We start from the raw sequence: 57,074 nt of genomic DNA, 5'->3' as shown, positions 1-57,074 counted from the left end.
AGACGTCGGTGCAGTTCGTCCTCGGCGTGAGCGGCGGGCTCCTGCTCGGCGTGCTCGCCGGCTTCAGCCGTCGGCAGGTCCGGATCACGACGGCGCAGGCCCGCGAGACCGAGCGGCAGCAGCAGCGCGCACGGCTCCTCGCCGACCGGTCACGGGCGTCCCGGGACATCCACGACGTCCTCGCCCACTCGCTCGGCGGCCTGGTCCTGCAGCTCGACGCGGTCCAGGCCCTGCTCGAGGCCGGCCGCGTCGACGAGGCCACCCGCCGGGCCGGCGAAGCGCGCGCGCTGGCCGCGGACGGTCTGGCCGAGGCGCGGCGTGCGGTGCACGCGCTCCGCGACGAGCCGCAGCCCGGCCAGCCGGAGCCGACCCGTGCCTCCAGTCCGTCCGCCGACCACGCGTCGGGCCTGACGGCCCTGCTCGACGCGCACCGCTCGTTCGGCGGCGAGGTCGTCGTGCAGGGCGACGTGACCCTCGCGGTCCTCGACGAGGCCCACCGGGCCGCCGTGGTCCAGGTCGTCCGGGAGGCCCTCAGCAACGCCCGCAGGCACGCTCCCGGCCGCCCCGTGTCCCTGTCCGTGATCCGGGACGGCGACGCCGTGGACGTCGTCGTGGCCAACCCGCTGCCGAGCGGTGGACAGGGGGTGCTCGGGATGCGCGAGCGGTTCGCGGAACTCGGCAGCGAGGCCACGGTGGAGGCCGAGCGTTCCGACGACGAGTTCGTCGTCGTCATGCACCTGCCCGTCGACGACCCGGTCGATCCGGGGACCGCGGACGCTGCGGTCGCCGTCGAGGACGACCGCTCGTGACCATCCGGGTGCTCGTGGTCGACGACCAGGCCATCGTCCGCGACGGCCTGGTGACGGTGCTGTCGCTCGTGCCCGACCTGCAGGTCGTCGGGCAGGCGGCGGACGGTGCCGAGGCGATCGCCGCCGTCGACCTGCACTCGCCGGACGTCGTCCTGATGGACCTGCGGATGCCGGGTGTCGACGGACCGACCGCCACCGCGCGGATCGTCGCCGAGCACCCCGGGGTGGCGGTCCTGGTGCTGACGACCTACGCCGACGACGACTCCGTCGTCACCGCGCTGCGGGCGGGTGCCCGCGGCTACCTGACGAAGGACGCCGGGCGGGCGGAGATCGCGACCGCGGTGCGTGCGGTGGCCGCCGGGCAGTCGACCTTCGACGCGACCGTGGGGGCGCGGCTGGTGGCGCGCCTCGCCGGTGGTGCCGCTGCCGCTGCCGGTGCCGGTTCCGCTCCGCCTGCGTCACCCGATCCCGGTCCGCCGCTCGGTGCGCGGTTCCCGGACCTCACCCCGCGCGAGGTGGACGTCCTCGAGCGGATCGCGGACGGCCGGACGAACCCGCAGATCGCCGCCGAGCTGTTCCTGACGGTGCCCACCGTGAAGTCGTACGTGAACCAGGTGTTCGCGAAGCTCGGGGTCCGGACCCGCGCGGAGGCCGTCGCCCGCGTCCTGCGCTGACCGTCGGCAGCACCCCTCGTCCCCAGGCGGCGCACTGCGGACACGTGAATGCGTACACATGGACGACCAGCGGACGCCAAGACTCGTTGCGTACCGTTGACGCCTGTCGTCACGACGCCAGAGCGTCGATGCGTGTGTGCCCCACACACCACGCGTCCGCCCGGACACCGTGACCACGACGTGCCCGTGAGCGACCCCACCGCTCGAGCGTGCGCGTCGTCGGCGTGCTGCTGCGCGCCACCCCTCCGGTCACCCGCGCGCGCTGGCCGTCGAACGCACCGCACCCGATGACGAGTGCACCACTGCTGATCCGCCGCAGGAGACCTCCGTCATGACCGCCGACACCATGAGCGTGCCCACCGCACGCCTCGCCGACCCGGACACCCACCGGTCCGGAACCCGACCCACCCGGGTGGTCCGGGCCTCCCGGCCGTCCCGCGCCGCCCATCCGTCCCGCGCCGCCCTGCCGTTCCACGCCGACCGCGAGACGGCGCCCACCTGGATGCGGGTCGTCGGCACGACGCTGCTCCTCGGTGGCGCCGGCCTGTCCGCCGCCGTGCTCGGCTGGCCCGGGGACGCGCCGGAGATCGCCCTGCTGGTGCCGGCCCTGCTCGCCGTCGCCCTCGGGTCGCTGCTCCTGCTCGCCCGTGCCGGGTTCACCGTCACCGAGCGGCACGTGACCCTGCACTTCCGTCCGCTCCCGCCGCGGCGCATCCCGCGCCGGCGGATCACCGACGTCCGTCTGGTCGAGGCGGACGCGGCCACCTACGGTGGCGTCGGCCTGCGGATCCGTCGCGGCGAGCGTGCGCTCATCCTCACGCCCGGGCTCGGGATCGAGCTCACCGACGACCGGGGCCGGGTCACGTTCGTCCGCACACGTCGCCCGGAGGACGCGTTCCGTGCGCTGGCGGGACTGCCGGGCGGGCCGGGAGGCGCGGACTACAGCGAGCGCGAGCGCCTCGGCTGATCGGGGGCTCCGCTGATCCGGAACCCTGCTGACCGCGGGAATGGAAGCGGCGTGTGGTGGCTTATACACGCCACTGCCGAATCCGGTCAAGCCGGGACTGGACAGCGCGCCACGGAGCGAACTATGATGACAGTTCGCGCTCCCTGGCATCCGTGTCGTCATATTGCGGTCGACGCAGAGTTCTGAGACAGAAACTCATCTCGCCCTGGTGCAGCCGGACCCGTATATGGCGGCGGGTACCGCTCACGGAGATCATCCCACACGTGCACCGACGTTCCGCGTCAGGCACGCGTCGGCGTGGTCGCAGGGCTTGCATCTCAGGGTTCGCCGAGCGATCAATCCACTCACCTACACACTGCTCGTCAGTGTCGGCCCGACGGGGCCTACCGGAGGTCACACCCTTGGCTGCTGCGCCCAACGCATCCACCAACCCCAAGAACGGTCGCAACCACTCGCGACTCTCGTTCGCCAAGATCACGGACACCCTCACGGTTCCTGATCTGCTCGCACTCCAGACGGAGAGCTTCGACTGGCTCGTCGGCAACGACGTCTGGAAGGCCCGCCTCGCCGAAGGGCAGGAGCAGGGTCGTACCGACCTCGCGCTGCACTCGGGGCTCGAGGAGATCTTCGAGGAGATCTCCCCGATCGAGGACCTCGGCGAGACCATGCAGCTCTCGTTCACCGCGCCGGAGCTCGAAGACCCGAAGTACTCGATCGACGACTGCAAGGAGCGCGGCAAGACCTACGCCGCTCCGCTGTACGTCAACGCCGAGTTCATGAACCACATGACGGGTGAGATCAAGACGCAGACGGTCTTCATGGGCGACTTCCCGCTCATGACCGAACGCGGCACGTTCATCATCAACGGCACCGAGCGCGTCGTCGTGTCGCAGCTCGTCCGTTCGCCCGGCGTGTACTTCGAGCGCCAGCAGGAGAAGACCTCCGACAAGGACATCTACTCGGCGCGGATCATCCCGTCGCGTGGTGCCTGGCTCGAGTTCGAGATCGACAAGCGCGACCAGGTGGGCGTGCGCATCGACCGCAAGCGCAAGCAGTCCGTGACCGTCTTCCTCAAGGCCCTCGGCCTGACGAGCGAAGAGATCATGGACGAGTTCCAGGGCTTCGCGTCGATCGAGTCGACCCTCGAGAAGGACGCCGTCCTCACGAAGGAAGAGGCGCTCAAGGACATCTACCGCAAGCTCCGTCCGGGCGAGCAGGTCGCTGCCGAGGCCGCGCGTGCGCTCCTCGACAACTTCTACTTCAACCCGAAGCGCTACGACCTGGCGAAGGTCGGCCGCTACAAGGTCAACCGCAAGCTCGGCATGGACGCCCCGCTGTCCGACTCGGTGCTCACCGTCAAGGACATCGTCGCGACGATCAAGTACCTGGTGTCGCTGCACGCTGAGCGCACCACGATCGACGGCGTCCGTGACGGCGAGCCGGTGCAGCTGCGCCTCGACGTGGACGACATCGACCACTTCGGCAACCGTCGCATCCGCGCCGTCGGCGAGCTCATCCAGAACCAGGTCCGCACGGGTCTGTCCCGCATGGAGCGCGTCGTCCGCGAGCGCATGACCACGCAGGACATCGAGGCGATCACGCCCCAGACGCTCATCAACGTGCGCCCGGTCGTCGCCGCGATCAAGGAGTTCTTCGGAACGTCCCAGCTGTCGCAGTTCATGGACCAGAACAACCCGCTCGCGGGTCTGACGCACAAGCGTCGTCTCTCGGCCCTCGGCCCGGGTGGTCTGTCCCGTGAGCGTGCCGGCGTCGAGGTCCGTGACGTCCACCCGTCGCACTACGGCCGCATGTGCCCGATCGAGACCCCGGAAGGCCCGAACATCGGCCTGATCGGTTCGCTCGCGTCGTTCGGTCGGATCAACTCCTTCGGCTTCATCGAGACCCCGTACCGTCGCGTCGTCAACGGCGAGGTCACGAAGACCATCGACTACCTCACCGCTTCGGAAGAGGACGACTTCGTCGTCGCGCAGGCCAACGCCCCGCTGACGAACGACTTCCACTTCGCCGACGACAAGGTGCTCGTCCGCAAGAAGGGTGGCGAGGTCGAACTCGTCGCCAAGGACGAGGTCGACTACATGGACGTCTCCCCGCGCCAGATGGTGTCGGTCGCGACGTCGCTCATCCCGTTCCTCGAGCACGACGACGCGAACCGTGCCCTCATGGGTGCGAACATGCAGCGTCAGGCCGTCCCGCTGCTCCGTTCCGAGTCGCCGCTCGTCGGCACCGGCATGGAGGGCTACACGGCCATCGACGCCGGCGACGTCGTCACCGCCGACAAGGCCGGTGTCGTCTCCGAGGTCTCGGCCGACGCCGTCACCCTGCAGCTCGACGAGGGCGGCACGCAGACCTACTACCTGCGCAAGTTCGACCGCTCCAACCAGGGCACGAGCTACAACCACCGCGTCATCGTCTCCGCAGGCGAGCGCGTGGAGCAGGGCGAGGTCATCGCCGACGGTCCCGCGACGGAGAACGGCGAGCTCGCGCTCGGCAAGAACCTCCTCGTCGCGTTCATGCCGTGGGAGGGCTACAACTACGAGGACGCGATGATCCTGTCGCAGAACCTCATCAAGGACGACACGCTCTCCTCGATCCACATCGAGGAGTACGAGGTCGACGCCCGCGACACGAAGCTCGGCAAGGAGGAGATCACCCGTGACCTCCCCAACGTCAGCCCGGACCTGCTGGCCGACCTCGACGAGCGCGGCATCATCCGCATCGGTGCCGAGGTCCGCCCCGGCGACATCCTCGTCGGCAAGGTCACGCCGAAGGGCGAGACCGAGCTGAGCGCCGAGGAGCGTCTGCTCCGTGCCATCTTCAACGAGAAGTCGCGCGAAGTCCGCGACACCTCGCTCAAGGTGCCCCACGGTGAAGAGGGCACGATCATCGGCGTCAAGGTGTTCGACTCGCAGGACGGTGACGACGAACTCGGCTCCGGTGTCAACCAGCGCGTGGTCGTCTACATCGCCCAGAAGCGCAAGATCACCGCGGGTGACAAGCTCGCCGGTCGTCACGGCAACAAGGGCGTCATCTCGACCATCCTCCCGGTCGAAGACATGCCGTTCCTCGCCGACGGCACCCCCGTCGACATCGTCCTCAACCCGCTCGGCGTCCCCGGCCGCATGAACTTCGGCCAGGTGCTCGAGATCCACCTCGGGTGGCTCGCCAAGCAGGGCTGGAACGTCGAGGGCATCCAGGAGTGGGCTTCCGCCCTCCCCGAGGCGGCCCGCAGCGCCGAGCCCGGCACCAAGGTCGCCACCCCGGTGTTCGACGGTGCGTACGAGCGCGAGATCGAGGGCCTCCTCGACTCGACCCTCCCGAACCGCGACGGCGAGCGCCTGATCGGCTCGTCCGGCAAGGCGCAGCTCTTCGACGGCCGCTCCGGCGAGCCGTTCCCGGAGCCCGTCTCGGTCGGCTACATGTACATCCTCAAGCTGCACCACCTGGTCGACGACAAGATCCACGCGCGTTCGACCGGTCCGTACTCGATGATCACGCAGCAGCCGCTGGGTGGTAAGGCGCAGTTCGGTGGACAGCGATTCGGTGAGATGGAGGTGTGGGCGCTCGAAGCGTACGGCGCCGCCTACGCCCTCCAGGAGCTCCTGACGATCAAGTCCGACGACATCCTCGGCCGCGTGAAGGTCTACGAGGCGATCGTCAAGGGCGAGAACATCCAGGAACCCGGCATCCCCGAGTCCTTCAAGGTCCTCATGAAGGAGATGCAGTCGCTCTGCCTGAACGTCGAGGTCCTCTCGGCCGACGGCCAGGCGGTCAGCCTGCGCGACAACGATGACGAGGTCTTCCGCGCTGCGGAGGAGCTGGGCATCAACATCTCCTCGCGGTTCGAGTCGTCCTCCGTCGACGACATCTGATCCCGCCCGTACATCGAAGCCTGAATCAGCAAGAGAGAAGAACATTGCTCGAAGCAACTTCCTTTGACGCCATTCGGATCGGCCTCGCGACCGCCGAGGACATCCGTCAGTGGTCGTACGGCGAGGTCAAGAAGCCGGAGACCATCAACTACCGCACCCTGAAGCCCGAGAAGGACGGTCTGTTCGGCGAGCAGATCTTCGGTCCTTCCCGCGACTGGGAGTGCGCCTGCGGCAAGTACAAGCGTGTCCGGTTCAAGGGCATCGTCTGCGAGCGCTGCGGCGTCGAGGTCACCAAGTCCTCGGTCCGTCGTGAGCGCATGGGCCACATCGAGCTCGCTGCCCCCGTCACGCACATCTGGTACTTCAAGGGCGTCCCGTCGCGCCTCGGGTACCTCCTCGACATGGCGCCGAAGGACCTCGAGAAGGTCATCTACTTCGCGGCGTACATGATCATCGACATCGATGAAGAGGGCCGTCACGCGGACATGCCGGGACTCGAGAACGAGATGCGTCTCGAGATCAAGACCCTCGAGGGCCAGCGCGACTCGATCATCGCCGACCGCCTCAAGAAGCTCGAGGACGACCTCGCAGCCCTTGAGGAAGAGGGTGCGAAGGCCGACGTCAAGCGCCGCACCAAGGACACCGCCGAGAAGGAGATGTCCCAGGTCCGGAAGTCGTTCGACGAGGACATCACCCGTCTCGAGCGTGTGTGGGAGGACTTCCGCAACCTCAAGGTGGGCGACCTCAAGCCCGAGGACGCCGTCTTCCACGAGCTCCAGGACCGGTTCGGGATCTACTTCGACGCCTACATGGGCGCCGAGGCGATCAAGCTCCGGCTCGAGGCGTTCGACCTGGCCGCCGAGGCCGAGGCACTGCGTCTGCAGATCGCCGAGGGCAAGGGCCAGAAGAAGATCCGCGCGATCAAGCGTCTGCGCGTCGTCAGCTCCTTCCTCGCCACCGGCAACTCGCCGGCCGCGATGGTGCTCGGCGTCGTGCCGGTCATCCCGCCGGAGCTGCGCCCGATGGTGCAGCTCGACGGTGGCCGTTTCGCCACGTCGGACCTCAACGACCTCTACCGTCGTGTGATCAACCGCAACAACCGTCTCCGCCGCCTGCTCGACCTCGGTGCCCCCGAGATCATCGTGAACAACGAGAAGCGCATGCTGCAGGAAGCCGTTGACGCGCTGTTCGACAACGGTCGTCGTGGTCGTCCGGTCACGGGTACCGGCAACCGTGCCCTGAAGTCCCTGAGCGACATGCTCAAGGGCAAGCAGGGTCGTTTCCGCCAGAACCTGCTCGGCAAGCGCGTCGACTACTCGGGCCGTTCGGTCATCATCGTCGGCCCGCAGCTGAAGCTGCACCAGTGCGGTCTGCCCAAGCAGATGGCGCTCGAGCTCTTCAAGCCGTTCGTGATCAAGCGCCTCATCGACCTGTCGCACGCGCAGAACATCAAGTCGGCCAAGCGCATGGTCGAGCGTTCGCGTCCGCAGGTGTGGGACGTGCTCGAGGAGATCATCCGCGAGCGCCCCGTCCTGCTGAACCGTGCGCCGACGCTGCACCGTCTGGGCATCCAGGCGTTCGAGCCGCAGCTCGTCGAGGGCAAGGCCATCCAGCTCCACCCGCTCGTGTGTGCTGCGTTCAACGCGGACTTCGACGGTGACCAGATGGCCGTGCACCTGCCGCTGTCGGTCGAGGCCCAGGCCGAGGCCCGCATCCTGATGCTCGCCTCGAACAACATCCTGAAGCCGTCCGACGGCCGCCCGGTGACCCTGCCCGCACAGGACATGATCATCGGTCTGCACCACCTCACGACCGTCCGCGAGGGCGCCGTGGGCGAGGGTCGTGCGTTCTCGTCGGTGGCCGAGGCGATCCTGGCGAACGACCAGCACACGCTGCACCTCAACGCGATGGTGAAGATCCGCATGACGGGTGTCCACTTCGCCGAGGGTGAAGCACCCGAGGGCTACGAGCAGGGCGACACCGTGCTGCTCGAGACCACCCTGGGCCGTGCGCTCTTCAACGAGACCCTTCCGGCGAACTACCCGTTCGTCCAGAAGGTCACGGACAAGGGCGTGCTCTCCGCGATCGTCAACGACCTCGCCGAGCGCTACTCCAAGACCGAGACGGCCGCTGCGCTCGACCGGATCAAGGACGCCGGCTTCTACTGGGGCACCCGCTCCGGTGTGACCGTCGCCCTGTCGGACGTCGTGACGCCTCCTCGCAAGAAGGAGATCATCGCGGGCTACGAGGTCCAGGCCGCCAAGGTGCAGGGCGAGTTCGACAAGGGTCTGATCACCGACTCCGAGCGTCGCGCCGACCTGATCAAGATCTGGACCGAGGCCACGAACGAGATCGCGCAGGAGATGCGCGACAACTTCCCGGTCGACAACACCATCAACCGCATGGTGTCGTCGGGTGCTCGTGGTAACTGGCTCCAGGTCCGCAACATCGCCGGTATGCGTGGTCTGGTGAACAACCCGAAGGGCGAGATCATCGCCCGCCCGATCATCAACTCGTACCGCGAGGGCCTGACCGTGGCGGAGTACTTCATCGCCACCCACGGTGCTCGGAAGGGTCTTGCCGACACCGCGCTCCGTACCGCGGACTCCGGGTACCTCACCCGTCGTCTCGTGGACGTCTCGCAGGACGTCATCATCCGCGAGGACGACTGCGGCACGACGCGTGGCCTCGAGCTGCCGATCGCGACCGTGGACGCCGACGGCAAGCTCGTCCGCGACCCGCGCGTCGAGAACACCGTGTACTCCCGCACCCTGGCCACCGAGGCCGTGGACGCACAGGGCACGGTCGTGGCAGAGGCCGGTGAGGACGTCGGTGACGTGCTCATCGACAAGCTGCTCGCGGCCGGCGTCGAGAGCATCAAGGTGCGCTCGGTCCTGACCTGCGAGTCCGCCGTCGGTGTCTGCGCGAAGTGCTACGGCCGTTCGCTCGCCACGGGCAACCTCGTCGACATCGGCGAGGCGGTCGGCATCATCGCCGCCCAGTCCATCGGTGAGCCCGGTACCCAGCTGACGATGCGTACCTTCCACACGGGTGGTTCGGCCTCGGCCGACGACATCACCCAGGGTCTCCCGCGTGTCACGGAGCTCTTCGAGGCGCGTACCCCCAAGGGCGCGTCCCCGATCGCCGAGGCCCCCGGCCGCGTCGTGGTCGAGGACACGGACAAGGGTCGTCGGATCATCCTCACGCCGGACAACGGCGACGAGCCGTTCATCTACCCGGTGCTCAAGCGTGCGACGCTCCTCATCGAGGACAACCAGCACGTCGAGCTCGGCGAGCAGTTCATCGCCGGCACCGTCGACCCGAAGGAAGTCCTCCGGGTCAAGGGTGTCCGAGAGGTCCAGAAGCACCTGGTCAACGGTGTGCAGGACGTCTACGGCTCGCAGGGTGTGCCGATCCACGACAAGCACATCGAGGTCATCGTCCGCCAGATGCTCCGCAAGGTCACCGTCGTCGACCACGGCGACACCGACCTGCTGCCGGGTGAGCTCGTCGACCGGTCGCGCTACAACGCGCTGAACCGTGCGGCGCTGCAGGAGGGTCGCAAGACCGCCTCGGCTCGCCAGGAGGTCATGGGCATCACGAAGGCGTCCCTCGCGACCGAGTCGTGGCTGTCCGCCGCTTCCTTCCAGGAGACCACCCGCGTGCTCACGCAGGCGGCCATGGAGGGCAAGCAGGACCACCTCGTCGGCCTCAAGGAGAACGTCATCATCGGTAAGCTCATCCCCGCCGGGACGGGCCTCAGCCGGTACCGCGACGTGGACGTGAACGCGACCGAAGAGGCGAAGGCGGAGCGGTACCCCAACCGCATCTTCGCTGACGACTCGTCGTTCTCGGACGCCGACCTGAGCTTCGTCGACTTCGACAGCTTCTCGTCGGACGACTTCACGCCGGGCACGTATAACTGAGCCTGATGTGATCCCACGAAGGCCCCGTCTCCGCAAGGAGACGGGGCCTTCGTCGTGTCGTCACCACGTGACGGCCTGGAGGCGCGGTGCGGGGCCGCCACGGGCCTCCCGTCCGCCGTGGGGTCGCGGCTAGAGCGCGCGGCCCGCGCCGTTGTCGCGGCCGGAACCGCGACCGGTCTCGTCGACCAGCGAGAACAGGCTCAGCACGTTGCCGTCCGGGTCGCGGACGTCGAACCAGTCGACCGCACCGTCGACGCACTCGACGGGGCCGATGTCGATGCCGAGCGCGCCGATGCGTGCGTGCTGCGCGGCGACGTCGTCGACGCCGAAGCGGACGCTGACCGGGTTCTCCTCGGCCTGTTCGTCGACGTAGAGCTGGATCCAGATGCCGCCGACCTCGTACTCGGCGACGCCGTCCTCGGGCTCGAGGTCCGGCTCGGTGCGCTCGAAGACCGCGCCGTACCAGAGGCAGGACGCCTCGATGTCGCTGACGGGCAACCCCACGGTCACGCTCGTGATGTCCATGTCTCATCATGTGCCCGGGTGGGGGCGCGCGTCGAGAGGGATTCCGCGGTGCCGCGCTGTCCGGCCCGCGTCGGACGGCGGCCTCGTTCCTCAACACCCCTTGTCACGCCGACGTTCTCCACGGACCGCTCGCCAGGGTTCCGGGATCGGTAGGGGGTCCGGGAGGCTGGCGGACATGCATCCTCCGACGACCACCGCGAACCGGCCGAGGCGTCCCCCGGACCGGGGCCGAACCGGTCGTGGACCCCAGTTCTGGGTGCAGCCGGACCCCTTCCGCCCCCTCTTTCTGGGACTGCGGTCGGCCAGCGCCCCAGAAGTAGCGTGGTCGGGCGCCACAACCCTGGTGGCGCATCACCCGACGACGTCTCGCCGTGCGCGAGTCCAAGGAGGCACGGGACTCATGGCGACCCTGTCCGAGATCCTCATCCTGAACGGCGCCCTGCCCATCGAGCACCTCGATGCGATGACGGGCGACGAGGACCTCGACGAGCGCGCCATCCGCGGCCTGGTCGACCAGGGCGTCGTGAGCGAGGCCCAGTTCATCACCGCCCGGGCCGCGTCGAACAACTCGCGCACCGTCCCGTTGAGCGACTACCCCGTCGACGGCACCGCGGTGTCGATCCTGCCGGCGCCGCTGTGCCGGCGTCACGGCGTGCTCGGTGTCGGGTTCGAGGGCGACCTGCTCATCCTCGCGATGGTGAACCCCACGAACGTGCTCGCGATCGACGACGCCCGGACGGCGTCCGGCCGGGCGATCAAGCCGCTGCAGGTCGAGGAGCGCGACCTCGTCGCCGCACTCGACCGGTACCTGCGCGCCGACGACGAACTCAACGACCTGACGTCGTCGCTCGAAGAAGAAGCGTCGACGACCTCGAGTGCGCAGGTCGACATCGCCGACGGTGCCCTCGACGACGTCCCGATCGTCCGCTTCGTGAACCTGCTCGTGTCGCAGGCCATCCAGGACCACGCGTCCGACATCCACATCGAGCCCGGCGAGCACGAGGTCCGGATCCGGTACCGCATCGACGGTGTGCTGCACGAGATGGCACCGGCGCCGAAGAACATCCAGAACGGCGTGATCAGCCGCCTGAAGATCATGAGCGACATCGACATCGCCGAGCGTCGCAAGCCGCAGGACGGCCGCATGTCCGTACGGCACGGCGGCCGGCAGATCGACCTCCGCGTCGCGACGCTGCCCACCGTGTGGGGCGAGAAGGTCGTCATGCGGATCCTCGACAACACGAACACCTCGCTGACCCTCAAGGACCTCAACCTCCTCGAGCAGAACTTCCAGGCGTACCAGCGGTCCTACTCGAAGCCGTACGGCATGATCCTGGTCACCGGTCCCACCGGTTCGGGCAAGTCGACGACGCTGTATACGACCCTCAACGCCGTCGCGAAGCCCGAGATCAACGTCATCACGGTGGAGGACCCGGTCGAGTACCGGATGGCCGGCATCAACCAGGTGCAGGTCAACCCGAAGGCCGGCCTGACGTTCGCGTCCGCGCTCCGCTCGATCCTCCGCTCCGACCCCGACGTCGTGCTGCTCGGTGAGATCCGCGACCACGAGACCGCCCAGATCGCGATCGAGGCCTCGCTCACCGGGCACCTCGTGCTCTCGACCCTGCACACCAACGACGCTCCGTCAGCCGTGACCCGCCTGACCGAGATGGACATCGAGCCGTTCCTGGTCGGGTCCGCCCTCGACTCCGTCGTCGCCCAGCGACTCGCCCGCCGGCTGTGCGACCGGTGCAAGGCGCCAGCCGTGTACGAGATCGAGCAGCTCCAGGCGCTCGGGTTCCTGCGCGCCGGCGACGAGATGCCCGCGTTCTTCGCCCCGGTCGGCTGCGCGGTGTGCTCGAACACCGGTTACCGCGGCCGCATCGCCCTGCACGAGGTCATGACCGTGACCGAGGAGATCGAGCGGCTCGCCGTCGGTCGTGCCTCGAGCGCGGAGATCAGCCGCGTCGCCCAGCAGCAGGGCATGCTCACGCTCCGCCAGGACGGCTTCGAGAAGGTCAAGCTCGGCATGACGAGCGTCGACGAGATCCTGCGCGTCGTCGCGTGACCGGGGAACAGGACGAGCAGATGACCGACTCCGTGTACGACATCACCATGCCCGGCGACGAGCCCGTCGCCGGGTGGCACCCCGGCACCCCCGGCGCCGAGGTCGGCTCCCGCCGTGCCGCGCGTCTGGCCGCGGCCGCCGCCGCCCCGCCGGAGCAGGTCTACGACCTGACGGACGACTCGGCGGTGTGGCCCGCGCCCGCCGGCACGGCCGTGGCGAGCCCGGTTGCCGGGCCCGCGGGTGGTCCGGTCGCTGCGCCCGTGGCTCAGTCCGCCACCGCTCCGGCGACGCCGCCCGCCGCGGTACCGTCGTCGACCGCCACCTACGGGTACGCCGAGCCGTCGACCCAGCAGATGCCGGCCATCGCGTACAGCGGCGCCCACCACGCCACACCGCCGGTACCTGCTCCGGCCCCCGCCGCGGCCTCGGCCGGCGACATCGACTTCGCCCGGCACGCGCGCGAGGTCGCCGACCCCGACCTCATCACCGCACTGGCGCAGGTCGTCTACCAGGGGGCCTCCGACCTGCACGTCACGGCCGACGCCCCGCCCACCGTCCGCGTGGACGGCTCGCTCCGGCCGGCCGTGCCCGGAGGCGCGTGGTCGCGCGGCAAGGTCATCGCCGCACTCAAGACGCTGCTGTCCGTCGAACAGGCCGGGCAGTTCGACCACGACCAGGAGCTCGACTTCGCGTACTCGCTGTCGCCGGAGTACCGCTTCCGCGTGAACTACTACCAGCAGCGCGGCAACTGGGGAGCTGCGTTCCGCATCATCCCCACCAGGATCAAGACGCTCAAGCAGCTCGGGATCCCCGCGCACGTCGGCGACTTCGCCGGCCTGCCCCGTGGCCTGGTCCTCGTCACCGGTCCGACCGGTTCGGGCAAGTCGACCACCCTCGCCGCCCTCATCGACCTGGTCAACGAGAGCCGCGCCGACCACATCGTCACGGTCGAGGACCCGATCGAGTTCATGCACGACCACAAGCGGTCGATCATCAACCAGCGCGAGGTCGGCGCCGACACCCACTCCTTCGCCTCCGCGCTCAAGCACGTGCTGCGGCAGGACCCCGACGTCATCCTGATCGGTGAGCTCCGCGACCTCGAGACCATCTCCGTCGCACTCACCGCCGCCGAGACCGGCCACCTGGTGTTCGCCACCCTGCACACGCAGAGCGCACCGGGCACGATCGACCGCGTCATCGACGTCTTCCCGCCGCACCAGCAGGGGCAGATCCGCACCCAGCTCGCGGCCACCCTGCAGGGTGTCGTCTGCCAGACCCTCGTGCCGAAGGCCAACGGCGTCGGCCGAGTCGTCGCCACCGAGATCATGACGATCACCCCGGCCATCGGCAACCTCATCCGCGAGGGCAAGACGTACCAGATCACCTCCGCCATGCAGGCAGGCCGTGACCTCGGCATGCACACCATGGACCAGGACCTCGCCGAACTGGTCAACGTCGGCACCATCTCGCGCAAGGCCGCGATGGAGAAGGTGCACGACGAAGAGGGCTTCGACCGGCTCGTCCAGCGCGTCGAGTCCCCGTCCGACTCCTCGGCCGCCGCGATCGCCGCCAGCGGCATCGACTTCGGCGACAAGTTCTCCGGAGGCTACTGATGTCACTCGCGTTCGACTACCGCGGGCGGGACGGCGCCGGCAAGCTCGTGAAGGGCCGCCTCGACGCCGCGTCCGAAGGGGCCGTCGTCCAGCGTCTCCGGGGGATGGGCGTCTCGCCGATCGCCATCACCGAGGCCAAGGCCGGCACCGGACTGCAGACCGAGATCAAGATTCCCGGGTTCGAGAAGGGCGTCGGGCTCAAGGACCTGGCGATCATGTCGCGGCAGGCCTCGACGATGCTCACCTCGGGGCTCTCGCTCCTGCGGACCCTCACGATCCTGTCCGACCAGACCGAGAACAAGAAGCTCAAGGACATCCTCGGCAAGGTGCGCGACGACGTCGAGCGCGGCGTCTCGTTCTCCGACGCCGTCGCGAAGTACCCGGTCGACTTCCCGCCGATCATGATCAACATGATCCGTGCGGGGGAGACCGGCGGGTTCCTCGACCAGGCCATGGACTCCATCGCGACGAACTTCGAGAAGGAGCACAAGCTCCGCTCGACGATCAAGTCGGCGATGACCTACCCGGTGGTCGTGCTCGTGATGTCCCTGGTGGCGGTCGCCATCATGCTCATCTTCATCGTCCCGATCTTCCAGGACATGTTCTCGTCACTCGGCGGCACGCTCCCGCTGCCGACGCAGATCCTCGTGACGCTGTCACACGCCATGCGGTACATCGCGATCCCGCTGGCGATCGTCGTCGTGCTGGCGTGGCTCTGGTGGCGGGCGAACAAGAACACCGAACGCGTCCGGGCGTTCATCGATCCGATCACCTTGCGGCTGCCCGTCTTCGGCCCCTTGCAGAAGAAGATCGTCATCGCTCGGTTCGCCCGTAATTTCTCGAACATGATCGGCGCGGGTGTTCCCATTCTGCAGGCATTGCGGATCGTCGGGGAAGTGTCGAACAACTTCGTCGTGAAGCGCGCGCTCGACAATGTCGCAGATTCGGTGCGGAAAGGTGAATCGATCGCGGTGCCGCTCGCCGCAGAATCTGTTTTCCCGGCAATGGTGACGCAGATGGTCGCTGTCGGTGAAGATGCCGGTTCCCTCGAGATCATGCTCGAGAAGATCGCGGTGTTCTACGACGCCGAGGTCGAGGCGACCACCGATGCCCTGACTTCGCTGATCGAGCCGCTGCTCATCGCGTTCCTGGGGGTGGTGGTGGGCGGGATGATCATCGCGCTGTACATGCCGATCTTCCAGATCACCAACGTCGTGCAGAACGCTTCCTAACCATTCCACCCCCATGCGGGGGCATTCCCGATATCGACCCTCCCCCGCACTGGGGGTGTTCTGCGTCCAGCTTGGCCCCCGTTCTCGGGATTGGCCGCCGGATTCGCCACCAATACGCTGATCTGCGGCGGCCGAGCAAGCCCCGAAACCATTTCCCCGACATTCCCCGCAGAATGGAAACAATCATGTACTTCGCTCTCATGGGCAAGCTCGACGCTCGCCGCAAGGGTCTCCTGAAGGACGGCGAGAAGGGCTTCACGCTCATCGAGCTGCTCGTCGTCGTGATCATCATCGGCATCCTCGCCGCGATCGCCATCCCGGTGTACATCAGCGTGCAGAACAACGCGAAGAACTCGGCCGTCAAGTCCGACATCTCCAACGCGAAGACCGCCGTCGTGACCGTGGTCACGCAGTCCGACTCCGGGACGCTTCCCGCTTCGATCAGCGCCGCCCAGTTCGCGGCAGACCCGTACAAGGCTGCGGGAAGTACCGCGGGGACGGACACGACGCTCACCTACACGGTGAACGCCGACAAGTCCGCGTTCTGTATCCAGGGCAAGAGCACAGCAACCGGCAAGACCTTCGGCGCCACGGATGCTTCCGGTGTCGCCGAGGGCAGTTGCTCTGCGGGCGTGTTCACGAAGGCCTCCTGACCAACGGGGCAAGGGGCACCAGGGCGAGTTCGCCCTGGTGCCCCTTGCCCACCAGCACCACCAGCAGAAGGGACGCCATGATCTCGCGCATCGCCGAGCGACTGCGTTCCGCCCGTGACGACGAGGCCGGCTTCACGATCATCGAGGTGATGGTCGCCATGACGATCTTCGCCCTGATCGCTGCCGGCATCGCAGCCGGCATCACCGCTTCTCTCGTGCTCTCGAAGGACACCCGTGCTCGAGAGGTCGCCTCGACGATCGCGATGGAGGACATCGACGGCCTCCGCGACCTCCCGAGCATCTTCGACATCAAGAGCGGTACCGATTCGCCGAAGGTCGGTAACCAGACGTTCGCCCTCACGCGCAAGGTGTCGTGGACCCGGTCCTCGGGAAGCGCGACGGCCTGCGGCACCGGCGAAGGCGTGCTGTCCTACAAAGCCGTCACCGTCACGGTCAGCTGGAAGACGAGTGCATCGTCGTCCGGCTCGCAGCAGGTCACCATGTCGAGCGCCATCGCTCCGCTGACGAACATCAACTCGGACAGCACAGGTTCGATCCTGATCGGGGTCACGAACGCGAACGGCGTCGGGGTCTCCGGGATCATCCCGACGGTCACCGGCCCCGACGGGGTCACCATGCCCGCAACCGATGACGAGGGGTGCACCTACGTGTCCGGAGTCGATCCCGGCACGTACTCGGTGAAGATCGCTCGGAGCGGCTACGTCGACTCGAACCAGCAGGTGAGCCCGTCATCGCAGACGATCACCGTCGCTGCGGGCGCCTCCGGGGCTGCGGCGTTCAGCTTCGACGTGGCAGCGAAGTACACGTTCACGTACGCCTCCACCCCGGACGTGGGCGCGATGCTCCCGACCAACATGCCGACGACGCTCATCAACCCGACCTCCGGCACCACCCAACTGCTGAACACCGCCGGGTCGGCGTCGCTGTTCCCGTACGGGAGCTACCGGGTGGTCGCCGGGTCGTACGTCGTCGACGCGTCGGGTACCTCGTCATCGACCTGTCTCAGCCCGGAGCCGGGGTCCTGGACGACCCCGAATGCGAAGTCGAAGGTCGGGACACCCTCGGAGCCCTTGAACAACAAGGCGCCGATCACCGTGCAGATGGGGGCGGTCAAGCTCTCAGGTCTGACGGCGGGCAAGTTCCTGACCGCGAAGACGACGACGCCCGTGAACGGCGACCCGGGTTGTGCCGCAGGGATGACCCTGCAGTTCCCGAAGCTCGCAGCGGGCACTGCGTCGATCGCGTTGCCGTGGGGGACCTGGAAGATCTACTCCGGGGACACGGCCGGATCCACGACGAACGCCCTCGCCCTCACGAACGAGAACGCCGCGATGGTCACGAACGGCGCCGTCCGGAGTGGTGCCGTGATGGTCGATCCCAGGCCGGCCAGCTGATGCGGGCGATCATCCGTCGTCTCCACTCGGAGCAACGGGGCATCACGCTCGTCGAGCTCCTCGTGGCGATGCTCGTCACGTCACTGCTGCTCACGTTGGTCGGGAGCTTCTTCGTCTCGATGATCAAGGCCCAGCGGACGGTCTCGTCGGTCAACGACAGCACGCGGCAGGGCACGACCTCCATGACGCAGGTGAGCCGGTACCTGCGTGAAGCGTCCCGCGTGCAGCTGACGAAGACGACGAACCTGGCGGCGTTCGAGAGTGCGACGGCGACGAGCATGCGGTTCTACTCCGGCGTCGACCTCTCGACGTCCCGGGCCGGGCTCACCAAGGTCACGATCGACACGCAGGGCACGAAGCTCCGCATGCAGCTCCAGCGCGGCGACTGCCCGGCGAACGGGTACTGCACGTTCACCGGCACGACGAAGACCATCGTGCTGGCCGACGTCATCCGGACGAGCGCCGGCACCAGCCCGCTGTTCAGCTACCGGAACGCCGCCGGTGGCGTCGTCACCCCGACAGCCGCAACCCTCGACTCGATCCGATCGGTCGACGTGGCCCTCACGGTCGGATCCGCGACGGGGACGACCGCGAACGACACCACCTTCCAAGCGAACATCAACCTGCGCAACCTCGACTACGGCGCAGCGACGGAGTCATGATGCTCATCCGACTTGTCCGTGCCCTCCGCAGCCGTGACGACGAACGTGGCGTGGCGCTCGCCGCGGTCATCGGCCTCGGCGCGGTGCTCATGATCGTGCTCTCGCTGGTGGTCGCGACCGCGACGAGCGGCGCGACGAAGGCGTCGAACGACGACGACTACAACAAGGCGATGGCTGCGGCGTACGCCGGCCTGTCGGACTACCAAGGACGTCTCGCGGCGGACAACGCGTACGTGAGGTACGGGGTGCGGACCCCGTTCTCGGGTGAGAGCACGTACTCCCCGGACACCGTGAACAAGGCCTTCGGTACGACCGTGGGCGGGACCTGGGCGCCGGTCGTGGGGAGCACCGACCAGTTCTACCGGTACGAGGTCGACAACTCCGCCTACGCGAACACCGGCAAGGTCCGTCTCCGTGTCACCGGCAAGGCGGGCGACGCGACCCGGACGCTCGTCGTCGACCTGCGCGGTGACGGCTTCGTGAACTACCTGTGGTTCACGAACTACGAGTCACAGGACCCCAACCTCACCGGGGAGACCGCGACGACGTCGACGGGCGCTGCGACGACGACGCGGTGCACCTCGGCGCACCGCAACGACAGCAACTGGAACTACTACACCAGCTGCGACGCGGTGCAGTTCGGAGCGGGTGACACGCTCGACGGCCCCGTCCGGACGAACGACGTCATCACCGCCTGCGGTGCGACGTTCAACCAGGCCGTGTACGACACCGGAGCAGCCGACTTCTTCTACACGAGCAAGGAGACGAAGGTCGACTCGTCGTGCCGGACCTCGACGAAGTTCAACGGCGGTCGGATCCAGAACAGGGGCACCCTCCCGATGCCGAGCACGAACGCGAACATGAAGCAGGAGGCACGGACGGACATCCCCGACAAGGTCGCGAAGCCCGGCTGCATCTACACCGGGCCGACGTCGATCACCTTCCTGTCCGGCGGCAAGATGCGCGTCGTCTCACCGTGGACGAAGAAGACGCAGCTCTCCGGCGCCGCGAACGGCACGATCACCAGCGGCAGCACGAACGACGCACTCTGTGGATCGGTCTCGGCGCTGAGCGGTGCGGGAGCGGTCATCCCGACCCTGCCGTCGAACCTGGTCTTCGTGCAGACGGTCCCGAGCGCAAGCGGAGACCCCAACTACTGGGCGCCCAACACGACACCGCCCCCGGGCGGAACCGTGAACGGGACGGTGAACGCCGGTTCGCCGGTCTACTGCCAGCAGAACGTGAAGGACGCCAGCGGCAGGACCACCTCTGACTACGGGAACGGACTCGGCTACCCGAAGAGCAACGAGTTCACCGGCAGCCTCGGTGACTCCGGGTACTACGGATGCCGGAACGGCGACGTCTTCGTGTCGGGTTCGTTCGGAGGGCAGATGACCCTGGCCGCCGAGAACTTCGTCTACGTGACCGGGAGCATCGTCTACCAGAACGGGCGTGGCTCGGACGACATGCTCGGCCTCGTGGGGCAGCGAGCAGTGTCCGTCTACAACCCCATCTCGTGCTCCTCCGGGACGAGCAGCACGTGCTCCACTTCGTCGGGTTCGTCCACCAACCTCGCCCCGACCCGGAACATCGAGATCGATGCCGCCATCGCGAGCAACCTCGGCACCTTCAACGTGCAGAACAGCGCATTCGGGTCGAACCTGGGGATCCTGACGATCTACGGTTCGATCGCGCAGCAGTTCCGCGGCTCGGTGCGGACCTCGTACGGTTCGTACCTCACCGGCTACGCGAAGGCGTACGCGTACGACACCAGGCTGAAGACCTCGGCCCCGCCGAAGTTCCTGCAGCCCGTGTCGACGACGTACGGCGTGACGACCGAGACCGAGTCGGCCACGGCGTTCCGCGCCGACGGCACCCCGACGGGGAACTGACCGTGCCTTCCTTCGCCGCTGTGGCGCCCCTCGTCGCCGTGCTGGTCGGTGTGCTCGGCCTCGCGATCGGGTCGTTCCTGAACGTCGTCGTGTACCGGGTTCCGGCGGGCATGTCCGTCGTCGTGCCGGCCAGCTCCTGCCCCGGGTGCGGCCACGAGATCCGTCGTCGCGACAACGTGCCCGTGGTCTCCTGGCTCGTCCTGCGCGCCCGGTGCCGTGACTGTGGCGCGCCCATCTCGGCCCGGTACCCGCTCGTCGAAGCCGCCACGGGCCTCCTGTTCGTCGCGGTGACGTTGCTCTCGGTTCTCGCACCGTGGTCGCCGTTGGCGGCACCCGACGGCGTCTCCGGAGCGATCCACGCCGCGCTCCTGCTCGTCGCCCTCCTGTACCTGATGGCGATCAGCATCTCGTTGGCGCTCATCGACCTCGACACCCACATGTTGCCGAACCGGATCGTGCTGCCGGCCTACGTCGTGCTGCCCGTGCTCCTGCTGGCTGCGTCGGCGGTGTCCGGCGACTGGGGTGCCGCGCTCCGGGGGCTCATCGGTCTGGTCGTCCTCGGCGGCGTCTACCTCGTGCTCGCGCTGGCGGTCCCCGGCGGGATGGGGCTCGGGGACGTCAAGCTCGCCGGCGTGCTCGGTCTCGTGCTGGCGTACCTCGGATGGGGACCCCTCGCAGTGGGTTCTTTCGCGGCGTTCCTGCTCGGAGGTACCTTCGCAGTCGTCCTCCTGGTCGTGCGCCGGGCGGGCCGTGGCAGCGGGATCCCGTTCGGCCCCTGGATGCTCGCGGGTGCCTGGCTCGGCATCGCCGTCGGTGCCCCCGCATGGGACGGCTACCTGCGCCTCCTCGGACTCGCCTGACGCGTCGTCACGCGCTGACCCACCAGACCGACCCGAAGACGGTCACGGAAGGACCACCCATGTCGAAGAGCATCGTGGGCGTCGACATCGGCGCCGCCGCGATCCGTGCCGTCGAGGTCCAGGACGCCGACAAGCCGAGACCGACGATCCTGCGGTTCGCCGAGGTCCCCGTGCCCCCGGGCGCGACGAAGCAGGGGGAGGTGCTCGAGCCGAACACGGTCGCGGGTGCGCTCCGACAGCTCTGGTCGCTCGGGCGCTTCCGCTCGAAGGACGTCGTGCTCGGGATGGGCAACCAGCGGGTGTTGTCGCGCGACCTGACGGTCCCGAAGGCGCCCATCGCGCAGATCCGCGAATCGCTGCCCTTCCAGGTGCAGGACATGCTCCCGGTGCCCGTGGTCGACGCGATCCTCGACTTCTACCCGACCAGCGAGGAGATGGGCGAGAACGGCCCCACCGTGAGCGGTCTCCTCGTCGCCGCGGTGAAGGACGCCGTGCTCGCCAACGTCCGTGCGGTCCAGAACGCCGGCCTGAAGCCGGTCGGTGTCGACCTCATCCCGTTCGCCCTGGCACGTGTCCTGGCGCCGGCGAACAGGCCGGGCACCGTGGCCATCGTCGAGTGCGGCGGCAACACGACGACCGTCGTCATCGTCACCGACGGCGTCCCGAAGTTCGTCCGCATCGTGCCGACCGGCGGCGACGACATCACGCGGCTCCTCGCCGGTCGGCTGACGATCGACGAGGGAGCGGCCGAAGCCGTCAAGCGCCACCTGGGCATGGATCCGGAGCGGGCACGGACCGGCGACGACGCGCTCGCGGTCGCGGCGGTCCGCGAGACGATGGGCGAACTGCTCTCGAGTCTCCGCAACACCGTCAACTACTTCGTCAACACACACCCCGCCGAGCCCGTCGACGAGATCCTGCTCTGCGGCGCTGCAGCTGCGCTCCCCGGTTTCTCCGCAGCGCTCTCGGAGTTCACCCGGACGCCCGTCCGGTTCGGAGCGCCGTTCGCCAACGTCGCGCTCGCGAAGTCCATCCGGGTCGAGGACCTGCACGCCCATGGCGCATCGATCGCGGTGGCATGGGGACTCGCCGTGGGAGGGAAGGCAGCATGAGTCAGTCGACCAAGTCGAAGCCCTCGCGTTCTGGACGGAGTCGCCGTCGAGGAGCAGCGCCCGACCCGGCCCTGCGGGTCGCCGTCGAGACCGCGGAGCGCGTCAAACGCCAGCGTCGGAGCACGCCGAGCGAGATCGTCGTCGGGGGCCGCCCCAGCGTCGACCTCCTGCCCACCGAGGTCCTCGCCGATCGACGCAGCAGCCGTGTCGTCCGTCGGATGTGGGCGGGCGTCGTCCTCGTGGCGATCGTGGTGGGGATCGCGACCGCCGGAGCCAGTCTCCTGTCCAGCCAGGCCCACGACGACCTGACCCACGCGCAGGACGAGACCCTGTCGCTCCTGCAGCAGCAGGCGAACTACCGCGAGGTCCGGGACACGGAGGCCGGTACTGCGCTGCGTGAAGCCGCGCAGTCGGTCGGCGGGGCCACGGAGATCGCCTGGCAGCCGTACCTCGCTTCGCTGAAGGCGTCGCTCCCGGCGGGCGTCGAGATCACCGGCGTCGCGATCGACTCTGCCACGCCGCTGGAGACGTACGCGCAGGCCGACACCCCGCTCCAGGGGCAGCGTGTCGCGACCCTGACCATCGACGCGCAGAGCCCGACGCTGCCGTCCGTCCCGTCGTGGCTCGATGCCGTCAAGGGGCTCAAGGGCTTCGTCGACGCGACCGCGAACTCGGTCACGCTCGACCCGACGACCGGCGCGTACACGGTGAACATGACGATCCACGTCGACCAGGCCGCCTTCGACGGCAAGTACCAGGACAAGGGCGAGTGAGATGACCCGCAACCGACTCAACATGCTCCTCGCCGTCGTCGCGATGGTCGTGGTGGCGCTCGCGGGGTTCTTCCTCGGCGTGCAGCCACATCTCGCCCAGGCCGCGAGCGACCGCACCGACCAGGTGTCGGTGGACGCGACGAACCGGACGACGGCGGCGGAACTCGCCCGGCTCAAGGACCGCGCGAAGTCCCTGCCGGCGATGAAGGCGGAACTCGCGGAGCTCAGCGCCTCGGTGCCGTCGAGTGCGAACATGTCCTCCTTCTACGGTGCCGTGGACAGCGTCGCAGCCCGGGCGGGCGTGAAGGTCTCCGCCATCACCACCTCGGACGCTGTGGCCTACACCGCGCCCGTCCCGGCCACGACGGCAGCAGGCACCGAGGACCCGTCGGCATCCGCGACCGACGAGGCGACGCCCGAGCCGACCGCCACGCCCACCGGCTTCGCGACGGCGCCGGTGACCGACCCGGCGATCTCGGCCGCGAACTTCTCGGCCATCCCCGTCTCCGTGTCCGTTGACGGGTCGTTCGACCAGGCCCTGTCCTTCGTCGGGGGCCTGCAGGACGGCGCTCGACTCTTCCTCGTCGCCACGGTGTCCTCCTCCGTTTCGCAGGACTCGACCGACCCCGCCGCAGCGGCTGCGACGACGTGGACGTTCGGTGGCTACGTGTACGTCCTGACCGCCGAGTCGGACACCGCTGCGAAGGGCTGACCGGACCCCCACGGACTGGGGTCGGCCTCGCCACGCCGACCCCACTTCCGCGACACCCGTCGTTGTGATTACGATGCACCAGACGCCGTGATCGCGGCTGCTCATCCCCTCTCGAACGGTCGGCTCGAACCGGCCGTTCCTCGTCGTGCCCGGAGTCGCGCGTGTTGGTCGGAATCGTGGAGTTCCTGGGCTGGTTCGGTGCCGTAACCGTTCTGGCAGGTTACATCTTATTCTCCACCGGCAAGATCCCGAACGGCCCGCTCTACCAGCTGTTCAACCTGATCGGCGGCCTCGCGGTGGCGATCAACGTCGCCGCACACCACGCCGTCCCCTCGACGATCGTCAACGGGATCTGGGCGATCGTCGCCGTCGTGGTCCTGGTGAAGATGGGCCGAGCGCGTCGCGCGGCGAAGCGCGACGGATCCGTGTCCACCGAGTCGCCGGTCCTGCACGCTGAACCGGCCGCGACCACCGGGGTCCTGCCGGTCATCGGCCCGGCGCTGCGCGACCACGAGCCGGAGGGCGCCGCCGAGGCGGACGCCGCCACGGGCCTCCAGTCCGACGACTCGACGGACGCGACGGACGAGACGATGCCGGATGCCGCACCCGCCGCGGTGCCGGAGGCGCCGGCCCCCATGACGGAGACCGTCCCCATCATCACGGCGACGATCGCGCTCGCCCTGGTCGCCGCAGCGCAGGAGCAGTCCGACCGGGCGGTCCGCCACGAGCACGCCGACGACACGGACCAGGCCGAACCCGCTCGCTGACCGGTCGGTCGGCGATACGATCGGCGCATGTCCCGGTGGTTGATCGCGACGATGACGTCGGTCCTCTTCATCGCGCTCGTGATCGCCGTCACGGGCTTCGAAGCCCTGCTCGCCGACGTCGAGGTCATCTCGCAGCCCGACGCCACCCCGTACCTCGGGCCCGCGATGGTCGTCGGCGCCGCGATGGTCGTCTTCCTCGCGACCGTGGCGGGTGCGCGGGACGGCAACCCCGGTGTGACGGCCCTCGTGGCCGCTGCGACGGTCTACCTGGTCATGCTCGGCGTCGGGGCCGTGGGCTACGCGCTCGTCCGATCGGACGCGACGGAACTCCTGGTCTTCCCCGCGGGGTACGCCCTCGGGCCGTTCGTGGTCGGATCCGTCGTGGTGGCGCTCCTGTCGGTGCTCGGCGGGATCTCGATGGCCCGACACCAGGCGCGGACCGCCGGTGGCTCGGGCGCTGCCGCGACGCGTCTGGACGGGCCTGACGAGCGCTCCGGGCACGACCGGACGAACGCGGGCGAGGAACCCGCCGGACGGTAGTGTTCGCAGGGCACGACGCACACGCAACGGGGGAACGATGAGCGACCAGCAAGCGCAGGATCCGGACCAGCAGGGCGGTTGGGGCGCCGTCCCGCCGGTGGACTCGATCCGTGGCACCGACGGAGCGTCCGCGGCAGGGGGGCAGGCACTCGGCCCGGGATCCGTCGCAGGAGCCCCCGGGTTCCCCGGGATGGCCGGACCGGTGCCGCAGCGTCCTCGCCGGAAGCTCCGCCGCGGTCAGCTCATCGCCATCGTCTCGGGTGGCACCGCGGTGGTCCTGCTGCTCGTCGCCGGGGTGGTCGGGTACTCGATCGGTTCCTCCTCGCACGCTGCTGATCGCCCGGTGCGGGCGTTCCTCGACGACCTGACGGCCGGACGCGTGGCCGACGCCCTCGACGACGCGGGCATCGAACGCGAGAAGACCGACGTGCTGCTCGGCGAAGCCGCCTACGCGAAGGCATCGGACAAGGTCACCGGCTACCGCGTCGCAGCGACGCGGACGGACGGCGACACCGCGACGGTCCGTGCGTACCTGCGCCAGGGCGGGCAGGACGTCGCCGCGACCTTCACGCTGGACAAGGCCGGGACGGACTGGGGCGTGTTCCCGATCTGGGAGCTGCAGGCCCCCGAGCTGGGAGCGGTCGCCGTCGCCGTGCGGGGGCCGTCCGGTGCGGCGGTCACCGTCGCCGGCCGGGACGTGCAGACCGCGAAGGACGGGACGGTGAGCCTCCGCGCCCTGCCCGGCACGTACGACGTCGCCTTCGACGGCGACGAGTGGACCACGGCCCGTGGGGGATCGGCGAGCGTCAGCGGGTTCGGTCGCTCGACCTCGACACCGGTGCAGATGACCACGAACCTGACCACCGCCGGGCAGCAGGCTGCCAAGCGGGCGGTGGACGACTGGGTGGACGGCTGCATCGCCTCCACGGACGCCGCCCCCGCCGGGTGCAGCTTCTACGCGTACGGCCAGAACCCCGCGTACACGTACTCGAACCAGAAGTGGACGCTCGAGACCCGGCCGACGGTCCGGGTCGGCAGCTGGACGACGAACGGTTGGTTGATCACGACGACGACGCCCGGCCGGGCGAAGTACACGGCCGACATCTCGGGTGCTGCCGGCACCGGGACGGCCTCCGCGGGGCCGCTCAGCGTGAACGCGAGCGGGTACGTCACGGGCTTCTCGAGCGACGGCGCCACGTTCCGCTCGGCGGTGGGCAATGGGTCGTCCGACACCGGCTCATGACGGTGTCGGTTCCCGGGGTGACCCGGATTGATTTCGTCCCGTCACGCGGGTAGTCTCTACCGGGTGTGCGCCCTCGGGCGCGCCCGAAAAGTCCGGCGAGCGGGATCGCCCAGCCGGACCACTCCGTCCCCCACTCGAACACCCGCCGTCCGGCGGTGCTCAGCGTGGGACGAGGAAGCCGGCGGAACGCGCCGGCCAGAGAGCACGAGCGAAGAACCAGGAGAACAGTTGCCTACTATTCAGCAGCTGGTTCGCAAGGGTCGTACGCCGAAGGTCACCAAGACCAAGGCGCCCGCCCTGAAGGCGAACCCCCAGCAGCGTGGTGTGTGCACCCGCGTCTACACCACCACCCCCAAGAAGCCGAACTCGGCACTGCGCAAGGTCGCTCGTGTCAAGCTCTCGAACGGCACCGAGGTCACGGCCTACATCCCCGGTGAGGGCCACAACCTCCAGGAGCACTCGATGGTGCTCGTCCGCGGCGGTCGTGTGAAGGACCTCCCGGGTGTGCGGTACAAGATCATCCGTGGCGCCCTGGACACCCAGGCAGTCAAGAACCGTAAGCAGGCTCGTAGCCGCTACGGCGCGAAGAAGGGTTGAGTTAGATGCCTCGTAAGGGTCCCGCCCCCAAGCGTCCCGTCGTCGCCGACCCGGTCTACGGTGCGCCGATCGTCAGCCAGCTCGTCAACAAGATCCTGCTCGACGGCAAGAAGGGCCTCGCCGAGCGCATCGTCTACGGTGCACTCGAGGGCGTTTCCGCCAAGAACCAGCAGGACGCCGTCGTGACGCTGAAGAAAGCGCTCGACAACGTCCGTCCGACCCTCGAGGTCCGCAGCCGCCGCGTCGGTGGCTCGACCTACCAGGTCCCGGTCGAGGTCAAGCCGCACCGCGCGAACACCCTCGCGCTCCGTTGGCTCACCTCGTACGCCAAGGCCCGTCGCGAGAAGACGATGACCGAGCGTCTCATGAACGAGATCCTCGACGCGTCGAACGGTCTCGGTGCCGCGGTCAAGCGCCGCGAGGACACGCACAAGATGGCCGAGTCGAACAAGGCCTTCGCCCACTACCGCTGGTAGTCCCGGCACCGTCCGGGTGCCGGTGGTCAAGAACCCCGGCGCCCGGACGGCCGCCAACCTCTCCTACAACTCTTCCGGAGGAACCCTGTGGCACAGGACGTGCTCACCGACCTGAACAAGGTCCGCAACATCGGCATCATGGCGCACATCGATGCCGGCAAGACCACGACGACCGAGCGCATCCTGTTCTACACGGGCATCACGCACAAGATCGGTGAGGTCCACGACGGCGCTGCCACGATGGACTGGATGGCGCAGGAGCAGGAGCGCGGCATCACGATCACGTCGGCCGCGACGACCTGCTTCTGGGACAACAACCAGATCAACATCATCGACACCCCCGGTCACGTGGACTTCACGGTCGAGGTGGAGCGCTCGCTCCGCGTCCTCGACGGTGCCGTCGCCGTCTTCGACGGCAAGGAGGGCGTCGAGCCCCAGTCCGAGACCGTCTGGCGTCAGGCCGACAAGTACGACGTGCCGCGGATCTGCTTCGTCAACAAGATGGACAAGCTGGGCGCCGACTTCTACTTCACCGTCGACACCATCATCAACCGCCTCGGCGCGGAGCCCCTCGTGCTCCAGCTCCCGATCGGCGCCGAGAACGACTTCGTCGGGATCGTCGACCTGATCGAGATGCACGCCAAGGTGTGGCCGGGCGATGCCAAGGGTGACGTCACCATGGGCGCCCAGTACGAGGTGCAGGAGATCCCCGCGGACCTCAAGGAGCGCGCCGAGGAGTACCGCGGCAAGCTGATCGAGCGTGTCGCCGAGACCGACGACGCCCTGCTCGAGAAGTACTTCGGTGGCGAGGAGCTGACCAAGGACGAGATCAAGGCTGCGATCCGCAAGCTGACGATCGCTTCCGAGGTCTACCCCGTCCTCTGCGGCTCGGCCTTCAAGAACCGCGGTGTCCAGCCGATGCTCGACGCCGTCATCGACTACCTCCCGTCCCCGCTCGACGTGCCGCCGATGATCGGTCACGACGTCAAGGACGAGGAGAAGGAGATCATCCGCAAGCCCGACGCGACCGAGCCGTTCTCGGCCCTCGCGTTCAAGGTCGCGGTGCACCCCTTCTTCGGTCGTCTCACGTACGTCCGCGTGTACTCCGGCTCGATCGAGTCCGGTGCCCAGGTCATCAACTCGACCAAGGGCAAGAAGGAGCGCATCGGCAAGATCTTCCAGATGCACTCCAACAAGGAGAACCCGGTCGACAACGTGACCGCTGGCCACATCTACGCGGTCATCGGCCTCAAGGACACCACCACCGGTGACACCCTGTGCGACCCGACCAACCAGGTCGTCCTCGAGTCGATGACGTTCCCGGAGCCGGTCATCGAGGTCGCCATCGAGCCGAACACGAAGGCCGACCAGGAGAAGCTCTCCACGGCCATCCAGAAGCTCGCCGAAGAGGACCCGACGTTCCGCGTCGAGCTCAACGCGGAAACCGGTCAGACGACGATCAAGGGCATGGGCGAGCTCCACCTCGACATCCTCGTCGACCGCATGAAGCGTGAGTTCAAGGTCGAGGCGAGCGTCGGCAAGCCGCAGGTGGCCTACCGTGAGACGCTCACCAAGGTCGTCGAGCGCTACGACTACACCCACAAGAAGCAGACCGGTGGTTCCGGCCAGTTCGCGAAGGTGCAGATCGCGCTCGAGCCGATGGAGGTCACGAGCGAGAAGGTCTACGAGTTCGTCAACGCGACCTCCGGTGGCCGTGTCCCGCGCGAGTACATCCCGTCGGTCGACGCCGGTATCCAGGACGCCATGCAGGTCGGCATCCTCGCCGGCTACCCGACGGTCGGCGTGAAGGCCATCCTCAAGGACGGCGCGGCGCACGACGTCGACTCGTCCGAGATGGCGTTCAAGATCGCCGGTTCGATCGCCTACAAGGAAGCGGCCCGCAAGGCCGGTCCGGCGATCCTGGAGCCGATCATGGCCGTCGAGGTCCGTACTCCGGAGGAGTACATGGGCGACGTCATCGGTGACCTGAACTCCCGTCGTGGCCAGATCGCCTCGATGGAGGACGCCTCGGGCGTCAAGGTGGTCCGCGCGAGCGTGCCGCTGTCCGAGATGTTCGGCTACGTCGGCGACCTGCGGTCGAAGACCTCTGGTCGTGCGGTCTACTCGATGACCTTCGAGACCTACAGCCAGGTCCCGGCCAAGGTCGCCGAGGAGATCATCGCGAAGAACGCGGGGGAGTAGCGCTCAGCGCTTCTCCACAGGCGGGGGCGCCCGGCGACGGGCCCCTCGCCACCAAGTAAAGTACAGACACACACCGCGCACCAACGGTCCCGAGCCCATCCAGGGTCGGCCGGGGGTGACGCTTCCGAGTCCTGAGGAGGACCCACAGTGGCCAAGGCCAAGTTCGAGCGCACCAAGCCGCACGTCAACATCGGAACCATCGGTCACGTCGACCACGGCAAGACCACGCTCACGGCGGCGATCACCAAGGTTCTGCACGACCAGTACCCGGACCTCAACGAGGCCCGTGACTTCGCGCAGATCGACAACGCTCCCGAGGAGCGCCAGCGCGGCATCACGATCAACATCTCGCACGTCGAGTACCAGACCGAGAAGCGTCACTACGCGCACGTCGACGCCCCCGGTCACGCCGACTACGTGAAGAACATGATCACGGGTGCGGCACAGATGGACGGCGCGATCCTCGTGGTCGCCGCCACCGACGGCCCGATGCCCCAGACGCGTGAGCACGTCCTGCTCGCCCGCCAGGTCGGCGTCCCCTACATCGTCGTCGCACTGAACAAGTCCGACATGGTGGACGACGAGGAGATCCTGGAGCTCGTCGAGCTCGAGGTCCGCGAGCTCCTCGGCTCGCAGCAGTTCGACGAGGATGCCCCCGTCGTGCAGGTCTCGGCGCTCAAGGCGCTCGAGGGCGACGAGAAGTGGGTCAAGTCGGTCCAGGACCTCATGGCCCAGGTCGACGAGCACGTGCCGGACCCGGTGCGCGCCACCGACCAGCCGTTCCTGATGCCGATCGAGGACGTCTTCACGATCACCGGTCGTGGCACGGTCGTCACCGGTCGCGTCGAGCGTGGCACGCTCAACCTGAACGAGGAGGTCGAGATCGTCGGCATCCGCGCGACGCAGAAGACCACCGTCACGGGCATCGAGATGTTCCGCAAGCTGCTCGACCAGGCGGTCGCCGGTGACAACACCGGTCTGCTCATCCGTGGCCTCAAGCGCGAGGACGTGGAGCGCGGCCAGGTCGTCGTGAAGCCGGGTTCGGTCACGCCGCACACCGAGTTCCAGGCGAACGCGTACATCCTGACCAAGGACGAGGGTGGGCGTCACAACCCGTTCTACGCGAACTACCGCCCGCAGTTCTACTTCCGCACCACGGACGTCACCGGCGTCATCACGCTGCCCGAGGGCACCGAGATGGTCATGCCCGGTGACACCGTCGCCATGACGGTCGAGCTGATCCAGCCGATCGCCATGGAAGAGGGCCTCCGTTTCGCCATCCGTGAGGGTGGTCGTACGGTCGGTGCCGGTACGGTCGAGAAGATCATCAAGTAACTCCGGTTCCTTGCGACGGCGGGGTCGGGCCTTCGGGCCCGGCCCCGCTTCGTCGTCTCCGGCGACTGACGGGTCGCACAGGGCGCCGGACAGGAGGCCCGGGGCCGGGCCGGCGTCGCGCCTGCTGTCCGCCCCGTGACGCGTCCCAGGCGTCACGGAGTTGGCTCGACCGCGTGACACGTCTCCGCAGATCCGCGACCTCCGGTCGCGGCTACCACCGCGTCCGTTCCGGCCGCGGATTCTCGTTCCGCGATCCCGACGGCAACACTGTGACGGACCCGGACGAGCGCCGTCGACTCGAGGAGTTCGTGATCCCGCCGGCGTGGGACGACGTCTGGATCTCCCCGTACGCGAACGGCCACATCCTGGCCACGGGTCTGGACGGTGCCGGCCGCCGGCAGTACATGTACCACCCGTCCTGGCGTGAGCGGATGGACCGGATCAAGTACGACCGTGCGCTGGCACTGGCCGAGTCGTTGCCGGTCGCCCGCCGCGGCGTCACGCAGGACCTCCGTCGCCCCGAGCCGGACCGCCGCCGTGCGCTGGCCGCAGCGTTCCGCATGCTCGACCAGGGGTCCCTCCGGGTCGGGTCAGAGCGGTACGCCACCGAGCACGGCAGTCGGGGACTGTCCACGCTGCTCTGCGCCCACGCCCACGTGTCCGGTGACGACATCGAGCTCGACTTCCCGGGCAAGAGTGGCCAGGAGTGGTCCTCGTCCATCCACGACCACGACCTGGCTCGCGTCATCGCCGGCATGAAGCGGCGCGGACCGAACGCCCGACTGCTGTCGTTCCGCGAACGGCGTGGCGCCGAGTGGGAGCCCCTGTCCGCCGAGGACATCAACGCCTACGTCAAGGAGCGCGCCGGGGACGAGTTCACCGCGAAGGACTTCCGCACACTGCACGGCACGGTCGCTGCAGCCGTCGACCTGGCGAAGACCGGCCCGCAGTCGTCTCAGGCCAAGCGGAAGAAGGCCGTCTCGCACGCGGTGAAGGCCGCCAGCGACGAGCTCGGCAACACCCCGACGGTGTGCCGACAGAGCTACATCGACCCCCGGTTGCTCGACGCGTACGACCACGGCGAGACCATCGATCCGAACCGCCTGGCGTCAGCCGAGGCCGAGGTCCGGGCGCTGCTCTACCGACAATGACCCGGGGGTCGTCCGGATGACGTAGCGTTGGTCGACGTGCCGGACCACCCCCACACGGCACGGAAGGACCCACAACAGTCGTGACCGACGAGTGCATCCACGGATTCCCCACCGAGCTCTGCGACATCTGCGCACCCCGGCAGCGCGAGGCGTCGGAGATCCCAGCCACCCCGGCACCCCGCCGGACCCGCATCACCACCAACCTGCGCGTCGACCCGCCGGCCTCCGGGCCCGGGACGTCGCTCCGGTCGCCGACGTCGCTCCGTTCGTCGTCCGCCGACCTGCCCGAGGCACGTGAGTTCGCAGCGCTCCGCGCCCACCACGTCACCCACATCGACAACCTCGACGGCATCGTCGGTGCCGGCGCGATCCTGGCGTCCGACCAGGCCGAGCCGGTCGTGGACGTGAGTTCCGCCGACACCCGCGCCGCCCGCGCAGAGGCCGAGGCGCCCGACGGTTCCTCGATCGCCGGCCACGTGCCGTTCACGTTGTCGCCCGACGCCACTCGCTGGGACGAGCTCCGCACGGGCGCCGAGGGCGAGCGCTGGTCGGACGCCGCCCGCCGTACACGGGCGATCGACTACGTCGTGCTCGTCGTGCCGGTCTCGGCGTTCGGTGCCTCGGTGATCGTCGCCGACCAGGACGCCGACGCCGACGACGTCCGGTTCGCCGTCGGACCGGACGCCGCCACCAACCTGATCCGTCGCACCGACTTCACGGACCCGGAGATGCACGGCCTCGAGCTGCTCGCTGGTCCGAGTGTGCCGTTCACCTCGGTCGCGGTCATCGGCGTCCCGAACGACAAGGCCCGGCAGACCGTCCGCGCCGTGCTCGCCGACCACGGTGGACACGCTCCGCGGGTGGCCGTGTTCCCGCCGTGGTTCGTGCCCCCGGTGACCGCCGAGTGACGGTCTCCTGACCCGTGCCGACGCACCCTCCGGACCCCGTCCGGAGGGTGCGTCGTGTTGCGGGGCCGAGTCGGGCCTCCAGGCCGTCCGATCCGCGTGGATCCGGGCGGGCGAGCCGGTGGGACACCCCCGGCAATTCGCGACACGCCCGGGTTGCACGTGGGCCGGGGCTATGCGAGACTTGTCCGGTTCCGAATTCCCCGTGGGTGCATGCCCACAGGATCACTGCTCTGGCAGTGCACAACCCCCTTGTTCAGCAGGGCTGGGTTGGGCCGCAGGCAGCAGAACACGACTCCCCGGAGGCGACGGACGCGGTGTACCACTGCTGCGCCCGGAGCACGAGGCAGTCGATTGCCCACGCTGGACGGCCACGGTCGCCCGCGAGGTTGACAGGTGAACAGCGGTCATCCCCAGTGGATGCGGCCGGTTGGTTCAGGAAAACAGCACGGTCCGCAGGAATGCGGAACCGAGCGGCGTCAGGCGGCCAGAGGGTGCGCGGCGCAGAGAGGACAAGAGACACATGGCGGGACAGAAGATCCGCATCCGGCTCAAGTCGTACGACCACGAGGTCATCGACACGTCGGCCCGGAAGATCGTCGACACGGTGACCCGTGCCGGTGCGACCGTGGTCGGCCCGGTGCCGCTCCCCACCGAGAAGAACGTGATCGCAGTGATCCGTTCCCCTCACAAGTACAAGGACTCGCGCGAGCACTTCGAGAAGCGCACGCACAAGCGGGTCATCGACATCGTCGACCCGACGCCGAAGGCCGTGGACTCGCTCATGCGACTCGACCTTCCGGCAGACGTCAACATCGAGATCAAGCTGTAAGGGGGCTGACCAATGGCGAACTCAACCAAGACCGTCAAGGGCCTCCTCGGCAAGAAGCTCGGGATGACCCAGGTGTGGGACGAGAACAACAAGTTCATCCCCGTCACCGTGATCGAGGTCGGCCCGAACGTGGTCACCCAGATCCGCAACGCCGAGCGCGACGGCTACGAGGCGATCCAGATCGCCGCCGGTGCCATCGACCCGCGCAAGGTCAACAAGCCGGCCGCCGGTCACTTCGAGGCCGCTGGCGTGACCCCGCGTCGCACCCTCACCGAGATCCGGACCAACGACTCCGCTGAGTACACGCTCGGCCAGGAGCTCACCGTGGACGGCACGTTCACGGCGGGCCAGAAGGTCGACGTCGTCGGTACCTCCAAGGGCAAGGGCTTCGCCGGTGTCATGAAGCGCCACGGCTTCCACGGCGTCGGTGCCTCGCACGGTGCGCACCGCAACCACCGCAAGCCCGGCTCGATCGGTGCTTCCTCGACCCCGTCGCGCGTCTTCAAGGGCATGCGCATGGCCGGTCGTATGGGTGGCGACCGCGTGACCGTCCTCAACCTCACGGTGCACGCCGTCGACGCCGAGAAGGGTCTGCTGCTCGTCAAGGGCGCCGTCCCCGGTGCTCGTGGCCGCTCCGTCTTCGTCCGCACCGCCGTGAAGGGTAAGTGATCATGGCCACCACGACCGCAACCACGATCGACGTCCTCGACGCATCGGGTGCCAAGTCCGGCACCGTCGAGCTCCCCGCAGCTCTCTTCGACGTCGAGACCAACGTCCCGCTGATCCACCAGGTCGTCACCGCGCAGCTCGCAGCCGCGCGTCAGGGCACCCACAAGACCAAGAACCGCGGCGAAGTCCGCGGTGCCGGTCGCAAGCCGTTCAAGCAGAAGGGCACCGGCCGCGCCCGTCAGGGTTCCGTCCGTGCTCCGGAGCACACCGGCGGTGGCGTCGTCCACGGACCGACCCCGCGCGACTACTCGCAGCGCACCCCGAAGAAGATGATCGCCGCTGCTCTGCTCGGCTCGCTCTCGGACCGCGCCCGCGGTGGCCGCATCTCCGCTGTGGAGGGCTTCGTCGCGGCTGAACTGCCGTCGACCAAGACCGCCCGCACGCTCCTCGAGAAGGTCGCGCCCGTCAAGAACGTGCTCGTCGTGCTCGAGACGGACGACGAGCTGACGCTCAAGTCGATCCGCAACCTGTCGAACGTCCACGCGCTCTCGTACGGCCAGCTCAACGCGTACGACGTGCTGCGTTCGGACGCCGTCGTCTTCAGCAAGAGCGCCCTCGACGCCTTCATCGCGTCGAAGACCGCGAAGGAGATCACCGCATGAGCGGCTTCAACAAGGACCCGCGCGACGTCATCATCTCGCCGGTCGTCTCGGAGAAGAGCTACGCGCTCATCGACCAGGGCAAGTACACGTTCATCGTGGACCCCCGCTCGAACAAGACCGAGATCAAGCTCGCCATCGAGAAGATCTTCGACGTCAAGGTCGCGAGCATCAACACGCTGAACCGCCCGGGCAAGACCCGTCGCACCAAGTTCGGTCTCGGCAAGCGCAAGGACACCAAGCGCGCCATCGTGACGCTCAAGTCCGGTTCGATCGACATCTTCACGGCTGTCGGCTGAGGACCAGAGGGATAAATCATGGCTATTCGTAACTACAAGCCGACGACCCCCGGTCGTCGCGGCTCGTCGGTCGCCGACTTCGCTGAGATCACTCGTTCGACTCCGGAGAAGTCCCTGCTTCGTCCGCTGCCGAAGACCGGTGGTCGCAACAGCTCCGGCCGTATCACCACGCGTCACATCGGTGGTGGCCACAAGCGCCAGTACCGCGTGATCGACTTCCGTCGCTCCGACAAGGACGGCGTCGACGCCAAGGTCGCGCACATCGAGTACGACCCCAACCGCACCGCGCGCATCGCGCTCCTGCACTACGTGGACGGCACGAAGCGCTACATCATCGCGCCGAACAAGCTCAAGCAGGGCGACGTCATCGAGCAGGGCCCCGGCGCCGACATCAAGCCCGGCAACAACCTGCCGCTGCGCAACATCCCCGTGGGTACCGTCGTGCACGCCATCGAGCTCCGCCCCGGTGGCGGCGCCAAGATGGCCCGCTCCGCCGGCGCCTCGGTGCGTCTCGTCGCCAAGGACGGCCCCTACGCGCAGCTCCGTCTGCCGTCGGGCGAGGTCCGCAACGTCGACGCACGCTGCCGCGCCACCATCGGCGAGGTCGGCAACGCCGAGCAGTCGAACATCAACTGGGGCAAGGCCGGCCGCATGCGCTGGAAGGGCGTCCGCCCGACCGTCCGTGGTGTCGCCATGAACCCGGTCGACCACCCGCACGGTGGTGGTGAGGGCAAGACCTCCGGTGGTCGTCACCCGGTCAGCCCCTGGGGTCAGTCCGAGGGCCGTACGCGCAAGCCGAACAAGCCGAGCGACAAGCTCATCGTCCGTCGCCGTAACGCCGGCAAGAAGCGCAAGTAGGAGTTCAGAAGATGCCACGCAGTCTGAAGAAGGGCCCCTTCGTCGACGAGCACCTGCTCCGCAAGGTCGTCACGCAGAACGAGGCCAACACCAAGAACGTGATCCGCACGTGGTCGCGTCGGTCGATGATCGTCCCGAACATGCTCGGGCACACGATCGCCGTCCACGACGGCCGCAAGCACATCCCGGTGTTCGTCACCGAGTCGATGGTCGGTCACAAGCTCGGCGAGTTCGCGCCGACCCGCACCTTCCGTGGTCACGTGAAGGACGACAAGAAGGGCCGTCGCCGCTGAGGCGGCGACGCAGAGGAGGAACGAAATGGTGGAGTCGATCGCACGTGTGCGACACATCCGCGTCACGCCTCAGAAGGCCCGTCGCGTCATCGAGCTGATCCGCGGCAAGCAGGCCCACGAGGCCCTCGCCATCCTGAAGTTCGCCCCCCAGGGCGCTTCGGAGCCCGTGTACAAGCTGGTCGCCTCGGCGATCGCGAACGCACGGGTCAAGGCGGACTCGACGAACAGCTTCCTCGACGAGCGCGACCTCTACGTGAGCCGCGTCTTCGTCGACGAGGGCACGACCCTGAAGCGGTTCCAGCCGCGCGCCCAGGGCCGCGCCTTCCGCATCAACAAGCGCACCAGCCACATCACGGTCGTCCTCGCGACGCCTGACGAGGCCGAGGTTGCCGCGACGAGCAAGAAGGCGAGCAAGTAATGGGCCAGAAGGTCAACCCGTACGGCTTCCGTCTCGGGATCACGACGGACCACGTCTCGCACTGGTTCACCGACAGCAAGAAGGCCGGTCAGCGCTACGCCGACTACGTGGCCGAGGACATCAAGGTGCGCGAGTACCTGAAGAAGACCCTCGACCGCGCCGGCGTCGCACGCATCGAGCTCGAGCGCACCCGTGACCGTGTCCGCGTGGACATCCACACGGCTCGCCCGGGCATCGTCATCGGCCGCCGTGGCGCCGAGGCGGAGCGCGTTCGCGGTGAGCTCGAGAAGCTCACCAAGAAGCAGATCCAGCTGAACATCCTCGAGGTCAAGAACCCCGAGACCGAGGCCCAGCTCGTCGCGCAGGGCATCGCCGAGCAGCTCTCCGCTCGTGTCGCGTTCCGTCGCGCCATGCGCAAGGGCCTGCAGGGTGCACAGCGCGCCGGCGCCAAGGGTGTCCGCATCCAGGTGTCGGGCCGTCTCGGCGGCGCCGAGATGTCGCGTTCGGAGTTCTACCGCGAAGGCCGTGTGCCGCTGCACACCCTCCGCGCGAACATCGACTACGGCTTCTACGAGGCCCGGACCACGTTCGGCCGCATCGGCGTGAAGGTCTGGATCTACAAGGGCGACATCACGAACAAGGAGCTCGCTCGCGAGCAGGCGAACCAGCGTTCGTCGCGCCCCGAGCGTCGTGGCGGCCCGCGCGGTGAGCGTGGCGACCGTGGCGGCGACCGTCGTGGCGGCGACCGCGGTGACCGTCGCCCGCAGCAGGCCCCGCAGGACGCGCCGGCCGGCGCAGGAGTTGAGGCGTAACCATGCTTATTCCCCGTCGAGTCAAGCACCGCAAGCAGCACCACCCGAAGCGTTCGGGTCAGGCCACCGGTGGTACCAAGGTCAGCTTCGGCGACTACGGCATCCAGGCCCTCACCCCGGCGTACGTGACCAACCGTCAGATCGAGTCCGCTCGTATCGCCATGACGCGTCACATCAAGCGTGGTGGCAAGGTCTGGATCAACATCTACCCGGACCGTCCGCTGACCAAGAAGCCCGCCGAGACCCGCATGGGTTCCGGTAAGGGTTCGCCCGAGTGGTGGGTCGCGAACGTGAAGCCGGGCCGGGTGCTCTTCGAGCTCTCCGGCGTCAGCGAGGAGATCGCCCGTGAGGCGTTGACTCGTGCAATCCACAAGCTGCCCCTCAAGGCACGCATCATCAAGCGCGAGGAGGGCGACGCATAATGGCGATCGGTTCCAAGGAGCTCCGTCCGACGGAGCTCGACACGTTCGAGAACGAGCGTCTCGCTGACGAGCTGAAGAAGGCCAAGGAGGAACTCTTCAACCTCCGCTTCCAGTCGGCCACCGGCCAGCTGGAGAGCCACGGTCGTCTCCGTGCCGTCAAGCGCGACATCGCCCGCATCTACACCGTCCTCCGCGAGCGCGAGCTCGGCATCCGTGCCACTCCCGCGCCCGTCGAGACCGCCCCCAAGGCCAAGAAGACGACGAAGAAGGCTGACAAGCCGGCCGAGTCGACCGAGGCCGAGACCGCCGAGGAGAAGTAATGGCGAACGAAGAGAAGAACTCCGCCGCCCTCACTCGCGGCTACCGCAAGACGCGTCGCGGCTACGTGACGAGCGACAAGATGGACAAGACCATCGTGGTCGAGGTCGAGGACCGCGTGAAGCACGCGCTCTACGGCAAGATCATCCGTCGCACGTCCAAGGTGAAGGCCCACGACGAGCTCGGCACCGCTGGTGTCGGCGACCTCGTCGTGATCAGCGAGACCCGTCCCCTCAGCGCGTCCAAGCGCTGGCGCCTGGTCGAGATCCTCGAGAAGGCCAAGTAGGCCTCGGCCTGCTTCGGAATAGGAGACAGCAGTGATTCAGCAGGAATCCCGCCTGAAGGTCGCCGACAACACGGGTGCCAAGGAGATCTTGACCATCCGCGTGCTCGGTGGCTCGGGTCGTCGCTACGCCGGCCTCGGTGACGTCATCGTCGCCACGGTGAAGGACGCCATCCCCGGCGGCAACGTGAAGAAGGGTGACGTCGTCAAGGCGGTCATCGTTCGCACCAAGAAGGAGACCCGTCGTCAGGACGGCTCCTACATCAAGTTCGACGAGAACGCGGCAGTGATCCTCAAGGCCGACGGCGACCCGCGCGGCACGCGCATCTTCGGTCCGGTCGGTCGCGAGCTCCGTGACAAGAAGTTCATGAAGATCATCTCGCTCGCGCCGGAGGTGCTGTAAGCCATGGCGAACATCAAGAAGGGTGACCTCGTCCAGGTCATCACGGGCGCGACGCAGGAGCGTGGCGGCGACCGTGGCAAGCAGGGCAAGGTCATCGAGGTCCTCAAGGACAAGAACCGCGTCGTCGTCGAGGGCGTGAACTTCGTCACGAAGCACGTCCGCGTCGGTCAAACGCAGCGTGGTTCGAAGACCGGTGGCATCGAGCAGCACGAAGCCTCGATCCACGTCTCGAACGTCGCACTCGTCGACCCGAAGACGAAGAAGCCGACGCGTGTCGGCTTCCGCACCGAAGAGGTGGAGAAGGACGGCGTCAAGAAGACCGTCCGTGTCCGCTACGCGAAGAAGTCTGGTGAGAAGCTCTGATGACTGACACGACTGCTGCGCCCGCTGGCAAGGTCCAGCCGCGCCTCAAGCAGAAGTACCTGGCCGAGATCAAGTCGGCCCTCACCGAGCAGTTCGGTTACGCGAACGTCAACCAGGTCCCCGGCCTGGTCAAGGTCGTCGTGAACACCGGTGTCGGCGAGGCCGCTCGTGACTCCAAGATCATCGAGGGGGCCATCAAGGACCTCACGGCGATCACGGGTCAGAAGCCCCAGGTCAACATCGCCCGCAAGTCCATCGCACAGTTCAAGCTGCGCGAGGGTCAGGCCATCGGCGCGCACGTCACCCTCCGCGGTGACCGCGCGTGGGAGTTCCTGGACCGCCTGGTCACGCTCGCACTGCCCCGCATCCGCGACTTCCGCGGTCTCAGCGACAAGCAGTTCGACGGCAACGGCAACTACACGTTCGGTCTCACGGAGCAGTCCGTGTTCCACGAGATCGACCAGGACCGCATCGACCGTGTCCGCGGCTTCGACATCACTGTCGTGACCACCGCGAAGACGGACGACGAGGGACGCGCGCTGCTCCGCCAGCTCGGCTTCCCGTTCCGCTCCAACGAGCAGACGGTCTAAACTACTTCGGGCGGTGCGGGCCGGAGGATTCACGTCCTCCGGCCCGCACGCACGAACACACCGATCTCGGGGAACCGCCCCGGGATCACTCGATCGCTCAGGTCGGCATTCGTGGAACGGGTGTCGAAACCAGGCGAGAAATGGACGAACATCATGACGATGACCGATCCGGTCGCAGACATGCTGACCAGATTGCGGAACGCGAACTCCGCGCACCACGACGCAGTCGCGCTCCCGAGCTCCAAGCTCAAGAAGAACATCGCCGACATCCTCAAGCGTGAGGGCTACATCAGCGAGTGGAAGGTGGAGGACGCCCGAGTCGGGCAGACCCTCACCATCGACCTGAAGTACGGCCCCGAGCGCGAGCGTTCGATCGCCGGCATCAAGCGCGTCTCGAAGCCGGGCCTCCGGGTCTACGCGAAGTCGACGGAGATCCCCCAGGTCCTCGGTGGCCTCGGCGTGGCGATCCTCTCGACCTCCTCCGGCCTCCTGACCGACCGCGAAGCCGAGCAGAAGGGCGTGGGTGGGGAAGTCCTCGCCTACGTGTGGTGATCGACAATGTCACGAATCGGACGTCTCCCCATCGACATCCCCGCCGGCGTCACCGTCTCCGTTGACGGTCAGAACGTGGCGGTCAAGGGCCCGAAGGGCGAGCTCGCGCTCGTCATCGCCGAGCCCATCCAGGCCAAGGTCGAGGAGAACCAGGTCCTCGTCACCCGTCCGGACGACGAGCGCGAGTCGCGTTCGCTCCACGGACTGACCCGGACCCTCATCGCCAACAACATCATCGGCGTGACCCAGGGCTACACCAAGGGCCTCGAGGTCGTCGGTACCGGTTACCGTGTCGCGGCCAAGGGCTCGAACCTCGAGTTCGCGCTCGGGTACTCCCACTCGATCACGGTCGAGCCGCCGGCGGGCATCAGCTTCGCGGTGGAGGGCAACAACAAGGTCACCGTCGCCGGTATCGACAAGCAGGCTGTCGGCGAGGTCGCCGCGAACATCCGGAAGCTCCGGAAGCCCGAGCCCTACAAGGGCAAGGGTGTCCGTTACGCCGGCGAGAACGTGCGCCGCAAGGCCGGAAAGTCAGGTAAGTGATCATGGGACTCCTCAAGACACGAGGCAAGAGCAAGGCGGCCGCCAAGGCGCGTCGTCACAACCGTCTCCGCAAGAAGATCACCGGCACCGAGGCTCGTCCCCGTCTCGCCGTCACCCGCTCGTCGCGTCACGTGTTCGTGCAGGTCATCGACGACTCGAAGGGTCACACCCTCGCCAGCGCCTCGACGATGGAGGCAGACCTCCGCTCGTTCGACGGCGACAAGACCGCCAAGGCCCGTCGCGTCGGTGAGCTCCTCGCCGAGCGCGCGAAGTCGGCTGGCGTCGAGGCCGTGGTCTTCGACCGCGGTGGCAGCAAGTACGCCGGTCGCGTCGCCGCGATCGCCGATGGTGCCCGTGAAGGAGGGCTGAACCTGTGAGCGACAACGCGAACACCAACGAAGACGCCAAGACCGAGGCCGTCGAGGCCACGGCAACCGAGGCCGTCGAGACCACCGAGGCGAGCACGGAGGCCACGGCCACCGAGGCGACCGCCGAGGGCGCCAAGACCGGCAAGGAGGCGGAGGCACCTGCCGTCGCCGAGCGTCCGGTCGAGACCGCCGCGGGCTCCGCGTCCAACAACCGCGACTCCGCCGACAACCGTGGCCGTCGTGGTGGCGGTCGTGACCGTCAGCAGGGCCGCGACCGCAACAACCGCGGTGGCGACAGCCAGTTCCTCGAGCGCGTGGTGACCATCAACCGCGTCTCGAAGGTCGTCAAGGGTGGTCGTCGCTTCAGCTTCACGGCGCTCGTCGTCGTCGGTGACGGCAACGGCCTCGTGGGCGTCGGCTACGGCAAGGCCAAGGAGGTCCCCACGGCGATCTCCAAGGGTGTCGAAGAGGCGAAGAAGAACTTCTTCCGCGTCCCCCGCGTCGGCAACACGATCCCGCACCCGGTGCAGGGTGAAGCCGCCGCTGGCGTCGTCCTCCTGCGCCCGGCCGGCCCCGGTACCGGTGTCATCGCCGGTGGTCCGGTCCGCGCCGTGCTCGAGTGCGCCGGCATCCACGACGTCCTGAGCAAGTCGCTCGGCTCGTCGAACACCATCAACATCGTGCACGCGACCGTCGAGGCCCTGAAGCAGCTCGAGGAGCCCCGCGCCGTCGCGAGCCGTCGTGGCCTCGACGTCGAGCGGGTCGTCCCGGCCCGTCTGCTCCAGGCCGAGGCCGCAGCCCTGCGTGCCGCGACCGAGAAGGCAGGTGCGTGATGGCGATGCTGAAGATCACGCAGATCAAGTCCGTTATCAGCGAGAAGCAGTACCAGCGCGACACCCTGCGCAGCCTGGGCCTCAAGCGCATCGGCCGTTCGGTCGAGCGTGAGGACAACTCCCAGAACCGCGGGTACATCGCGACGGTGGCGCACCTCGTGAAGGTCGAGGAGGTCGACGCATGAGCGACGAGAAGAACGAGCGCGTGCAGGTGCTGAAGCTGCACCACCTCCGTCCTGCAGAGGGTGCCAAGAAGGACCGCACCCGCGTGGGTCGTGGTGAGGGCTCGAAGGGCAAGACCGCTGGGCGTGGTACCAAGGGCACGAAGGCCCGTTACCAGGTCCGGGTCGGCTTCGAGGGTGGGCAGATGCCGCTGCACATGCGCACCCCGAAGCTCCGTGGGTTCAAGAACCCGTTCCGGGTCGAGTACCAGGTCGTGAACCTGGACAAGATCTCGGAGCTCTACCCCGACGGTGGCGACGTCACCGTTGCGGGCCTGGTCGCCAAGGGCGCCGTCCGCAAGAACGAGAAGGTCAAGGTTCTCGGTCAGGGTGACATCACCGTGAAGATCACGGTCACGGTCGACAAGGTCTCGGCGTCCGCCGCTGAGAAGATCGTGGCTGCTGGCGGCACCGTCTCCCAGTAACCCCCGTCGGCGGCCCGTGCGTTTGCGCACGGGCCGCCGTTACGGTTTCCTTGACAGTGGCCGGCATCCGCCAGCCGGGTCGGCCCTGCCGACCGAAACCGGTCCGGCCGCGATCGACGGCCCCGGTCCCACAAGTTCGGAGTCATCGTGTTCAGAGCGGTCGCGCGCATCATGCGCACCCCTGATCTTCGCAAGAAGATCGGCTTCACCCTCGCGATCATCGCGCTGTTCCGTCTCGGGTCGTACATCCCGGCACCGTTCGTCGACTACGCCGCCGTGCAGAGCTGTCTCGCCAGCGCGTCGTCCTCCGGCGGCCTCTACGACCTGATCAACCTCTTCTCCGGCGGCGCGCTGCTGAAGCTCTCGGTCTTCGCGCTCGGCATCATGCCGTACATCACCTCGTCGATCATCGTGCAGCTCCTGCGTGTGGTCATCCCGCACTTCGACACCCTCTACAAGGAGGGCCAGTCCGGCCAGGCGAAGCTCACGCAGTACACGCGTTACCTCACGATCGCGCTCGGTGTCCTGCAGTCCACGACCCTGATCACGGTGGCCCGCTCCGGCGCGCTGTTCGGCACCAACGCCTCCGCGTCCTGCACGTCGATCATCTCGAACGACAGCTGGTACGCCATCATGCTGATGGTCGTCACGCTGACCGCCGGTACCGGCCTCATCATGTGGATGGGCGAGCTCGTCACCGAGCGCGGCATCGGCAACGGCATGTCGCTCCTGATCTTCACGTCGATCGCGGCGCAGTTCCCGTCGGCGCTCTGGGCGATCGAGCAGTCGCAGTCGTTCGAGCTGTTCCTGTTCGTGATCCTGGTCGGACTCGTGATCATGATGGCCGTCGTGTTCGTCGAGCAGTCACAGCGGCGGATCCCCGTGCAGTACGCCAAGCGCATGGTCGGGCGGCGGACGTACGGCGGCAACAACACCTACATCCCGATCAAGGTGAACATGGCAGGTGTCGTGCCCGTCATCTTCGCGTCGTCGCTGCTGTACCTGCCGGCCCTGATCGCGCAGTTCAACCAGCCGTCGGACGGCTCCGAGCCGGCCGCATGGGTGACCTGGATCCAGAACAACCTGACCTCGGGTGACAACTGGTTCTACATGGTCCTGTACTTCCTGCTCATCGTCGGGTTCACGTACTTCTACGTGGCGATCACCTTCAACCCCGAAGAGGTCGCCGACAACATGAAGAAGTACGGCGGTTTCATCCCCGGCATCCGTGCCGGTCGTCCGACCGCCGAGTACCTCGACTACGTCCTCACCCGGGTGACGCTGCCCGGCTCGCTCTACCTCGGTCTCATCGCGCTCATCCCGCTGGCAGCACTGGCGCTGTTCGGCGCGAACCAGAACTTCCCGTTCGGTGGCGCGAGCATCCTGATCATCGTCGGTGTCGGTCTCGAGACCGTGAAGCAGATCGACTCGCAGCTGCAGCAGCGTCACTACGAAGGGCTTCTCCGTTGAGCGCACGTCTCATCATCGTCGGACCTCCCGGAGCCGGGAAGGGCACCCAGGCCGGCCGCATCGCCGATTCCCTCGGGATCCCTGCGATCTCGACCGGGGACATCTTCCGCAAGAACGTGGCAGAGGGCACGCCCCTCGGTGTGCAGGCGAAGGCGATCATGGACGCCGGTGACTACGTCCCGGACTCCCTGACGAACGAGCTCGTGAAGTCCCGCCTGCAGGAGCCCGACGCCGAGCACGGCTTCCTGCTGGACGGCTACCCGCGTACGGTCGGCCAGGTCGAGTACCTCGACGCACTGCTCGCTGAGCAGGGCGCCGGGATCGACGCCGTGGTGCAGCTCGTCGCCGACCAGGACGAGCTCGTCGGTCGCCTGCTCAAGCGCGCAGAGGACCAGGGCCGCAGCGACGACAACGAGGAGACGATCCGTCGTCGCCAGCAGGTGTACGTCGAGCAGACGGCGCCCATCGTGGCGGCGTACGGCGAGCGTGGCCTCGTGGTCGACGTCGACGGCCTCGGCGCCATCGACGAGGTCGGCGACCGCATCCAGGCCGCGCTGGCGGGCCGCGGGCTCTCCGCGACCGTCTGACCAGCGTGGTGCGGTTCAAGAAGCCCTCGATCTACAAGACCCCGGACGAGCTCCGGGCGATGGTCCGGCCGGGCCTGCTGACCGCCGAGGCGCTCGACGCGGTCCGTGCAGCGATCCGACCGGGCATCGCCACCAGCGAACTCGACGCGATCGCGGAGCGCACCATCCGTGACGGCGGCGGGGTCCCGAACTTCCAGCTCGTGCCCGGCTACCGCCACACGCTGTGCGTGTCGGTGAACGACGAGATCGTGCACGGGATCCCCGGTGACCGCGTGCTCGCGCCCGGTGACATCGTGTCGGTGGACGCCGGCGCCGAGGTCGACGGCTGGAACGGCGACAGCGCGTTCACGACCGTCGTGCCCGGCGGCGACGCAGCGGTCACCTCGGCCCGGCAGACGCTCTGCGACACGACGGAGCGGTCGCTGTGGCACGGCATCGCCGCGCTCGCGCACGCGAAGAACCTGCACGAGGTCGGCTCCGCCGTGGAGGACGCGATCGACGAGACCGGAGCGTGGGGCATCGTCGAGGACTACACCGGCCACGGCATCGGCCGGTCGATGCACGAGGACCCGCCGGTCTTCAACTACCGCGTCCGAGGTGCCGGCCCTGCGGTCAAGCCGGGGCTGGTGGTCGCCATCGAGCCCATGGTCACGGCCGGCGCGATCGACAGCTCGACCGACGACGACGACTGGACCGTCCGCACCCTCGACGGCTCCGACGCCGCGCACTGGGAGCACAGCGTGGCAGTGCACGCGGGCGGTGTCTGGGTGCTCACGGCCGCCGACGGCGGCGCTCGGGGCCTGGCCCCGCTGGGTGTGACGCCCGTCCCGATCCCGTAGGACGGGCCTCCAGTCCGCATGCGGTGCCCACGCTGGCTCGCACGATGCGACGGCCAGGAGGCCCGGCTGACGTCCGCCGCGTCGACCACGTCGCGCGGATCCACCGGACCAGTGCCGGGCGCACGCCATGGCGTCGCGTCAGTTGCCGACGGAGCAGGTCTCCTCGGAGGCGCTCTGCCCGGTGATCGACGAGGGCAGCGGCGTCGCCGATGCGGTCGGCGTCCGCGTGGCGGCCGCGCTCGACGTCGCTGACGGCGTGCCGGCGGACGACGAGGTCCCGGTTCCACCAGAGGAGCCGGACGACCCCGAGGAGCCGGACGACCCGGCGCCGCTCGACGTCCCGCCGCTCGACGGCGACTCCTCGGACGCGCGACCGGTGCTCGAGTCGCTCAGCGAGGACCGGACGTCGTTCTGCAGCGCCACGTTCAGGGTGTGGGCCGTCTCCTGGTCGACGATCACCCGGGCGCTGTCGGCCGGGTCATCGGCAACCGGGTACTGCACGAAGAGCATGTTGGCCGTGCTCATCCCGCGCAGCGCCGCGGCGAGCTTGACCAGGGTGCCGGTCTGGGCCAGGCCGTCGGACAGCGTCATGTTGGACAGGGCGGCGCCCGCCAGCTTGTAGAGCGTGATGGGGTTCGAGAGCGTGCCGTCCGAGGTGACCTTGCGGAGGAGCGCCGACAGGAACACTTGCTGCGAGCTGATGCGGGCGAGGTCGCTGCCGTCGCCCACCCCGTGGCGAGTGCGCAGGAAGGCCAGGGCGTCCGAGCCCTCGAGGGAGTGCGAGCCCGTCGTCAGGTGCAGGCCGGTGAACGTGTCGTCGATCGGCTCGGCGACGCAGACGTCCACGCCGCCGAGGGCGTTCGACATCTCGATCACGCCGTCGAAGGTGATGAGCCCGGCGTAGGGGATGCTCAGACCGGTCAGGTTCTCGACGGTGTCCACGACGCAGGAGACGCCGCCGTTGCCGAGTGCGGTGTTGAACATCGCCGAGGTGGACGCGGGGTAGGTCGTGCCGGTCGCGGGGTTCGTGCAGGCCGGGATGGGGACCATCAGGTCCCTGGGGAAGCTGACCGCGGTGAGCTGCTGGTGGTCCGCCGAGATGTGGATGAGCATCGTGACGTCGTTCCGGGCACCCTCGACGTCCTCGTCGGAGTCGAACTGGCCGACCCGGGTGTCGCTGCCGATGAGCAGGATGTTCGCCCCGCCCTTGATCGCCGAGATGTCCGCGGTCTTGGCGGTGCTCTGGTCGTCGGTGCTCAGCGCGACGGTCTGCGGCGCGGTGGCGAGCTGCGCCCCGGCGATCGCGGCGACGCTCGTGCCGCTGACGAGCAGGACGGCCACGGCGGAGGCGACGACGGTGACGAGCGTGCCCCAGCCCCGGCGACGGGCCTGCTTGCCGTGGCTGGCGAAGGGGCGTCGGGTGGCGTCGGGCACGTGTTCTCCGTTCGGTGGTCCGGCGCGAGCTGCTGGTGCGACGGACGTGGCTGCGGAGCAAAACTACGGTTCGCGCGCAAGTGCGCGCCCGGAGCGCGCCGTCAAACCACTGTGGAACGCTCAGGCACGGCTCCGGAAGCCCCAGACGTGGGGTGTTCCGCGCCCCCACTTGGCAATTGCGGGTTTACCACATAAGATCGATCTTTGGTGTGTCATGCCCTCTCGGGTGTGGCGACCGACCCGCAGACCGGTTCGGGGATCACACCTGTTCCACAACCAAGCGACAGTGAGGCTATGGCCAAGAAAGACGGCGTCATCGAGATCGAAGGCTCGGTGCTCGAAGCTCTGCCCAACGCGATGTTCCGCGTTGAGCTGACGAACGGACACAAGGTCCTCGCGCACATCTCCGGGAAGATGCGCCAGCACTACATCCGCATCCTCCCCGAGGACCGCGTGATCGTGGAGCTGAGCCCGTACGACCTGACCCGCGGCCGGATCGTCTACCGCTACAAGTGATCCGCGAGCTGGAAAGGAACGGCACGGCAATCCTGCCGAGCACGAAGCCAGCGAGCACGAGGAAAGAACCATGAAGGTCAACCCCAGCGTCAAGCCCATCTGCGAACACTGCCGTGTGATTCGCCGCAAGGGCCGCGTCATGGTGATCTGCAAGAGCAACCCGCGTCACAAGCAGCGCCAGGGCTAGTCCCGGGCGCGTGACCGGCGCCGACGGTGTCCATCGGACACCAGGCTGCTCGAGCACGACCCACAACTGAAGATCGACAACGCAGTACCAGAACCCGGTCGCACGACGGCCGGGGGACACCTCGGGGCGGAGGCCCGAGCACCGGTACTGCGCCACACCTCCATCGACAACAGGAGCAGCCATCACATGGCACGTCTAGCAGGCGTCGACATCCCGCGCGAGAAGCGCGTGGAGATCGCACTCACGTACATCTACGGCGTCGGCCGTACCCGCGCCGTCCAGGCACTGACGGAGACCGGTATCTCCGGTGACATCCGCGTCAAGGACCTGACCGACGACCAGCTCGTCGCCCTCCGTGACTTCATCGAGGGCAACTTCAAGGTCGAGGGTGACCTCCGCCGTGAGGTCGCCGCCGACATCCGCCGCAAGGTCGAGATCGGCAGCTACGAGGGTCTTCGCCACCGTCGTGGTCTCCCGGTGCGCGGTCAGCGCACCAAGACCAACGCTCGTACCCGCAAGGGACCGAAGCGCACCGTGGCAGGCAAGAAGAAGGCTCGATAGGAGACCCCGATGGCTACCCCCAAGACTGCCGCGCGCAAGCCGCGCCGCAAGGAGAAGAAGAACGTCGCCGTGGGCCAGGCCCACATCAAGAGCACGTTCAACAACACGATCGTCAGCATCACCGACCCGTCGGGTGCCGTCCTCAGCTGGGCGTCCTCGGGTGCCGTGGGCTTCAAGGGTTCGCGCAAGTCGACGCCGTTCGCGGCGCAGCTCGCCGCCGAGTCCGCTGCGCGTCAGGCGCAGGAGCACGGCGTCAAGAAGGTCGACGTCTTCGTGAAGGGCCCGGGTTCGGGTCGCGAGACCGCGATCCGCTCCCTCCAGGCCGCTGGCCTCGAGGTCGGCTCGATCAACGACGTCACGCCGCAGGCGCACAACGGGTGCCGCCCGCCCAAGCGCCGTCGCGTCTGACGCGAGGAGCAACCGGCCGCGCCCTGCTCGTCCCCTGACCGGATCCGTTCCGGCGAGGGCGGGCAGGGCCCGCGGCCATTCCTGGTCGTTCGATCGCGCACGTGTGTGCGCGTGATCACAACTCAACAGACCCGTCGGGGCCCATGCGGCCCCGTCGTACCGCCAAGTGTCATATAGCGGACACTTCGCCGAAAGGAATCCCACAGTGCTCATTGCACAGCGCCCCACCCTGACCGAGGAGCCGATCTCCGAGCACCGCTCGCGCTTCGTCATCGAGCCGCTCGAGCCGGGCTTCGGTTACACCCTCGGCAACTCGCTGCGCCGCACGCTCCTCTCCTCGATCCCCGGCGCGGCTGTCACCAGCATCCGCATCGACGGCGTCCTCCACGAGTTCAGCACCGTTCCCGGTGTCAAGGAAGACGTCACCGAGATCATCCTCAACATCAAGAGCCTGGTCGTCTCCAGCGAGCACGACGAGCCCATCACGGCGTACCTGCGCAAGCAGGGTGCCGGTCAGGTCACCGCAGCGGACATCTCCGCTCCGGCCGGCGTCGAGATCCACAACCCGGAACTCGTCATCGCGACCCTGAACGACACCGCACGCTTCGAGCTCGAGCTCACGATCGAGCGTGGCCGTGGCTACGTCTCGGCGACGCAGAACCGTTCCGAGTTCAGCGAAGCCGGTCAGATCCCGATCGACTCGATCTACTCGCCGGTCCTCAAGGTCACCTACCGCGTCGAGGCGACGCGTGCCGGTGAGCGCACGGACTTCGACCGCCTGGTCGTCGACGTCGAAGCGAAGCCGGCCATCACGCCGCGTGACGCCATCGCGTCGGCTGGTCGCACGCTGGTCGAGCTGTTCGGGCTCGCTCGCGAGCTCAACACGGCGGCCGAGGGCATCGAGATCGGCCCCGCGCCGGTCGACGCCGTGCTCTCGAACGAACTGCAGACCCCGATCGAGGACCTCGACCTGTCGGTCCGCAGCTACAACTGCCTGAAGCGGGAGGGCATCAACACGGTGTCCGAGCTCGTCGCCCTCTCGGAGACGCAGCTCATGAACATCCGCAACTTCGGTCAGAAGTCGGTGGACGAGGTCAAGGACAAGCTCACCGAGCTCGGCCTGTCCCTCAAGGACACCGTCCCCGGATTCGACGGCGCCCACTTCTACAGCGGGTACGACGAGGACGAGTCCAACAACTGACCTCGCGCTCACGCGCACGCGCGCTGACACCGCGCGCACCACTTTCACCACTGGAGAACTGACATGCCGAAGCCCACCAAGGGCCCCCGCCTCGGTGGCGGTCCCGCCCACGAGCGCCTGCTCCTGAGCAACCTCGCCAACGCCCTCTTCACGCACGGTCGCATCACGACCACCGAGACGAAGGCCAAGCGCCTCCGCCCGGTCGCCGAGCGTCTCATCACGTTCGCGAAGCGCGGCGACCTGCACGCGCGTCGTCGTGTGATCAGCATCCTGCGCGACAAGTCCGTCGTGCACACGCTGTTCACCGAGATCGCCCCCCAGGTCGAGGACCGCCAGGGCGGTTACACCCGCATCACGAAGCTCGGCTTCCGCAAGGGCGACAACGCCCCGCTGGCGTCGATCGAGCTCGTCCTCGAGCCCGTCTCGAGCACGCCCGCTCCGGTCAAGCGCAACTCGGCTCCGGCCGCTGCTGCCGCCCCGGTCGACGAGCCCGCCGCTGACGAGACCACCGAGGAGGCCCCGGTCGAGGAGACCGAGACCACCGAGGAGTCCGCACCGGTCGAGACCGAGTCCGAGACCGAGGCTGCTGCCGAGGTCGAGGCCGACGCCGCCGAGAAGTCGGACGACGCCGACACCAAGTAGTCCGGTGCCCTCCGGGGCGCTGCACCACCACGAGGAAGCCCCCGCGACCCAGGTCGCGGGGGCTTCCTCGTGTTCGCAGAGCGGACGGCAGCTGCGGCGTGCCGCGTACGGTGGCCGATCATCAGGACAGGGAAGGAAGTCATGGCGTTCCAGCACGTTGCGGGTCTGGGGACCCGGGTCTGGCGGTGGAGCCGGACCTCGGGCACGCAGCCGCGCCTGCTGCACGCCGGCAAGGCCGCGGCCGCTGCGGTGATCGCCTGGTTCGTGGCGCAGCACATCCCGGGCGTCGCGGCCGAGTACCCGTACTACGCACCACTCGGCGCCGTCGTCGCGATGCAGACCACGGTGTTCGCGGGCATCCGGAGCGGTGTGCAGACCCTGGTCGGGATCGCCCTCGGCATCCTCATCGCCGCGTTCACGATGTGGATCGGCGACCCGGGCTTCCTCGCGATCGCGCTCGCGGTCGGCGTCGGTGTCCTGGTCGGCGGGTTCCGCGTGCTGGGCGAGGGCAGCTCGTGGGTGTCCACTGCGGCGCTCTTCGTCCTGCTCGTCGGCGGCGCGCACGCCGAGGGTTACTCGCTCGGGTACCTCGTGCAGATGGCCGTGGGTGTCGTCGTCGGGCTGCTCGTCAACTTCCTGGTGTTCCCGCCGCTGCACTTCTGGGATGCCGAACACCGCATCGACACGGTGAACGGCGTGCTGGCGGACCACCTCGACGGTCTGGCCACCGTGCTCGAGGAGGGCAAGCGCGACGAGAAGGCCTGGGACCACCAGCAGGACCGTCTGGACCGTGCGATCGCGGACGTGCGGTCGCGGGTGGCGATCGCGCACGAGAGTCGTCGGCTCAACCCCCGTGGTGCGCTGCGCGGGTCCCGAGCGCGGCTGCAGAAGGACGGTGGACGCTTCCGTGCACTGGAGCGGGTCGCCTGGTACACGACCGACCTCACCGAACTCGTGGCACGCTCCGGCCCGGTGTCCGAGGGCGTCGGTCGTCCGGATCCGGCGTTCGCCACCCCCATCGCCGAGGCACTGCGGCAGATCGCCAGCACGATCCGTGGCGACTCCCCGGAGGACCAGGCCGAAGAGGCCATCGCACGACTCGAGCGCGCGCTCGACGCATCACGTGAGAACCCCTCGCACGTCGCGGTCACCTCGGCCGCGCTCGTCGCACTGCGCGGGATCGTCGAGTCGGAACGACGGGCCACCGACGACCTCGACACCCGGACCGGCCCGTCGGCGTTCGGTCGTCCGCGCGGCTGAGTGGGTGCGAGCGGTCGCGGTCCTGCAGACGGAGCGCGGGCCGGGAGGCACGGGTCGCCCCCGCTACGGTGGTCACGTGGACGAGACGGTCGGCTTCCAGGACCCCGACAGCACCGGTGACGTGCGGCTGCGACTGGACATCGCCTACGACGGGGCGGCGTTCTCCGGGTGGGCCCGGCAGCCCGGGCTCCGGACCGTGCAGGGTGCCCTCGAGGCCGCACTCGCCACCGTGTTCACCCGCTGGGGTGAACCGCCGTTGCTCACCGTCGCCGGACGCACCGACGCCGGGGTGCACGCCACCGGGCAGGTCGCGCACCTGGACCTGTCGGCCGAGCAGTGGGCAGCGCTCACCGCCAAGCGCGGGTCGGGCAGGTCACCGCTCGACGGGCTGCTCAAGCGGGTCAACGGCATCGCGGCACCCGAGGGGGACGTCGTCGTGACCGGTGCCTCGGTGGCACCCGCGGGGTTCGACGCCCGGTTCTCCCCGCTGTGGCGCCGGTACGAGTACCGGGTCGCGGACGCCGACGCCCCGCGCGATCCACGTCGTCGTGGGCACACGGTCTGGCACGCGGCGCGGCTCGACCCGGCAGCGATGGAGCGCGGTGCGCTGACGCTGCTCGGGCTGCACGACTTCGCGACGTTCTGCAAGCCGCGCGAGGGGGCGACGACCATCCGGACGTTGCAGCAGTTCCGCTGGGACCGCGAGCCGGACGGCGTGCTGGTGGCGCGCCTCCAGGCCGACGCCTTCTGCCACTCGATGGTGCGGGCCATGGTCGGCGCGACCATCGCCGTCGGCGAGGGCCGCTTCGGCCCGGACCGCCTCGAGGAACTGCGCGTCGCCGAGGAACGCACGAGCGCCTTCAAGACGGCGCCGGCGAAGGGACTGACCCTGACCGAGGTGGGCTACCCGGCCGACGCCGAGCTCGCGGAGCGGGCGGAACAGACCCGGGCCCGACGGTCGGTGGACGGTACCGTCGAGGGATGAGCCCGCGCGAACCCCGTTCCGTCGTGTCCGTCGCCCCCGGAGTCGTCTTCGTCGAGGGCCCCGTGTCCAACTGGGTGGTGCTGGCTGAGGAGGACGGCGTCGCGCTGATCGACGCCGGCTACCCGGCCGACACCGACCTCGTGCTCGACACCGTGCGCGCCGCCGGACACGACCCCGCAGACCTCCGTCGCGTCTACGTGACGCACGGACACGTCGACCACGTCGGCGGCATCCCCGGGATCCTCGAGCGGTACCCCGACGTCGAGGTGCTCGCCCACGCCGACGAGCTCGCCAACGTGCGCGGGCCGGAGCGGCAGCAGGTCACCCCGGCGGAGATCGGCGGCCGGCTCGCCATCCCCCGCGTGCTCGCCTGGCTGGCGCGGGCGATCCGCTCCGACGCCCTCCGACCCACTACCGTGCCGTCCGCTCGCGCGTTCACCGGTGCGGACTTCGCGGGTCGGGCGATCGCGCCGTTCCCGGCCGTCGGCCACACCGACGGCTCGACGGCCTACCTGCTGCCCGCAGCGGACGCGATCGTCACCGGCGACGCGGTCGTCAGTCGGCACGACACCCAGCCCGGGTCGTGGGCCCCGCGGCCGCGGATGATCACGCCGTTCTTCACCGCCGATCAGGACCTGGCGCTCGAGTCAGCACGGGCGCTGCCGTTCCCGGCCCTCGTGCTGCCGGGACACGGACCGGCCGTCCGACGCGTGGGTGGGGCCTGGCTGCCGATCGGCTGATGGTGCCTGAGGCGATCGGCTCATGCCGGGCGATCGGCTGCGCCGCGGAACGCGGTCGGCTCTTGTTGCCGAGCGCAATCATTTACCTCGACGCAACCTGAATGTCCCCGCAGGTCGGTAGCGTGCGGGCATGGCCAACACCCTCGGGCGCACTCTGCTGTGCGCCACGGCGGCCGCGACGCTCCTCGCGGCCCCACTCGTCACCGTCACCGCAGCGACCGCGAACCCCGAGGGGACCGACCTCGTCATCGAGGAGGCCTACCTGAAGGCGGGGAGCAAGGGCGCGTTCTACAACGAGAAGTTCGTCGAGATCGGCAACCCAACCGACGCCGCCGTGTCACTGGACGGGTGGTCGCTGCAGTACCGGTCCGGCACGGGCACCGGCACCTTCTCGGCCAGTACGCTCCAGGGCACCGTGCCGGCGAAGGGCACATTCCTGGTGTCGATGGCGGGCAACGGCGGGGCCACCGCGGCCGGCGAGGACCTGCCCGCCGCCGACGACACCGCGACGCTCAACCCCTCGGGCACCACGGGCACGCTCGTCCTGTCCGACGCCACGGCACCCCTGTCGCTCGCCGCCGGACCCGTCACCACCGGCACCGACGGCGTGGTCGACCTGCTCGGCTACGGTGCCTCGAACACGTTCGAGTCGGCCGTGCGCACCGTGACCGGGGACAACTCCGTCCCGAACGGCCTGGTCCGCCAGGGCACCACGGACACCGACGTCAACGGTGCGGACTTCTCCGTGACGACGACGCTCACCCCGCGGAACGCCGCGGGCGAGACGACGGCACCGACCGAACCCACGGACCCGACCGACCCGGGTGACGGCGGGACCCCCGCGCCCGGCACCCCCGCCGAGACCGTGACCATCGCCCAGCTGCAGGGCACCACGGACACCTCGCCGTACGCCGGCAAGAACGTCACGACCGACGGCGTCGTCACCGCGGTGTACGGCACCGGCGGCTTCAACGGCTACACGATCCAGACCCCCGGCACCGGCGGCGCCATCGACCTCGGTGCCCACACCGCGTCCGACGCGGTGTTCGTCTTCTCGTCGGCCACCGCCGGCCTGGTGCACGAGGGCGACCACGTGCGGGTCACCGGTGCCGTGTCCGAGTACTTCGGCCTGACCGAGCTCACGGTGTCCGGGGCCTCGTCGCTGCAGCAGCTGGACGACACCGTCGCGGCACCGCAGCCGGCCGCGGTCGCGTTCCCGTCGTCCGACACCCAGCGCGAGTCGCTCGAGAGCATGCTCGTCGCTCCCCAGGGGGCGTACACCGTCGCCGACAACTACACGACGAACCAGTACGGCGAGGTCGTGCTCGCCAGCGGCACGAAGCGCCTGATCCAGCCGACCGAGGTCGGCCGACCGGGCAGCGCCGAGGCGAAGGCCGCCGAGGCCGACAATGCCGCGCGCAAGGTCACGCTCGACGACGGCGCGAGCACCAACTTCCTCACCCAGGCGAACCAGGGCATCCCGGTGTCGTGGCTCACCCAGGGCCCGGTCACCGTCGGGGCCGCCGCCACCTTCACCGAGCCGGTCGTCCTCGACTACCGCAACAACGGGTGGAAGTTCCAGCCGACCGCGCCGATCACGGGTGCGACCCCGGCCGCCGAGCTGCCGGCGTCGTTCTCGAAGGTGCGCCAGCCGGCACCGCAGGACGTCGGTGGCGACCTGAAGCTCGCCGGCTTCAACGTGCTCAACTACTTCCCGACCACGGGCGACGAGCTCACCGGCTGCAAGTACTACACGGACCGTGCCGGAGACCCCGTCACGGTGAACTCCGGCTGCGACGCCCGCGGCGCCGCCGAGCAGGAGGACTTCCTGCGCCAGCAGGTCAAGATCGTCAAGGCCATCAACGGCCTGGACGCCGACGTCGTCTCGCTCGAGGAGATCGAGAACTCCGTCCGCTTCGGTCAGGACCGCGACGCCGCCGTGGCCACCCTGGTCGACGCGCTCAACGCCGCCACCGGCCAGGACACCTGGGCCTACGCGAAGTCCCCGGCCGTCGTGCCCGCGAGCGAGGACGTCATCCGCCTCGCCCTGATCTACAAGAAGGAGCGCGTCGAGCCCGTCGGCGAGTCGACGATCCTGCTCGACGACGCGTTCACGAACGCCCGCCAGCCCGTCGCGGACGCGTTCCGCCCGGTCGGCGGCACCGCGGACGACGACTTCCTGGTGATCGCGAACCACTTCAAGTCCAAGGGCTCCGGCACCGGCGAGAACGCCGACCAGGGCGACGGGCAGGGGGCGTCGAACGCCGACCGCGTCGAGCAGGCGAAGGCCCTGGTGACGTTCTCCACCGACATGCAGGAGCAGTACGGCACCGACAAGGTGTTCATGCTCGGCGACTTCAACGCCTACAGCAAGGAGGACCCGGTGGTGGTCCTCGACGAGGCCGGCTACACCGACCTCGGCCCGGCGCTCGACAGCACCGAGTACTCGTACGTGTTCTCCGGCCTGAGCGGCTCGCTCGACCACGTGTTCGCGTCGGAGGCCGCGCTCGAGACGGTCACGGGCGTGGACATCTGGAACATCAACTCGGTCGAGTCGGTGGGCCTGGAGTACAGCCGCTACAACTACAACGCGACGAACCTGTACACCGACGACGTGTACCGGGCGAGCGACCACGATCCGATCCTGGTCGGGTTCGACCTCGACGCCGCGGGCACCGACCCGACGCCGGTACCGACCCCGACCCCGACCCCGACGCCGGTACCGACCCCGACCCCGACGCCGACCCCGATGCCGGTGCCGCCGGTCGACGGGGTCACTCCGCCGGTCGTTCCGGTGGCGCCTTCGGAGTCGCTGTTGACGGAGGCGAGTCGTGGTGGGGTGTCTGCTCCGGCGACCGCTCGTGCGGGGGAGACGATCACGGTGACGGTGGGGACTGCGTCTGCCGGTGACACGGTCAACGTGTGGTTGTTCTCGGAGCCGACGCTGATCGGCACCGCGGTGGTGGCTGCTGATGGGACGGTTCGGGTGACGATCCCGGCGGACACGGCGGCTGGTGTGCACCGGTTGGCGGTGACGGCTGCGGACGGGAGTCTGATCGGTTGGACCCCGATCACGATCACCGT

60 protein-coding genes (1 of these 60 running past the window's edge) are annotated in these 57,074 nt (G+C 68.5%); 58 read left to right on the top strand and 2 right to left on the bottom strand.

The window, feature by feature from the left end:
- The 5 genes from H7A73_RS01660 to rpoC form a co-directional block, all read left to right on the top strand.
- On the top strand, window positions 1-809 hold the 3' portion of the coding sequence (locus H7A73_RS01660) for a sensor histidine kinase (protein ID WP_182064377.1). Its footprint begins 406 nt before the window's first position; only the last 809 of its 1,215 coding nucleotides appear in the window; the start codon falls outside the window, past its left edge; its stop codon occupies window positions 807-809.
- Complete coding sequence (locus H7A73_RS01655; protein ID WP_182064376.1) at window positions 806-1,483, top strand: response regulator transcription factor; 678 nt, start codon at window positions 806-808, stop codon at window positions 1,481-1,483. The genes H7A73_RS01660 and H7A73_RS01655 overlap by 4 nt, the downstream gene beginning before the upstream one ends.
- A gap of 331 nt (window positions 1,484-1,814) precedes the next feature.
- A complete protein-coding gene (locus H7A73_RS01650) occupies window positions 1,815-2,450 on the top strand; it encodes a hypothetical protein (RefSeq protein WP_182064375.1) in 636 nt (211 codons plus the stop codon).
- A gap of 401 nt (window positions 2,451-2,851) precedes the next feature.
- Entirely contained in the window at window positions 2,852-6,340 is a 3,489-nt protein-coding gene (gene rpoB, locus H7A73_RS01645) for a DNA-directed RNA polymerase subunit beta (protein ID WP_182064374.1), read from the top strand.
- 44 nt (window positions 6,341-6,384) lie between these two features.
- Window positions 6,385-10,266: a DNA-directed RNA polymerase subunit beta' gene (gene rpoC, locus H7A73_RS01640; protein ID WP_111191875.1), complete on the top strand. Its 3,882-nt coding sequence runs from the start codon at window positions 6,385-6,387 to the stop codon at window positions 10,264-10,266.
- Between the two features lie 129 nt (window positions 10,267-10,395).
- On the opposite strand, the gene H7A73_RS01635 is transcribed toward rpoC, so the two are convergent.
- Window positions 10,396-10,791: a VOC family protein gene (locus tag H7A73_RS01635; RefSeq protein ID WP_071245506.1), complete on the bottom strand. Its 396-nt coding sequence runs from the start codon at window positions 10,789-10,791 to the stop codon at window positions 10,396-10,398.
- A gap of 400 nt (window positions 10,792-11,191) precedes the next feature.
- Between H7A73_RS01635 and H7A73_RS01630 the strand changes: the two genes are divergently transcribed.
- From H7A73_RS01630 to map, 43 genes are all read left to right on the top strand, one after another.
- Entirely contained in the window at window positions 11,192-12,859 is a 1,668-nt protein-coding gene (locus tag H7A73_RS01630; protein ID WP_182064373.1) for a GspE/PulE family protein, read from the top strand.
- Between the two features lie 20 nt (window positions 12,860-12,879).
- Window positions 12,880-14,472 carry a type IV pilus twitching motility protein PilT gene (locus H7A73_RS01625; protein ID WP_310648847.1) on the top strand — a complete coding sequence of 531 codons (1,593 nt, stop codon included), beginning with the start codon at window positions 12,880-12,882 and terminating at the stop codon, window positions 14,470-14,472.
- Window positions 14,472-15,704, top strand: a complete 1,233-nt coding sequence (locus H7A73_RS01620) for a type II secretion system F family protein (protein ID WP_182064372.1) — start codon at window positions 14,472-14,474, stop codon at window positions 15,702-15,704. The genes H7A73_RS01625 and H7A73_RS01620 overlap by 1 nt, the downstream gene beginning before the upstream one ends.
- A 185-nt stretch (window positions 15,705-15,889) precedes the next feature.
- Window positions 15,890-16,357, top strand: coding sequence for a type II secretion system protein (locus tag H7A73_RS01615; RefSeq protein ID WP_182064371.1), 468 nt, complete (start codon window positions 15,890-15,892; stop codon window positions 16,355-16,357).
- Window positions 16,358-16,434: 77 nt separating this feature from the next.
- Window positions 16,435-17,772, top strand: a complete 1,338-nt coding sequence (locus tag H7A73_RS01610) for a prepilin-type N-terminal cleavage/methylation domain-containing protein (protein ID WP_182064370.1) — start codon at window positions 16,435-16,437, stop codon at window positions 17,770-17,772.
- The gene (locus tag H7A73_RS01605) at window positions 17,772-18,434 is read left to right on the top strand and encodes a type II secretion system protein J (protein ID WP_182064369.1); all 663 of its coding nucleotides are present in this window, start codon (window positions 17,772-17,774) and stop codon (window positions 18,432-18,434) included. Before H7A73_RS01610 ends, H7A73_RS01605 begins: the two co-directional genes overlap by 1 nt.
- Window positions 18,434-20,326 carry a hypothetical protein gene (locus tag H7A73_RS01600; RefSeq protein ID WP_182064368.1) on the top strand — a complete coding sequence of 631 codons (1,893 nt, stop codon included), beginning with the start codon at window positions 18,434-18,436 and terminating at the stop codon, window positions 20,324-20,326. Before H7A73_RS01605 ends, H7A73_RS01600 begins: the two co-directional genes overlap by 1 nt.
- Window positions 20,323-21,186: an A24 family peptidase gene (locus H7A73_RS01595; protein ID WP_220456576.1), complete on the top strand. Its 864-nt coding sequence runs from the start codon at window positions 20,323-20,325 to the stop codon at window positions 21,184-21,186. The genes H7A73_RS01600 and H7A73_RS01595 overlap by 4 nt, the downstream gene beginning before the upstream one ends.
- A 59-nt stretch (window positions 21,187-21,245) precedes the next feature.
- Window positions 21,246-22,298, top strand: coding sequence for a type IV pilus assembly protein PilM (gene pilM / locus H7A73_RS01590; RefSeq protein WP_182064367.1), 1,053 nt, complete (start codon window positions 21,246-21,248; stop codon window positions 22,296-22,298).
- Window positions 22,295-23,071: a hypothetical protein gene (locus H7A73_RS01585; RefSeq protein ID WP_182064366.1), complete on the top strand. Its 777-nt coding sequence runs from the start codon at window positions 22,295-22,297 to the stop codon at window positions 23,069-23,071. Before pilM ends, H7A73_RS01585 begins: the two co-directional genes overlap by 4 nt.
- A gap of 1 nt (window position 23,072) precedes the next feature.
- Window positions 23,073-23,783 carry a hypothetical protein gene (locus H7A73_RS01580; RefSeq protein WP_182064365.1) on the top strand — a complete coding sequence of 237 codons (711 nt, stop codon included), beginning with the start codon at window positions 23,073-23,075 and terminating at the stop codon, window positions 23,781-23,783.
- Between the two features lie 161 nt (window positions 23,784-23,944).
- Window positions 23,945-24,550 (top strand): CBU_0592 family membrane protein, encoded by a 606-nt coding sequence (locus tag H7A73_RS01575; RefSeq protein ID WP_182064364.1) that lies wholly within the window; start codon window positions 23,945-23,947, stop codon window positions 24,548-24,550.
- A gap of 27 nt (window positions 24,551-24,577) precedes the next feature.
- Complete coding sequence (locus tag H7A73_RS01570) at window positions 24,578-25,090, top strand: DUF6121 family protein (protein WP_182064363.1); 513 nt, start codon at window positions 24,578-24,580, stop codon at window positions 25,088-25,090.
- A gap of 37 nt (window positions 25,091-25,127) precedes the next feature.
- On the top strand, window positions 25,128-26,333 hold the full coding sequence (locus tag H7A73_RS01565; RefSeq protein ID WP_182064362.1) for a hypothetical protein: 1,206 nt from the start codon (window positions 25,128-25,130) through the stop codon (window positions 26,331-26,333).
- A 228-nt stretch (window positions 26,334-26,561) separates the two neighbouring features.
- Window positions 26,562-26,930: a 30S ribosomal protein S12 gene (gene rpsL / locus H7A73_RS01560; RefSeq protein ID WP_017885540.1), complete on the top strand. Its 369-nt coding sequence runs from the start codon at window positions 26,562-26,564 to the stop codon at window positions 26,928-26,930.
- Between the two features lie 5 nt (window positions 26,931-26,935).
- The gene (rpsG, locus tag H7A73_RS01555; RefSeq protein WP_017885539.1) at window positions 26,936-27,406 is read left to right on the top strand and encodes a 30S ribosomal protein S7; all 471 of its coding nucleotides are present in this window, start codon (window positions 26,936-26,938) and stop codon (window positions 27,404-27,406) included.
- A gap of 87 nt (window positions 27,407-27,493) precedes the next feature.
- Window positions 27,494-29,608, top strand: a complete 2,115-nt coding sequence (fusA, locus tag H7A73_RS01550; RefSeq protein ID WP_182064361.1) for an elongation factor G — start codon at window positions 27,494-27,496, stop codon at window positions 29,606-29,608.
- A 147-nt stretch (window positions 29,609-29,755) separates the two neighbouring features.
- Complete coding sequence (gene tuf, locus H7A73_RS01545; RefSeq protein WP_110859497.1) at window positions 29,756-30,943, top strand: elongation factor Tu; 1,188 nt, start codon at window positions 29,756-29,758, stop codon at window positions 30,941-30,943.
- A 173-nt stretch (window positions 30,944-31,116) separates the two neighbouring features.
- Window positions 31,117-32,094 carry a DNA topoisomerase IB gene (locus tag H7A73_RS01540; protein ID WP_182064360.1) on the top strand — a complete coding sequence of 326 codons (978 nt, stop codon included), beginning with the start codon at window positions 31,117-31,119 and terminating at the stop codon, window positions 32,092-32,094.
- Between the two features lie 80 nt (window positions 32,095-32,174).
- A complete protein-coding gene (locus H7A73_RS01535) occupies window positions 32,175-33,002 on the top strand; it encodes a DarT ssDNA thymidine ADP-ribosyltransferase family protein (protein WP_182064359.1) in 828 nt (275 codons plus the stop codon).
- Between the two features lie 520 nt (window positions 33,003-33,522).
- Window positions 33,523-33,831: a 30S ribosomal protein S10 gene (gene rpsJ, locus H7A73_RS01530; protein ID WP_017885534.1), complete on the top strand. Its 309-nt coding sequence runs from the start codon at window positions 33,523-33,525 to the stop codon at window positions 33,829-33,831.
- Window positions 33,832-33,843: 12 nt separating this feature from the next.
- On the top strand, window positions 33,844-34,500 hold the full coding sequence (gene rplC / locus H7A73_RS01525; protein ID WP_027466731.1) for a 50S ribosomal protein L3: 657 nt from the start codon (window positions 33,844-33,846) through the stop codon (window positions 34,498-34,500).
- A gap of 2 nt (window positions 34,501-34,502) precedes the next feature.
- A complete protein-coding gene (rplD, locus tag H7A73_RS01520) occupies window positions 34,503-35,162 on the top strand; it encodes a 50S ribosomal protein L4 (RefSeq protein WP_027466730.1) in 660 nt (219 codons plus the stop codon).
- The gene (rplW, locus tag H7A73_RS01515) at window positions 35,159-35,458 is read left to right on the top strand and encodes a 50S ribosomal protein L23 (RefSeq protein ID WP_027466729.1); all 300 of its coding nucleotides are present in this window, start codon (window positions 35,159-35,161) and stop codon (window positions 35,456-35,458) included. Before rplD ends, rplW begins: the two co-directional genes overlap by 4 nt.
- Before the next feature lie 18 nt (window positions 35,459-35,476).
- Window positions 35,477-36,316 (top strand): 50S ribosomal protein L2, encoded by an 840-nt coding sequence (rplB, locus tag H7A73_RS01510; RefSeq protein WP_027466728.1) that lies wholly within the window; start codon window positions 35,477-35,479, stop codon window positions 36,314-36,316.
- Window positions 36,317-36,327: 11 nt separating this feature from the next.
- Window positions 36,328-36,609, top strand: coding sequence for a 30S ribosomal protein S19 (gene rpsS, locus H7A73_RS01505; RefSeq protein ID WP_017885529.1), 282 nt, complete (start codon window positions 36,328-36,330; stop codon window positions 36,607-36,609).
- Window positions 36,610-36,634: 25 nt separating this feature from the next.
- Entirely contained in the window at window positions 36,635-37,027 is a 393-nt protein-coding gene (rplV, locus tag H7A73_RS01500; protein ID WP_035809257.1) for a 50S ribosomal protein L22, read from the top strand.
- A complete protein-coding gene (gene rpsC / locus H7A73_RS01495; RefSeq protein WP_017885527.1) occupies window positions 37,027-37,839 on the top strand; it encodes a 30S ribosomal protein S3 in 813 nt (270 codons plus the stop codon). The genes rplV and rpsC overlap by 1 nt, the downstream gene beginning before the upstream one ends.
- 2 nt (window positions 37,840-37,841) lie before the next feature.
- Entirely contained in the window at window positions 37,842-38,261 is a 420-nt protein-coding gene (rplP, locus tag H7A73_RS01490; RefSeq protein WP_017885526.1) for a 50S ribosomal protein L16, read from the top strand.
- Entirely contained in the window at window positions 38,261-38,581 is a 321-nt protein-coding gene (gene rpmC / locus H7A73_RS01485; protein WP_017885525.1) for a 50S ribosomal protein L29, read from the top strand. Before rplP ends, rpmC begins: the two co-directional genes overlap by 1 nt.
- On the top strand, window positions 38,581-38,865 hold the full coding sequence (rpsQ, locus tag H7A73_RS01480) for a 30S ribosomal protein S17 (RefSeq protein WP_017885524.1): 285 nt from the start codon (window positions 38,581-38,583) through the stop codon (window positions 38,863-38,865). The genes rpmC and rpsQ overlap by 1 nt, the downstream gene beginning before the upstream one ends.
- Before the next feature lie 31 nt (window positions 38,866-38,896).
- Window positions 38,897-39,265, top strand: coding sequence for a 50S ribosomal protein L14 (gene rplN / locus H7A73_RS01475; protein WP_017885523.1), 369 nt, complete (start codon window positions 38,897-38,899; stop codon window positions 39,263-39,265).
- Window positions 39,266-39,268: 3 nt separating this feature from the next.
- On the top strand, window positions 39,269-39,628 hold the full coding sequence (rplX, locus tag H7A73_RS01470; protein ID WP_017885522.1) for a 50S ribosomal protein L24: 360 nt from the start codon (window positions 39,269-39,271) through the stop codon (window positions 39,626-39,628).
- A complete protein-coding gene (rplE, locus tag H7A73_RS01465) occupies window positions 39,628-40,218 on the top strand; it encodes a 50S ribosomal protein L5 (RefSeq protein ID WP_182064358.1) in 591 nt (196 codons plus the stop codon). The genes rplX and rplE overlap by 1 nt, the downstream gene beginning before the upstream one ends.
- A gap of 153 nt (window positions 40,219-40,371) precedes the next feature.
- On the top strand, window positions 40,372-40,770 hold the full coding sequence (gene rpsH, locus H7A73_RS01460) for a 30S ribosomal protein S8 (RefSeq protein ID WP_017885519.1): 399 nt from the start codon (window positions 40,372-40,374) through the stop codon (window positions 40,768-40,770).
- 6 nt (window positions 40,771-40,776) lie between these two features.
- Complete coding sequence (gene rplF, locus H7A73_RS01455) at window positions 40,777-41,313, top strand: 50S ribosomal protein L6 (protein WP_017885518.1); 537 nt, start codon at window positions 40,777-40,779, stop codon at window positions 41,311-41,313.
- Window positions 41,314-41,315: 2 nt separating this feature from the next.
- On the top strand, window positions 41,316-41,690 hold the full coding sequence (gene rplR, locus H7A73_RS01450; RefSeq protein ID WP_027466725.1) for a 50S ribosomal protein L18: 375 nt from the start codon (window positions 41,316-41,318) through the stop codon (window positions 41,688-41,690).
- A complete protein-coding gene (gene rpsE / locus H7A73_RS01445; RefSeq protein WP_182064357.1) occupies window positions 41,687-42,514 on the top strand; it encodes a 30S ribosomal protein S5 in 828 nt (275 codons plus the stop codon). Before rplR ends, rpsE begins: the two co-directional genes overlap by 4 nt.
- The gene (rpmD, locus tag H7A73_RS01440; RefSeq protein WP_017885515.1) at window positions 42,514-42,699 is read left to right on the top strand and encodes a 50S ribosomal protein L30; all 186 of its coding nucleotides are present in this window, start codon (window positions 42,514-42,516) and stop codon (window positions 42,697-42,699) included. The genes rpsE and rpmD overlap by 1 nt, the downstream gene beginning before the upstream one ends.
- Window positions 42,696-43,160 (top strand): 50S ribosomal protein L15, encoded by a 465-nt coding sequence (gene rplO / locus H7A73_RS01435; protein ID WP_027466723.1) that lies wholly within the window; start codon window positions 42,696-42,698, stop codon window positions 43,158-43,160. Before rpmD ends, rplO begins: the two co-directional genes overlap by 4 nt.
- Window positions 43,161-43,307: 147 nt before the next feature.
- Window positions 43,308-44,630 carry a preprotein translocase subunit SecY gene (gene secY / locus H7A73_RS01430; protein WP_027466722.1) on the top strand — a complete coding sequence of 441 codons (1,323 nt, stop codon included), beginning with the start codon at window positions 43,308-43,310 and terminating at the stop codon, window positions 44,628-44,630.
- A complete protein-coding gene (locus tag H7A73_RS01425; RefSeq protein WP_182064356.1) occupies window positions 44,627-45,217 on the top strand; it encodes an adenylate kinase in 591 nt (196 codons plus the stop codon). The genes secY and H7A73_RS01425 overlap by 4 nt, the downstream gene beginning before the upstream one ends.
- Window positions 45,218-45,222: 5 nt before the next feature.
- Window positions 45,223-46,056 (top strand): type I methionyl aminopeptidase, encoded by an 834-nt coding sequence (gene map / locus H7A73_RS01420; protein WP_411468981.1) that lies wholly within the window; start codon window positions 45,223-45,225, stop codon window positions 46,054-46,056.
- A 138-nt stretch (window positions 46,057-46,194) separates the two neighbouring features.
- On the opposite strand, the gene H7A73_RS01415 is transcribed toward map, so the two are convergent.
- Entirely contained in the window at window positions 46,195-47,490 is a 1,296-nt protein-coding gene (locus H7A73_RS01415; RefSeq protein WP_182064355.1) for an LCP family protein, read from the bottom strand.
- A 294-nt stretch (window positions 47,491-47,784) separates the two neighbouring features.
- Between H7A73_RS01415 and infA the strand changes: the two genes are divergently transcribed.
- The 10 genes from infA to H7A73_RS01365 all read left to right on the top strand — a co-directional run.
- A complete protein-coding gene (gene infA / locus H7A73_RS01410) occupies window positions 47,785-48,006 on the top strand; it encodes a translation initiation factor IF-1 (RefSeq protein ID WP_017885509.1) in 222 nt (73 codons plus the stop codon).
- Window positions 48,007-48,076: 70 nt separating this feature from the next.
- Window positions 48,077-48,193, top strand: coding sequence for a 50S ribosomal protein L36 (gene rpmJ, locus H7A73_RS01405; RefSeq protein WP_022903266.1), 117 nt, complete (start codon window positions 48,077-48,079; stop codon window positions 48,191-48,193).
- 186 nt (window positions 48,194-48,379) lie between these two features.
- The gene (gene rpsM / locus H7A73_RS01400) at window positions 48,380-48,754 is read left to right on the top strand and encodes a 30S ribosomal protein S13 (RefSeq protein ID WP_017885508.1); all 375 of its coding nucleotides are present in this window, start codon (window positions 48,380-48,382) and stop codon (window positions 48,752-48,754) included.
- A 9-nt stretch (window positions 48,755-48,763) separates the two neighbouring features.
- Window positions 48,764-49,162 (top strand): 30S ribosomal protein S11, encoded by a 399-nt coding sequence (gene rpsK / locus H7A73_RS01395; RefSeq protein ID WP_017885507.1) that lies wholly within the window; start codon window positions 48,764-48,766, stop codon window positions 49,160-49,162.
- 205 nt (window positions 49,163-49,367) lie between these two features.
- Window positions 49,368-50,363, top strand: coding sequence for a DNA-directed RNA polymerase subunit alpha (locus H7A73_RS01390; RefSeq protein ID WP_017885506.1), 996 nt, complete (start codon window positions 49,368-49,370; stop codon window positions 50,361-50,363).
- Window positions 50,364-50,426: 63 nt separating this feature from the next.
- A complete protein-coding gene (rplQ, locus tag H7A73_RS01385) occupies window positions 50,427-51,005 on the top strand; it encodes a 50S ribosomal protein L17 (protein WP_071245471.1) in 579 nt (192 codons plus the stop codon).
- Window positions 51,006-51,146: 141 nt separating this feature from the next.
- Window positions 51,147-52,265 (top strand): FUSC family protein, encoded by a 1,119-nt coding sequence (locus tag H7A73_RS01380; protein WP_182064354.1) that lies wholly within the window; start codon window positions 51,147-51,149, stop codon window positions 52,263-52,265.
- Window positions 52,266-52,341: 76 nt separating this feature from the next.
- Window positions 52,342-53,250, top strand: coding sequence for a tRNA pseudouridine(38-40) synthase TruA (truA, locus tag H7A73_RS01375; protein WP_259362646.1), 909 nt, complete (start codon window positions 52,342-52,344; stop codon window positions 53,248-53,250).
- Window positions 53,247-53,990 carry an MBL fold metallo-hydrolase gene (locus H7A73_RS01370; RefSeq protein WP_182064353.1) on the top strand — a complete coding sequence of 248 codons (744 nt, stop codon included), beginning with the start codon at window positions 53,247-53,249 and terminating at the stop codon, window positions 53,988-53,990. The genes truA and H7A73_RS01370 overlap by 4 nt, the downstream gene beginning before the upstream one ends.
- 130 nt (window positions 53,991-54,120) lie before the next feature.
- The coding region (locus H7A73_RS01365; RefSeq protein WP_182064352.1) for an ExeM/NucH family extracellular endonuclease at window positions 54,121-57,074 on the top strand (2,954 nt) is incomplete at its 3' end.

The sequence above is a fragment of the Curtobacterium sp. ME12 genome (genome assembly GCF_903970855.1).
Taxonomy (GTDB): domain Bacteria; phylum Actinomycetota; class Actinomycetes; order Actinomycetales; family Microbacteriaceae; genus Curtobacterium; species Curtobacterium poinsettiae_A.
The sequence above is the reverse complement of the archived record's forward strand: the minus strand, read 5'-3'. Positions and strand labels throughout refer to the sequence as shown.

Coding starts and splice junctions, on each gene's coding strand:
- H7A73_RS01650 (WP_182064375.1), top strand. CDS start 1,815: ATGACCGCCGACACCATGAGCGTGCCCACCGCACGCCTCGCCGACCCG.
- H7A73_RS01635 (WP_071245506.1), bottom strand. CDS start 10,791: ATGGACATCACGAGCGTGACCGTGGGGTTGCCCGTCAGCGACATCGAG.
- H7A73_RS01630 (WP_182064373.1), top strand. CDS start 11,192: ATGGCGACCCTGTCCGAGATCCTCATCCTGAACGGCGCCCTGCCCATC.
- H7A73_RS01625 (WP_310648847.1), top strand. CDS start 12,880: ATGACCGACTCCGTGTACGACATCACCATGCCCGGCGACGAGCCCGTC.
- H7A73_RS01620 (WP_182064372.1), top strand. CDS start 14,472: ATGTCACTCGCGTTCGACTACCGCGGGCGGGACGGCGCCGGCAAGCTC.
- H7A73_RS01615 (WP_182064371.1), top strand. CDS start 15,890: ATGTACTTCGCTCTCATGGGCAAGCTCGACGCTCGCCGCAAGGGTCTC.
- H7A73_RS01610 (WP_182064370.1), top strand. CDS start 16,435: ATGATCTCGCGCATCGCCGAGCGACTGCGTTCCGCCCGTGACGACGAG.
- H7A73_RS01605 (WP_182064369.1), top strand. CDS start 17,772: ATGCGGGCGATCATCCGTCGTCTCCACTCGGAGCAACGGGGCATCACG.
- H7A73_RS01600 (WP_182064368.1), top strand. CDS start 18,434: ATGCTCATCCGACTTGTCCGTGCCCTCCGCAGCCGTGACGACGAACGT.
- pilM (WP_182064367.1), top strand. CDS start 21,246: ATGTCGAAGAGCATCGTGGGCGTCGACATCGGCGCCGCCGCGATCCGT.
- H7A73_RS01585 (WP_182064366.1), top strand. CDS start 22,295: ATGAGTCAGTCGACCAAGTCGAAGCCCTCGCGTTCTGGACGGAGTCGC.
- H7A73_RS01580 (WP_182064365.1), top strand. CDS start 23,073: ATGACCCGCAACCGACTCAACATGCTCCTCGCCGTCGTCGCGATGGTC.
- H7A73_RS01570 (WP_182064363.1), top strand. CDS start 24,578: ATGTCCCGGTGGTTGATCGCGACGATGACGTCGGTCCTCTTCATCGCG.
- H7A73_RS01565 (WP_182064362.1), top strand. CDS start 25,128: ATGAGCGACCAGCAAGCGCAGGATCCGGACCAGCAGGGCGGTTGGGGC.
- rpsG (WP_017885539.1), top strand. CDS start 26,936: ATGCCTCGTAAGGGTCCCGCCCCCAAGCGTCCCGTCGTCGCCGACCCG.
- rpsJ (WP_017885534.1), top strand. CDS start 33,523: ATGGCGGGACAGAAGATCCGCATCCGGCTCAAGTCGTACGACCACGAG.
- rplC (WP_027466731.1), top strand. CDS start 33,844: ATGGCGAACTCAACCAAGACCGTCAAGGGCCTCCTCGGCAAGAAGCTC.
- rplD (WP_027466730.1), top strand. CDS start 34,503: ATGGCCACCACGACCGCAACCACGATCGACGTCCTCGACGCATCGGGT.
- rplW (WP_027466729.1), top strand. CDS start 35,159: ATGAGCGGCTTCAACAAGGACCCGCGCGACGTCATCATCTCGCCGGTC.
- rplB (WP_027466728.1), top strand. CDS start 35,477: ATGGCTATTCGTAACTACAAGCCGACGACCCCCGGTCGTCGCGGCTCG.
- rpsS (WP_017885529.1), top strand. CDS start 36,328: ATGCCACGCAGTCTGAAGAAGGGCCCCTTCGTCGACGAGCACCTGCTC.
- rplV (WP_035809257.1), top strand. CDS start 36,635: ATGGTGGAGTCGATCGCACGTGTGCGACACATCCGCGTCACGCCTCAG.
- rpsC (WP_017885527.1), top strand. CDS start 37,027: ATGGGCCAGAAGGTCAACCCGTACGGCTTCCGTCTCGGGATCACGACG.
- rplP (WP_017885526.1), top strand. CDS start 37,842: ATGCTTATTCCCCGTCGAGTCAAGCACCGCAAGCAGCACCACCCGAAG.
- rpmC (WP_017885525.1), top strand. CDS start 38,261: ATGGCGATCGGTTCCAAGGAGCTCCGTCCGACGGAGCTCGACACGTTC.
- rpsQ (WP_017885524.1), top strand. CDS start 38,581: ATGGCGAACGAAGAGAAGAACTCCGCCGCCCTCACTCGCGGCTACCGC.
- rplX (WP_017885522.1), top strand. CDS start 39,269: ATGGCGAACATCAAGAAGGGTGACCTCGTCCAGGTCATCACGGGCGCG.
- rplE (WP_182064358.1), top strand. CDS start 39,628: ATGACTGACACGACTGCTGCGCCCGCTGGCAAGGTCCAGCCGCGCCTC.
- rpsH (WP_017885519.1), top strand. CDS start 40,372: ATGACGATGACCGATCCGGTCGCAGACATGCTGACCAGATTGCGGAAC.
- rplF (WP_017885518.1), top strand. CDS start 40,777: ATGTCACGAATCGGACGTCTCCCCATCGACATCCCCGCCGGCGTCACC.
- rplR (WP_027466725.1), top strand. CDS start 41,316: ATGGGACTCCTCAAGACACGAGGCAAGAGCAAGGCGGCCGCCAAGGCG.
- rpmD (WP_017885515.1), top strand. CDS start 42,514: ATGGCGATGCTGAAGATCACGCAGATCAAGTCCGTTATCAGCGAGAAG.
- rplO (WP_027466723.1), top strand. CDS start 42,696: ATGAGCGACGAGAAGAACGAGCGCGTGCAGGTGCTGAAGCTGCACCAC.
- infA (WP_017885509.1), top strand. CDS start 47,785: ATGGCCAAGAAAGACGGCGTCATCGAGATCGAAGGCTCGGTGCTCGAA.
- rpmJ (WP_022903266.1), top strand. CDS start 48,077: ATGAAGGTCAACCCCAGCGTCAAGCCCATCTGCGAACACTGCCGTGTG.
- rpsM (WP_017885508.1), top strand. CDS start 48,380: ATGGCACGTCTAGCAGGCGTCGACATCCCGCGCGAGAAGCGCGTGGAG.
- rpsK (WP_017885507.1), top strand. CDS start 48,764: ATGGCTACCCCCAAGACTGCCGCGCGCAAGCCGCGCCGCAAGGAGAAG.
- rplQ (WP_071245471.1), top strand. CDS start 50,427: ATGCCGAAGCCCACCAAGGGCCCCCGCCTCGGTGGCGGTCCCGCCCAC.
- H7A73_RS01380 (WP_182064354.1), top strand. CDS start 51,147: ATGGCGTTCCAGCACGTTGCGGGTCTGGGGACCCGGGTCTGGCGGTGG.
- H7A73_RS01370 (WP_182064353.1), top strand. CDS start 53,247: ATGAGCCCGCGCGAACCCCGTTCCGTCGTGTCCGTCGCCCCCGGAGTC.